53 protein-coding genes, 2 tRNA genes and 1 riboswitch (2 of these 56 cut by a window edge) are annotated in these 55,632 nt (G+C 62.9%); of the genes, 35 read left to right on the top strand and 20 right to left on the bottom strand.

The window, feature by feature from the left end; translation table 11 throughout:
• The 4 genes from ACB030_RS01110 to ACB030_RS01125 form a co-directional block, all read right to left on the bottom strand.
• On the bottom strand, positions 1-161 hold the beginning of the coding sequence (locus ACB030_RS01110; protein ID WP_371157322.1) for a carboxymuconolactone decarboxylase family protein. Its footprint begins 421 nt before the window's first position; only the first 161 of its 582 coding nucleotides appear in the window; it begins with the start codon at positions 159-161; its stop codon lies beyond the left edge, outside the window.
• On the bottom strand, positions 151-861 hold the full coding sequence (locus ACB030_RS01115; RefSeq protein WP_371157324.1) for a DUF1499 domain-containing protein: 711 nt from the start codon (positions 859-861) through the stop codon (positions 151-153). Before ACB030_RS01115 ends, ACB030_RS01110 begins: the two co-directional genes overlap by 11 nt.
• A gap of 172 nt (positions 862-1,033) precedes the next feature.
• The gene (locus ACB030_RS01120; RefSeq protein ID WP_025326374.1) at positions 1,034-1,312 is read right to left on the bottom strand and encodes a peptidylprolyl isomerase; all 279 of its coding nucleotides are present in this window, start codon (positions 1,310-1,312) and stop codon (positions 1,034-1,036) included.
• A gap of 79 nt (positions 1,313-1,391) precedes the next feature.
• Entirely contained in the window at positions 1,392-1,766 is a 375-nt protein-coding gene (locus tag ACB030_RS01125; RefSeq protein ID WP_371157326.1) for a hypothetical protein, read from the bottom strand.
• A 529-nt stretch (positions 1,767-2,295) separates the two neighbouring features.
• Between ACB030_RS01125 and ACB030_RS01130 the strand changes: the two genes are divergently transcribed.
• On the top strand, positions 2,296-4,071 hold the full coding sequence (locus ACB030_RS01130; protein WP_371157328.1) for an autotransporter assembly complex family protein: 1,776 nt from the start codon (positions 2,296-2,298) through the stop codon (positions 4,069-4,071).
• 76 nt (positions 4,072-4,147) lie between these two features.
• Positions 4,148-7,963 carry a translocation/assembly module TamB domain-containing protein gene (locus tag ACB030_RS01135; protein ID WP_371157330.1) on the top strand — a complete coding sequence of 1,272 codons (3,816 nt, stop codon included), beginning with the start codon at positions 4,148-4,150 and terminating at the stop codon, positions 7,961-7,963.
• A gap of 126 nt (positions 7,964-8,089) precedes the next feature.
• Here the strand turns inward: ACB030_RS01135 and ACB030_RS01140 are convergent.
• Together ACB030_RS01140 and ACB030_RS01145 are read right to left on the bottom strand one after the other, a co-directional pair.
• Positions 8,090-8,174 (bottom strand) — tRNA-Tyr (locus ACB030_RS01140).
• A gap of 30 nt (positions 8,175-8,204) precedes the next feature.
• A tRNA-Tyr gene (locus ACB030_RS01145) sits at positions 8,205-8,289 on the bottom strand.
• 126 nt (positions 8,290-8,415) lie between these two features.
• Here ACB030_RS01145 and ACB030_RS01150 point away from each other — a divergent pair.
• The gene (locus ACB030_RS01150) at positions 8,416-8,925 is read left to right on the top strand and encodes a VC2046/SO_2500 family protein (protein WP_371157332.1); all 510 of its coding nucleotides are present in this window, start codon (positions 8,416-8,418) and stop codon (positions 8,923-8,925) included.
• Between the two features lie 75 nt (positions 8,926-9,000).
• Here the strand turns inward: ACB030_RS01150 and hpf are convergent, their stop codons facing one another.
• Positions 9,001-9,339 carry a ribosome hibernation-promoting factor, HPF/YfiA family gene (gene hpf / locus ACB030_RS01155; protein ID WP_025326380.1) on the bottom strand — a complete coding sequence of 113 codons (339 nt, stop codon included), beginning with the start codon at positions 9,337-9,339 and terminating at the stop codon, positions 9,001-9,003.
• A 390-nt stretch (positions 9,340-9,729) separates the two neighbouring features.
• On the opposite strand from hpf, the gene ACB030_RS01160 reads away from it, so the two are divergent.
• The 5 genes from ACB030_RS01160 (at position 9,730) to yciA (ending at position 17,028) form a co-directional block, all read left to right on the top strand.
• Positions 9,730-12,246, top strand: coding sequence for a putative bifunctional diguanylate cyclase/phosphodiesterase (locus tag ACB030_RS01160; protein ID WP_371157334.1), 2,517 nt, complete (start codon positions 9,730-9,732; stop codon positions 12,244-12,246).
• 86 nt (positions 12,247-12,332) lie between these two features.
• Positions 12,333-14,249 carry a transglycosylase SLT domain-containing protein gene (locus tag ACB030_RS01165; protein ID WP_371157336.1) on the top strand — a complete coding sequence of 639 codons (1,917 nt, stop codon included), beginning with the start codon at positions 12,333-12,335 and terminating at the stop codon, positions 14,247-14,249.
• A gap of 177 nt (positions 14,250-14,426) precedes the next feature.
• Positions 14,427-15,425 (top strand): LacI family DNA-binding transcriptional regulator, encoded by a 999-nt coding sequence (locus tag ACB030_RS01170; RefSeq protein WP_205641393.1) that lies wholly within the window; start codon positions 14,427-14,429, stop codon positions 15,423-15,425.
• 246 nt (positions 15,426-15,671) lie between these two features.
• A complete protein-coding gene (locus ACB030_RS01175; protein WP_371157338.1) occupies positions 15,672-16,487 on the top strand; it encodes an NAD-dependent epimerase/dehydratase family protein in 816 nt (271 codons plus the stop codon).
• Between the two features lie 142 nt (positions 16,488-16,629).
• A complete protein-coding gene (gene yciA, locus ACB030_RS01180; RefSeq protein WP_371157339.1) occupies positions 16,630-17,028 on the top strand; it encodes an acyl-CoA thioester hydrolase YciA in 399 nt (132 codons plus the stop codon).
• Positions 17,029-17,034: 6 nt separating this feature from the next.
• Here yciA and ACB030_RS01185 read toward each other — a convergent pair whose 3' ends face one another.
• Positions 17,035-17,259: a hypothetical protein gene (locus ACB030_RS01185; RefSeq protein WP_025326386.1), complete on the bottom strand. Its 225-nt coding sequence runs from the start codon at positions 17,257-17,259 to the stop codon at positions 17,035-17,037.
• A gap of 111 nt (positions 17,260-17,370) precedes the next feature.
• Here ACB030_RS01185 and ACB030_RS01190 point away from each other — a divergent pair, with 111 nt between their 5' ends.
• Positions 17,371-18,216, top strand: coding sequence for an endonuclease/exonuclease/phosphatase family protein (locus ACB030_RS01190; protein WP_139439273.1), 846 nt, complete (start codon positions 17,371-17,373; stop codon positions 18,214-18,216).
• A 69-nt stretch (positions 18,217-18,285) separates the two neighbouring features.
• Here ACB030_RS01190 and ACB030_RS01195 read toward each other — a convergent pair whose 3' ends face one another.
• Together ACB030_RS01195 and gloB are read right to left on the bottom strand one after the other, a co-directional pair.
• A complete protein-coding gene (locus tag ACB030_RS01195) occupies positions 18,286-19,827 on the bottom strand; it encodes a LysM peptidoglycan-binding domain-containing protein (protein ID WP_371157341.1) in 1,542 nt (513 codons plus the stop codon).
• 69 nt (positions 19,828-19,896) lie between these two features.
• A complete protein-coding gene (gloB, locus tag ACB030_RS01200) occupies positions 19,897-20,661 on the bottom strand; it encodes a hydroxyacylglutathione hydrolase (protein WP_371157343.1) in 765 nt (254 codons plus the stop codon).
• A gap of 81 nt (positions 20,662-20,742) precedes the next feature.
• On the opposite strand from gloB, the gene ACB030_RS01205 reads away from it, so the two are divergent.
• Positions 20,743-21,465 carry a class I SAM-dependent methyltransferase gene (locus ACB030_RS01205; RefSeq protein WP_371157345.1) on the top strand — a complete coding sequence of 241 codons (723 nt, stop codon included), beginning with the start codon at positions 20,743-20,745 and terminating at the stop codon, positions 21,463-21,465.
• Between the two features lie 59 nt (positions 21,466-21,524).
• On the opposite strand, the gene rnhA is transcribed toward ACB030_RS01205, so the two are convergent.
• Entirely contained in the window at positions 21,525-21,989 is a 465-nt protein-coding gene (gene rnhA / locus ACB030_RS01210; RefSeq protein WP_025326391.1) for a ribonuclease HI, read from the bottom strand.
• A gap of 52 nt (positions 21,990-22,041) precedes the next feature.
• On the opposite strand from rnhA, the gene dnaQ reads away from it, so the two are divergent.
• Both dnaQ and ACB030_RS01220 read left to right on the top strand, forming a co-directional pair.
• Positions 22,042-22,776 carry a DNA polymerase III subunit epsilon gene (dnaQ, locus tag ACB030_RS01215; RefSeq protein WP_371157347.1) on the top strand — a complete coding sequence of 245 codons (735 nt, stop codon included), beginning with the start codon at positions 22,042-22,044 and terminating at the stop codon, positions 22,774-22,776.
• Entirely contained in the window at positions 22,773-24,032 is a 1,260-nt protein-coding gene (locus ACB030_RS01220) for a TIGR03503 family protein (RefSeq protein WP_371157349.1), read from the top strand. The genes dnaQ and ACB030_RS01220 overlap by 4 nt, the downstream gene beginning before the upstream one ends.
• A 79-nt stretch (positions 24,033-24,111) precedes the next feature.
• Here ACB030_RS01220 and ACB030_RS01225 read toward each other — a convergent pair whose 3' ends face one another.
• Together ACB030_RS01225 and fadE are read right to left on the bottom strand one after the other, a co-directional pair.
• Complete coding sequence (locus ACB030_RS01225) at positions 24,112-25,611, bottom strand: DUF3369 domain-containing protein (RefSeq protein ID WP_371157351.1); 1,500 nt, start codon at positions 25,609-25,611, stop codon at positions 24,112-24,114.
• 173 nt (positions 25,612-25,784) lie between these two features.
• Entirely contained in the window at positions 25,785-28,241 is a 2,457-nt protein-coding gene (gene fadE / locus ACB030_RS01230; protein WP_371157353.1) for an acyl-CoA dehydrogenase FadE, read from the bottom strand.
• 258 nt (positions 28,242-28,499) lie between these two features.
• On the opposite strand from fadE, the gene lpcA reads away from it, so the two are divergent.
• The 3 genes from lpcA (at position 28,500) to ACB030_RS01245 (ending at position 30,630) form a co-directional block, all read left to right on the top strand.
• Positions 28,500-29,078: a D-sedoheptulose 7-phosphate isomerase gene (gene lpcA, locus ACB030_RS01235; protein ID WP_371157355.1), complete on the top strand. Its 579-nt coding sequence runs from the start codon at positions 28,500-28,502 to the stop codon at positions 29,076-29,078.
• A 122-nt stretch (positions 29,079-29,200) separates the two neighbouring features.
• Positions 29,201-29,998, top strand: coding sequence for a class II glutamine amidotransferase (locus tag ACB030_RS01240; protein ID WP_106887348.1), 798 nt, complete (start codon positions 29,201-29,203; stop codon positions 29,996-29,998).
• A 296-nt stretch (positions 29,999-30,294) separates the two neighbouring features.
• On the top strand, positions 30,295-30,630 hold the full coding sequence (locus tag ACB030_RS01245; RefSeq protein ID WP_205641404.1) for an Hpt domain-containing protein: 336 nt from the start codon (positions 30,295-30,297) through the stop codon (positions 30,628-30,630).
• 14 nt (positions 30,631-30,644) lie between these two features.
• On the opposite strand, the gene yvcK is transcribed toward ACB030_RS01245, so the two are convergent.
• The gene (gene yvcK / locus ACB030_RS01250) at positions 30,645-31,568 is read right to left on the bottom strand and encodes a uridine diphosphate-N-acetylglucosamine-binding protein YvcK (protein ID WP_371157358.1); all 924 of its coding nucleotides are present in this window, start codon (positions 31,566-31,568) and stop codon (positions 30,645-30,647) included.
• Between the two features lie 112 nt (positions 31,569-31,680).
• Between yvcK and ACB030_RS01255 the strand changes: the two genes are divergently transcribed.
• Positions 31,681-32,865: an FIST signal transduction protein gene (locus ACB030_RS01255; protein ID WP_371157360.1), complete on the top strand. Its 1,185-nt coding sequence runs from the start codon at positions 31,681-31,683 to the stop codon at positions 32,863-32,865.
• Between the two features lie 18 nt (positions 32,866-32,883).
• Positions 32,884-34,965 (top strand): ATP-binding protein, encoded by a 2,082-nt coding sequence (locus tag ACB030_RS01260; RefSeq protein WP_371157362.1) that lies wholly within the window; start codon positions 32,884-32,886, stop codon positions 34,963-34,965.
• 268 nt (positions 34,966-35,233) lie between these two features.
• Here ACB030_RS01260 and ACB030_RS01265 read toward each other — a convergent pair whose 3' ends face one another.
• The 4 genes from ACB030_RS01265 to narQ all read right to left on the bottom strand — a co-directional run bounded on the left by ACB030_RS01265 (position 35,234) and on the right by narQ (position 39,057).
• Complete coding sequence (locus tag ACB030_RS01265) at positions 35,234-35,809, bottom strand: LON peptidase substrate-binding domain-containing protein (RefSeq protein ID WP_371157364.1); 576 nt, start codon at positions 35,807-35,809, stop codon at positions 35,234-35,236.
• A gap of 313 nt (positions 35,810-36,122) precedes the next feature.
• Positions 36,123-36,548 (bottom strand): globin domain-containing protein, encoded by a 426-nt coding sequence (locus ACB030_RS01270; protein ID WP_371157366.1) that lies wholly within the window; start codon positions 36,546-36,548, stop codon positions 36,123-36,125.
• 158 nt (positions 36,549-36,706) lie between these two features.
• On the bottom strand, positions 36,707-37,345 hold the full coding sequence (gene narL, locus ACB030_RS01275; protein ID WP_005325544.1) for a two-component system response regulator NarL: 639 nt from the start codon (positions 37,343-37,345) through the stop codon (positions 36,707-36,709).
• Positions 37,345-39,057, bottom strand: a complete 1,713-nt coding sequence (gene narQ, locus ACB030_RS01280) for a nitrate/nitrite two-component system sensor histidine kinase NarQ (protein ID WP_371157368.1) — start codon at positions 39,055-39,057, stop codon at positions 37,345-37,347. The genes narL and narQ overlap by 1 nt, the downstream gene beginning before the upstream one ends.
• A gap of 79 nt (positions 39,058-39,136) precedes the next feature.
• Positions 39,137-39,276: riboswitch (molybdenum cofactor riboswitch) on the top strand.
• Between narQ and moaA the strand changes: the two genes are divergently transcribed.
• The 18 genes from moaA (at position 39,264) to ACB030_RS01370 (ending at position 54,079) form a co-directional block, all read left to right on the top strand.
• Positions 39,264-40,259 (top strand): GTP 3',8-cyclase MoaA, encoded by a 996-nt coding sequence (moaA, locus tag ACB030_RS01285; RefSeq protein ID WP_371157370.1) that lies wholly within the window; start codon positions 39,264-39,266, stop codon positions 40,257-40,259. (Overlaps the previous riboswitch by 13 nt.)
• Before the next feature lie 250 nt (positions 40,260-40,509).
• Positions 40,510-41,016 carry a ferredoxin-type protein NapF gene (gene napF, locus ACB030_RS01290; RefSeq protein ID WP_371157372.1) on the top strand — a complete coding sequence of 169 codons (507 nt, stop codon included), beginning with the start codon at positions 40,510-40,512 and terminating at the stop codon, positions 41,014-41,016.
• Positions 41,017-41,024: 8 nt separating this feature from the next.
• Complete coding sequence (locus ACB030_RS01295; RefSeq protein WP_371157374.1) at positions 41,025-41,315, top strand: chaperone NapD; 291 nt, start codon at positions 41,025-41,027, stop codon at positions 41,313-41,315.
• Positions 41,316-41,440: 125 nt separating this feature from the next.
• Positions 41,441-43,930, top strand: coding sequence for a nitrate reductase catalytic subunit NapA (gene napA / locus ACB030_RS01300; protein ID WP_371157376.1), 2,490 nt, complete (start codon positions 41,441-41,443; stop codon positions 43,928-43,930).
• Positions 43,931-43,945: 15 nt separating this feature from the next.
• The gene (gene napG / locus ACB030_RS01305) at positions 43,946-44,680 is read left to right on the top strand and encodes a ferredoxin-type protein NapG (protein ID WP_205641413.1); all 735 of its coding nucleotides are present in this window, start codon (positions 43,946-43,948) and stop codon (positions 44,678-44,680) included.
• A complete protein-coding gene (gene napH, locus ACB030_RS01310) occupies positions 44,677-45,552 on the top strand; it encodes a quinol dehydrogenase ferredoxin subunit NapH (RefSeq protein ID WP_205641414.1) in 876 nt (291 codons plus the stop codon). Before napG ends, napH begins: the two co-directional genes overlap by 4 nt.
• Positions 45,552-46,007 (top strand): nitrate reductase cytochrome c-type subunit, encoded by a 456-nt coding sequence (locus ACB030_RS01315; RefSeq protein ID WP_025326409.1) that lies wholly within the window; start codon positions 45,552-45,554, stop codon positions 46,005-46,007. The genes napH and ACB030_RS01315 overlap by 1 nt, the downstream gene beginning before the upstream one ends.
• A 12-nt stretch (positions 46,008-46,019) precedes the next feature.
• Entirely contained in the window at positions 46,020-46,610 is a 591-nt protein-coding gene (locus tag ACB030_RS01320; protein WP_139439292.1) for a cytochrome c3 family protein, read from the top strand.
• A gap of 224 nt (positions 46,611-46,834) precedes the next feature.
• Positions 46,835-47,341, top strand: a complete 507-nt coding sequence (gene moaB, locus ACB030_RS01325) for a molybdenum cofactor biosynthesis protein B (RefSeq protein WP_106887335.1) — start codon at positions 46,835-46,837, stop codon at positions 47,339-47,341.
• A gap of 50 nt (positions 47,342-47,391) precedes the next feature.
• Positions 47,392-47,886, top strand: coding sequence for a cyclic pyranopterin monophosphate synthase MoaC (gene moaC, locus ACB030_RS01330; RefSeq protein ID WP_111913679.1), 495 nt, complete (start codon positions 47,392-47,394; stop codon positions 47,884-47,886).
• A complete protein-coding gene (gene moaD / locus ACB030_RS01335; protein WP_371157379.1) occupies positions 47,883-48,128 on the top strand; it encodes a molybdopterin synthase sulfur carrier subunit in 246 nt (81 codons plus the stop codon). Before moaC ends, moaD begins: the two co-directional genes overlap by 4 nt.
• Positions 48,129-48,130: 2 nt before the next feature.
• Positions 48,131-48,610: a molybdopterin synthase catalytic subunit MoaE gene (moaE, locus tag ACB030_RS01340; protein ID WP_371157381.1), complete on the top strand. Its 480-nt coding sequence runs from the start codon at positions 48,131-48,133 to the stop codon at positions 48,608-48,610.
• An 85-nt stretch (positions 48,611-48,695) separates the two neighbouring features.
• Positions 48,696-49,424, top strand: a complete 729-nt coding sequence (gene modA / locus ACB030_RS01345) for a molybdate ABC transporter substrate-binding protein (RefSeq protein ID WP_371157383.1) — start codon at positions 48,696-48,698, stop codon at positions 49,422-49,424.
• 111 nt (positions 49,425-49,535) lie between these two features.
• Positions 49,536-50,216, top strand: coding sequence for a molybdate ABC transporter permease subunit (gene modB / locus ACB030_RS01350; RefSeq protein ID WP_139439297.1), 681 nt, complete (start codon positions 49,536-49,538; stop codon positions 50,214-50,216).
• Positions 50,213-51,268, top strand: coding sequence for a molybdenum ABC transporter ATP-binding protein (gene modC / locus ACB030_RS01355; protein ID WP_371157386.1), 1,056 nt, complete (start codon positions 50,213-50,215; stop codon positions 51,266-51,268). Before modB ends, modC begins: the two co-directional genes overlap by 4 nt.
• A 70-nt stretch (positions 51,269-51,338) precedes the next feature.
• Positions 51,339-52,118: an alpha/beta fold hydrolase gene (locus tag ACB030_RS01360; protein ID WP_371157388.1), complete on the top strand. Its 780-nt coding sequence runs from the start codon at positions 51,339-51,341 to the stop codon at positions 52,116-52,118.
• A 112-nt stretch (positions 52,119-52,230) separates the two neighbouring features.
• Entirely contained in the window at positions 52,231-53,274 is a 1,044-nt protein-coding gene (gene parM, locus ACB030_RS01365) for a plasmid segregation protein ParM domain-containing protein (RefSeq protein WP_241672828.1), read from the top strand.
• Complete coding sequence (locus ACB030_RS01370) at positions 53,267-54,079, top strand: hypothetical protein (protein ID WP_371157390.1); 813 nt, start codon at positions 53,267-53,269, stop codon at positions 54,077-54,079. Before parM ends, ACB030_RS01370 begins: the two co-directional genes overlap by 8 nt.
• Before the next feature lie 29 nt (positions 54,080-54,108).
• On the opposite strand, the gene moeB is transcribed toward ACB030_RS01370, so the two are convergent.
• Both moeB and moeA read right to left on the bottom strand, forming a co-directional pair.
• Positions 54,109-54,864: a molybdopterin-synthase adenylyltransferase MoeB gene (moeB, locus tag ACB030_RS01375; protein WP_371157392.1), complete on the bottom strand. Its 756-nt coding sequence runs from the start codon at positions 54,862-54,864 to the stop codon at positions 54,109-54,111.
• Positions 54,861-55,632, bottom strand: the 3' portion of a protein-coding gene (moeA, locus tag ACB030_RS01380; protein WP_371157546.1) for a molybdopterin molybdotransferase MoeA. Its footprint extends 455 nt past the window's final position; the window shows 772 of its 1,227 coding nt (coding positions 456-1,227); its start codon lies off the right edge, out of view; it ends in the stop codon at positions 54,861-54,863. Before moeA ends, moeB begins: the two co-directional genes overlap by 4 nt.

Below are 55,632 nucleotides of genomic sequence, written 5' to 3' on the forward strand. Positions count from 1 at the left end.
TTGATGACGCCGTAGAGGGTGGCGACGGCGGCAAACAGGCGCGGCGAGCGACCCCAGCACTTGCCCGGGATCAGCACCTGACCGTAGTTGCGTTGCTGCAGCCAGAAAAAGGGGCGGATAAACCAGGCATATTCCCGATCCGGCTTGACCTCAATGCGCATGTTGTTCCTCGTCGAGTCTCTGCATCTTGGGTTTGTAGGCACCCCCCAGCCGCTCGTTGAGCCGGTTCAGGAGGTTCAGGATCCGCCCCCGGTTGACCCCCAGATCGCTGCGCCCCTGGCGGGAGGCGGAGCGCATGTCGACCCGGGTCTCCTTGGGGCCCGTAAAGACCCGCAGCGCCACATCATCCTGAAAGCCGAACCAGCCGGTGGTGACCACGGCATCGAGGCCGTCCGGGCCCGGGCGCACCCGCCAGCCGAGTTCCGTCATCAGCTCCTCCGCCTCGGCGAGCACCTCGGCCGGGGAGGCGTGGGTATAGAGAGGACCGGGGTTGCCGGGAAAAGCTTGCAAGGGGGGGACATTGACGGGGAGATCCTCTGCCGTTCTCAGCTGCTCGGCCCACAGCAGGCGGGGCGGATGATGGGGATCCGTGCTGACGTCGTTGGTGAGCGGCGAGCGCAGCGCCTGAACGACAAACAGCAGGGGCAGCAGCAGGGGGGCTATGCCCCAGGCATCGGCCCACAGACAGGGGGAGCTGCGGTAGCGCCAGGGCAGGCGCAGCAGGAGCCAGAGACTGATCAGGGCGCTCGCGATGCAGAGGGCGAAACCGGCCCACCAGGGCCAGAGATGAGCCCGGCTGCCGAGGGCGCCCCCCAGGGGCAGCAACCAGGCCAGCAGGGGCCACCACAAATAGCTGTGCATATGCAGGATCCACTGGTTATGATGGAGCAATGCCCAGAAGGATAAACTTAATTACCTGATAACGTTAGTAAATTATCTTTATCTTGGCGTTTTTTGCCGCCCTGCGCGCAGGTGGAGCAGGGCGGCAGTGATGGCTCGGCCGGGCAAGGCGCTGCGGGGAGGGCCCGGGCCCTCAGCTGCGGTAGAGCACCTTGATGAGGTGGAAGCCGAACTTGGTGCGCACCGGCCCCAGCACGGTCAGCAACTCCCCCTTGAAGACGGCATCGTCAAAGGCCTTGACCATGTCACCCTTGGAGAACTCTCCCAGATCGCCGCTGCGCTTGGCGGAGGCGCAGGTGGAGAAGCGCTTGGCCATCTGGCCGAAGTCGGCACCCTTGGCGAGTTTTTCCTTGATCTCCAGACACTCTTTCTCGGTCTTGACCAGGATGTGCTGGGCACAGGCTTTTTTCATCGGAACGCTCCTCGGCGAGGGTAAAGGGGGCGCAAGGGTACTCCAATTCGGCGCGCGCGTCAGCCCCGCCGGCGGCACATCAGCCGCGGGGATGGGTCGCCAGACGTGCCCTGGGGCGAGACTGCCAGAGGATCTCCAGCCCCAGCAGGGCATAGAGGCTCCAGATGGCCAGGGGATTGAGCCAGTCGCCACCGAGCTGCAGGGTGAGCAGGGCGCCGCCGACCAGCAGCAGGGCTATCCCGGGCAGGCGCCAGTGTGCCGGCAGCGGTGCCAATATGGCCAGGCCCAGCAGCAGGGCGAGACCGAAGGGCAGGTTGAGGGCGGTGAAGGCCAGGGCCTGCTGGCCGTTCATGCCGGTCAACAGGGCCAGCAGGGCACTGCAACAGGCCAGGAAGGTGACGAATTCGAGTCGGTCGGCTATGTAGTCAGCCAGTTGTTCGCTACGTAAGGGCATGGGGTCTCTCCTGCGATTGATGACATCAGTGTGGGGCAGGGAAGGAGCCAGTGGCAGCGGGATAAATCGATTGGATTGAACGAAGCTTTAGTGACACCTATTCAAGTTGTTGATTTAAACTTATTTTCCTGTTCAATAGCAGGATATCGCAATGGGGGCCCCAGACGATGATGTCAAGCCTGCCAGGGCATCCGGGGTCTCAAGGTCCGGGGCCGTCCGACAGGGGCTGTCGCGTGGCAAACGCAACAGCGCCACGGGCGGCGACGGGAAGGAGCCGCCGGTATCGGACCTGGGTGCCGTTTTTTTGTACATCCCTTGCCGGGAGAGTGCGCACTTTTCCCCGCTGACGGGTTGTTTTCCCTGTCCGGCCCCTTTGAGTGCCGGCCCCGGAAGAGGACGCCAGCCCCGGGGGGGAGGGGGATTTCGCGATTGCGGTTATGCTAGGATGAGCCGCGCTCGCCTGGGGTGAGCCCCATTATCATTCTAAATCGCACGGTTTTTTACTTATGTTATTCGGGGAAATTGACGTTTGACAGGATGCCATCCTATTTTGCCTGCCGGGTTCAGCTCACCCGGGCGAACCCGTCGCCCCGGGCTCGGCACCTTGCTGCTCGCCCTCTGTCTGTGGCTGCTGGTGACCCCCGCCATGGCGGCCAAGCTGACCTATCAGATCAAGGGCATCAAGGGCGAGCAGAAGGATAACGTCGAGGCCTACCTCAATGCCCTGCCGGTCTATCAGGAGCGCCAGTATCGTCCCGCCCGCGCCAAGATCACCGAGAGCGTGCAAAAAGCCCTGCAGGTCTATGGCTACTACCAGCCGAAGGTAACCCTCGCCCGCGACAAGAAATCCCCCGCCAGGGTGGTGATCGAGATAGCGCGGGGGGAGCCCGTGCTCATCTCTCGCCTCGACATTCTGCTGGAAGGGGAGGCGGGCAGCGACGAGGTCTACAGCGAGCTGCTGGACAAGCTGCCCCTGAAGGAGGGGGATCCCCTCAACCATGGCAAGTACGAGTCCATCAAGGCGGATCTCGGCAGCCTGGGGCTGGCGCGGGGCTACTTTGACGCCAAGATCAGCAAGAGTCAGGTGAAGGTCTTCCCGGATCAGGGCAAGGCCGAGATCTATATCCTGTTCCGCTCCGGTCCCCGCTATCACTTCGGCGAGATCCACTACGATGCGACGCCGGAGGCGCTGCGCCTCATCCGGCCGCTCATCAACATCAAGAGTGGCGACCCCTATCTGGCGATCCGGCTGGCCGAGATGTCCCAGGACGTCTCCTCCACCAAGCTGTTCAAGCAGGTGGACATCAAGCCCATGATAAGCCAGGCCGAGGGCAATCGGGTGCCGGTGCAGGTGACCCTCTCGAACCGGGTCGACCACGAGATAGAGGTCGGTATCGGTTATGCCACGGACGTGGGGCCGCGCCTGAGTGCCACCTGGGAGAAGCCCTGGGTCAACCGCTATGGCCACAGCCTCTCCAGCACCGCCAAGGTCTCGGCCCCGGAGGCTGAGCTCAGTTTCGATTACCAGATCCCGGTCGGCAACCCGCTGCGGGACTACTACTCCCTGCAGGCCGGCTACCAGTACACCGACAACAACGATACCCGATCCGATCTGGCTACCTTCGGCGTGCACCGCTGGACGCGGCGGCCGGAGAGCTGGGACAGGGACGTCTTCATCCGGCTGGAGAACGAGCGCTACGTGCAGGGCAAGGACGAGGGGAACAGTCTGCTGCTGATCCCCGGGGTCTCCTGGTCACGGTTGCGGGTGCGCGGCGGCCTGGTGCCGGAGTGGGGGGATCGTCAGCAGCTGACGACGGAGTTCTCCAGCCCTTACTGGGGCTCTGACATCAACTTCATGCGGGTGTGGGGGCGCAGCAAGTGGCTGCGCACCCTGGGGGAGGATCACCGCTTCCTGATGCGGGTCGAGCAGGGGGCCATCATAGGGGATGACTTCTCGCTGGTGCCCCCCTCCTTGCGTTTCTTCACCGGTGGCGATCAAACCATACGGGGCTACGGCTATGAGACAGTCTCGCCGAAGGACGAGGATGGCAAGCTCACCGGCGGGCGCTACACCAGCGTGGGCAGCCTGGAGTACAACTACCGCTTCAGCGACAAATGGCTCGGCGCCCTGTTTGTGGATGGCGGCACCGCCACCGTGGACTACAGCGAGGCCTGGAAGATAGGCACCGGGGTCGGGGTGCGCTGGGTGACCCCCATAGGCCAGGTCAGGCTGGATCTGGCGGTGGCCATCTCCGAGGAGGACAAGCCGTTGCGGCTGCATTTCGCGCTGGGGCCTGAATTATGATCCGGTTTGAACCCACTCATCCTCTTTGTTCTCTCTCCTGGCCGCTGCGGCTGCCTCTTTCTCGGGGGTCTGCGCTGTGATCTGGGTAAAGCGTATTTTCTTGTGGCTCATGGGGCTCGTCTTCCTGCTGCTCATCGGCGTCAGCCTGCTGGGCTTCACCCATCAGGGCAACAAGTGGCTGTGGCAGCAGGCCAAAGGGGCGCTGCCCTCCCTCAAGGGGGAGCTGGTGGCGGGCCAACTCGGCTATGGCTGGACCCTGGAAGGGGTCGGCTGGCAGGACGAGCTGGTGGATGTCACCGTCGAGCGGGCCGTGCTGGACTGGGATCTTGGCAAGCTGCTGCAGGGCAAGCTCTGGATCAAATCCCTGACGGTCACCCACCCGGTGGTGAAGGTCGCCGACGCTGAGCCTGTGCCGGAAGAGCCCACCGAGCCCTTCGTCTGGCGCCCGTTGCCACTGCGCATCCAGGTGGACAGCCTCAAGGTGGCCGATCTCGATCTGGCCGTGCCCGGCGTGGCGGTGACCCTCAAGGATCTGGAGATAGGTGCCACCCTGGATCGCAAGGGGCTCATCGTGCGCGGGCCCGTGCTCGATGGCCTGAACGTGACCCTGGCCGAGGCCCCTGCTGCTGCTGAGGCGGCCAAGCCGGCCGCCAGCAAGACGGCCAAGGCCGGCAAGCCGGCGACCAAGGCGGCACCATCCCCTGTCGGCACCAAAGAGCCGGTCATCGCCAAGGCAAAACAGGGGCATGACAGCAAAGCCACGAAGGCGAAAAAAGCGGCGCCCATAGTGCTGCCCGAGATCCGCCTGCCATTCCCCATCCAGCTGGAAGGGCTGGCGGCGACCCGGGTTCGCTACCAGCAAGGGGCGCTGGTCGAGGGGCTCGACAAGTTGCTGTTGTCGGCCCGCGCCCAGGATGCGCGCATCGAGGTGCGCGAACTCTCCTTGCGTCACGCCATGGCGGATCTGGCGCTCAAGGGCCATGTGCGCCTGGTCGATGACTATCCGCTTACGCTGACGCTGGATGCCAAGGCCCGCAAGGGGCTCAAGCAGTGGGAGCTCGACACCGAGCAGGCGAACCTGACTCTGGATGGCTCCGTGGGCAAGCTGGGGCTGGCGCTCAAGGCCAAGGGGCCGATCGCGGCCAACCTCAAGGGGACGCTGGCGACGCTGGACCCCGACTTGCCCTTCGATCTGGCGCTGGACTGGAAGAGCCTCGGCTGGCCGCTGCACAAACCGGCCAAGGATGAGCCGAGCTATCGGCTGGACAAGGGCAGCCTGAGCGCCAAGGGCAAGCTCTCTGGCTATCAGTTTGCACTCGACACCGCCGGCAAGGGCACGGACGTGCCCCCCTTCAAGGTGGCGCTCTCGGGCAAGGGGGATCTGGAACAACTGAGCCGGGTCGAACTGCTGCTGGGTGCCCTGAAGGGGGAGCTCAAGCTCGATGGCAAGCTGGCCTGGCGCAAGGGTGTCCAGTGGCAGGGGACCACAGAGTTCAAGGGGATCAACCCGGCCGAGCTGGTACCCGAGATCAAGGGGGCGCTGGCGGGCAAGATAGTCAGTCGCTTCGAGCTGGACGAGGCGGGTCATTGGCAGCTGGCGCTGCCGGAGCTCAAGGTCGAGGGCAAGCTCAACCAGTATCCGCTGGCGCTCAAGGGAGCCCTCAGCGGCAACGACAAGATGGAGTGGACCATCCCGGCCCTGGCGCTGCAAAGCGGCCCCAACCAGTTGCAGGCCAAGGGATCGCTCACCGCCCAGGCCTGGAGGCTGGATGCCCAGATAGATGCGCCCAAGCTCGGCGGCATCTACCCCGGCCTTGGGGGCGACCTTAAAGGACAGGTGCGCCTCAGCGGCAGCCAGCAGGCGCCGAGGGTGAATGCGGATCTGGTCTCGAGCCGCCTCGCCTATGCCGGGACAGTGCTGAAAGAGACTGTGATCAAGGGCAGCGCCCTGGTGGGAGACAAACCCGCCGGCGAGCTGGCCCTGACGGTGGCGAGCCTGGTACAGGGGAGCAATACCTTCTCCCAGCTGGCGCTCAACCTTGGCGGGGATCTCGAGCGCCACGGGCTCACCTTGACCATGAAGGGGGATCCGCTGGCCGCCGATCTGCGCCTGGATGGCAGCCTGCGCGGGGATCGCTGGCGCGGCGCCCTCTCCGAACTCAAGTTGAAGACCCCCCTCAAGCGCTGGACGCTGGCCGCCCCCTGGGCCCTGGACCTGAACTTGCCCAGACAGCAGCTGACCATGGGAGATTTCTGCCTGGGTTCCCAGGGGGCCAGCCTCTGCGTCAAGGGCAGCCAGATTTCCGCCGCCCAGGGTAGCCTGGAGTTTGCCCTCAATGCCTTCGATCTCAAGCGGCTGCGCCCCTGGTTGCCGGACAACTTCCGCTGGCAGGCAGTGCTGTCGGCCGACGGTCGCGCCAGCTGGCGCGGCAATCAGCCGACCCTGCATGTCAGGGTAAGCACCACGCCGGGCACCTTCGTGGCCGACGAGCTCAAGACCGAGTACCAGCGCCTCGAGCTCGGCGTCGATTTCGAACGCCAGCAGGCCGCCATCCGGCTCGATTTCGCCTCCAGACAGATAGGCAATATCGACACCGATCTGCTGATAAAGGAGCCTGCAGGCCGCGGCCAACTGTCGGGCCAGCTCAAGTTTGATGACCTCAAGCTGGCGACCTTTGCCCCCCTGATCCCGGAGGTGCGCTCCCTGCAAGGCTTCATCTCGGCCGATGCCCGCTTCGATGGCACCCTGGCCGCGCCCCTGCTGTACGGCGAGCTGAACCTGCTGGAGGGGGAGGTGCAGACCCACTCCGACATGGTGACGCTCTCCAGGCTGGTGACCCGCCTCAAGATAAACGGCAACCGGGCCGAACTCGACGGCTCCATGCTGGTGGGCAAGGGGCCGCTCGCGCTGGGGGGATGGCTGAGCTGGGCCAGCCTGCCGGTAACCGGCAGCCTCACCATCCAGGGCAAGGATCTGGAAGCCCAGTACCCGGGCATGGGTCGGGTCAGGGTCTCCCCGGACATCGCCATCTCCCTGGGGGAGGAGACCAAGGTCAGCGGTCAGGTGGACATTCCCTGGTCGCGCATCCTGGTCAAGACACTGCCGGAGAGTGCGGTGGCGGTCTCCGATGACGTGACCGTCATCTATGACGATCTACCACCCGTGCCCAAGGCGGCGCCCCTGCCGATGGAGATCAAGCTTGCCATCCGGCTCGGCGACGATGTCCGGCTGGAGGCCATGGGACTCAAGACCAAGGTGACGGGGGCGCTCGGCATTCGCCAGGATCCTTCCAAGCCACTGGCGGGCAATGGTCAGCTGGAGCTCAAGGATGGGCGCTTCAAGGCCTATGGTCAGAACCTCATCATCAAGGAGGGGCGGATCCTCTTCTCCGGCCCCATCGATCAGCCCTATCTCAACATAGAGACCTACCGGGATCCTGACACCATAGAGGACAACGTCACCGTCGGGGTCCGGGTGACGGGGCCGGCGGCCAAGCCGAAGATCACCGTCTATTCCGAGCCGCAGATGGCGCAGTCCGAGCAGCTCTCTTATCTGCTGCGCGGCAAGGGGCTGCAGACCAGTGGCGAGGATGGCGGCTTCAACGGCCTGCTGGTAGCGGGGGCGGTGAGCCAGGCGAGTGGCGTTGTCTCCAGTATCGGGGAGTCCCTTGGCATGAGCGATGTGGCCCTCGACACCGCAGGGAGCGGCGACGATACCCAGGTGACCCTGTCGGCCTACCTGCTGCCAGGTTTGCAGTTCCAGTACGGTGTCGGGGTGTTCAGCCCCATTGCCGAGTTCAAGCTGCGCTACGAGTTGATGCCCAGACTCTATCTGCAGGCCATGAGCGGGGTGGCCCAGGCGGTAGACATCTTCTATCGCTTCACCCTGTGAAGGGGATGAGCACGAAAACGGGAGCCCTTGGCCTCCCGTTTTTCATGGTGCATTCTGGCAGGGCAGGGCAGGAGTGGGATGCCCGGAAAAGCAAAAACCCGGCGCGAGGCCGGGTCTTCAGAAGAGTGGTGGAGGGAGAAGGATTCGAACCTTCGAAGGCAGAGCCGTCAGATTTACAGTCTGATCCCTTTGGCCGCTCGGGAACCCCTCCACGGGGCATGACCTGATTGTGGCACTTGAATGGTGGAGGGAGAAGGATTCGAACCTTCGAAGGCAGAGCCGTCAGATTTACAGTCTGATCCCTTTGGCCGCTCGGGAACCCCTCCCCAAGTGCGAGCCGCATACTACCAGATCTGTCGCGCTTGTGAACCCCTTGGCAGGGATTTTTAATGCTTAAAGGATCGGGTTGACGGCCGATAAACAATGAAACCCTCATTTCCAAGATTTATCCCATGCTGCCCAGTGCGATTCGTGATCGATTGCTCGTCGACGAGGCCCAGTTGGGCCAGCGGCTCAACCAGGATCTCCGCCAGGGAGACAGGGCCGACTTCAGGCTGCACCTGGCACTCCTGACCGACGCGGTCGAGGAGCAACCCTGGTTTGGGGCCGCGCAGGTGGCGGCGCCGCAAGCGCAGGCATGGCGCACCCGTTTCGGCCTGATGCCCCAGGCCGCCTTGCAGGGCGAACCGGGGGACGCCGACGCCTGGGCACTCAACGAGCGCCTGCAACAGGGGGGCTGCATGGCCGATGTGCGGCTCTGGCTGGCGCTGCGATCCCCTGCGCTGGTCAGCCGGACACCGGCGCTGGATCCCGCCGTGTATGACAATCTGTCGGCACTCGGGCGGGAACGCTGGCAGGGCAAGCTGGCCTCCCAGCCCAGGGGAGAGGATCCCTTGCTCATGCTGCCGTTGCTGGATGATTTGACGCGGGGAGTGGATGCTCGCTTGCGCTGGCTGATCTGATGCCAGAGGCGCAGAAACAAGATGCAAAAAGGCGGGATGACCCGCCTTTTTGCGCAATGGATGGGATAACCGGTATCAGGCGTCGGCTTCGTCCACCTCGGGAACGTCCTTGCCTGCGACCGCCGCGCGGCGGGCGAGGGGTTTCTCGATATGGCGATTGAGCTGACGCTCAAGCTTCTGGCCCAGATCCGTGATGGCGGCATACAGATCCTCGTGCTCTGCCTGCGCAAACAACTTGCCGTTGGGAATGCCGGCGGTGGCTTCGACGATATACATCAAACGCTCTTTGGAGATGATCACATGGGGTGTGATAAGAGGCACCTGAAGACGCTCGAGCTTTTCAAAACGGGATTCAATGCGCTCGCGGATGGCTGGGGTAATGTCGATGATTTTACTGGTCATTTCGATTTTCATATTGGCCCCCTTCGGGTCGTCTTGCTTGTGTCTTCACCCTCAGATTACCCATGTGGCTGGATGGAAATGTGACTTGAATCACAAAAAATTCCCTTAGTGATCCGGCAATACCTAAATTGTGAGCTTTTCCCGTTTCATGCCAAAAACCGCTTGAGCTCAACGAAATGGGCAGGCAGTATGCGCGAATAGGATCGTTTCTGTCCCCCCTTGGCAGCACCTTGTGTCGACCCGATGTCTGGTTTTCACCGCTCAGTCTCGCATTTTCTCTACCCACATCGTTTATCGCATCGCAAAAGGATTGCCATGCGCCGGTGGAGATATGCGCACAAACGGATATGCTTTTCTGCATGTGTCGGGGTGGATAACGTGGTTGTAGTGTTGGAGTCGTAAATGAAGCAACAAGCCACCCAGATGATGTGGTTTTATGATCGGCAGCATGAGCAGTGGAGCCTGTCTGATCATCTCTCTTGCCAGCCCTGGCAAGGAGAAGGGGCTCATCCCTGGGCCAGCCAACTGGCGCCAGAAGATGAACCCGGTTTCGCCGATTTTCTCGCAAGACTTCATCACTCGGGCCAGCCCGGTCAGTTCATCGGTCACCTCTGCGATGAGGCAGGCACAGTGCATCATGTGCTCTGGTACGGTCAGTATGTGCCGGCCCAGCAGCTCTGCTGCGGCTGGCTGGCGCCCCTGGAGATGGCTCACAACGCCGCCAGCCGCGTCGAGCCGCCCGCCAGTCTGGCCCCGCCGCTTCCCCTGCTGCAAGCCCCCTTGCTGGCCCAGCTGGCGCAGGCGCTCTCCGCGAGGACTGGCCTCGATTTCTGCCATACCCTGGTCAACGAGCTTGCCCATATCCTGGGGGCCAACGCGGTCTGGCTGACGGAGCGGGTGGGCCTTGACCGGCTCAGGGTGCTGGCGAGCCACGGCATCGACTTCAAGGAGTACGCCCTGGCAGACATGCCCTGCCAGCAACTCTATCGGGGCGCCGCCAGTGCGACCCCCGTCAGCGAACCCCTGACCGGCTGCGCCTGTCTGCCCCCTGGCCAGCACTACTATGCGCAGCCCCTGCTGGATCGCAGTGGCCAGATCCTGGGCCATCTCGCCCTGCTGTTCCCGAACCAGACCCAGACCGCCGATCTGGGATCCGTGCTGACCATCTTCTCGGTGCGCATGGTGGCCGAGCTGGAGCGTCTGCAGAGCGACGCCCTGATGCGGCTCTCTGCGGTGGCGTTCGAAACCCACGAAGGCATCATCATCACGGATCCCGACTTCAAGATCCTGCGGGTCAACTACGCCTTCAGCCAGATCACCGGCTTCGACAGCCAGGGGGTGATAGGCCTGCACCTTGGCAACGACCTCTGGTCCGGGCTCGGGGGGCTCGGCTATGAGCTCAATGCTCTGGATCGCTGGCAGGGTGAGACCCTGCGCCTGCACGCCGACGGCCACGTCTATCCCCAGTGGGAAATCGTCACGCCGGTGCAGGATGACAAGGGGGGCATCAGCCATTATGTCATCTTCTTCGAAGACATCTCGGAGCGTAAGGCGGCGGAGCGCCGCATCCAGGATCTCGCCTATTACGACGAGCTGACCGGTTTGCCCAATCGCCGCCAGCTCCACGAGACCCTGGCCCAGGCGTTCAGCGAGGCGAGCCGGGAGCACCTGATCGGCGCTTTGCTGTTCATCGACCTCGATCACTTCAAGACCATCAACGACTCCCTCGGTCATGCCACCGGCGACTGGCTGCTCAAGGAGGTGGCGAGCCGCCTCAAGCGGCTGGTGCGGCAGGGGGATTGTCTGGCCCGGCTCGGCGGCGACGAGTTCGTGCTGCTGCTGCCCGGCCTCTCCATCAGCCCGCCCCAGGCGGAGATGCAGGCCGACCTCATCGCCGAGCGGCTCATCGGCGAGATTGCTGCCCCCTACAGTCACGGGGGCCAGGTGCTGCACATCGGGGCCAGCGTCGGCATCACGCTCTTCCCCGGAAGGGAGCAGGAGGCCGGGGATCTGCTCAAGCAGGCCGACACCGCCATGTATCAGGCCAAGTCGGCGGGCCGCAAGACCCGGCGTTTCTTCGATGCCTCCATGCAGTTGCAGGCGGACAGGCGCCTGCACATTCACAACGAGCTGCGCAGCGCCCTCAACAATCAGGAGCTGACCCTCCACTATCAGCCCCAGCACATGGTTGAAGGGGGGGACATCATAGGGGTGGAGGCGCTGATCCGCTGGCAGCCGCCGGGCCGTGCCCTGGTCTCTCCCGCCGAGTTCATCCCCATCGCCGAGGAGACGGATCTCATCGTCGACATCGGCAACTGGGTGTTGCATGAGGCCTGTACCCAATATGTCTCCTGGGAGGAGAACGGGATCCACGTGCCCCAGCTGTCGGTCAACGTCAGTGCCAAGCAGTTCCATGCCCACGATTTCGTCGATCGCATTCACGATGTGCTGGCCGCCACCGGCATGGATCCCTCCTGCCTGAACCTGGAGATCACCGAGTCCGTGGTGCTCGGTCATGCGGAGGACACCATCAGCAAGATGGCCGAGCTCAAGACCCTTGGCATCAGCTTCGCCATCGACGATTTCGGCGCCGGCTACTCCTCCCTGAGCTACCTCAAGCGGCTGCCTGCCGATGAGCTCAAGATCGACCGATCCTTCATCCAGGACATCCCCAAGGATGGCGACAACATGGCCATCGTCGAGGCGGTGATCGCCATGGCCCGTCACATGGGATTCAACGTGACGGCCGAGGGGGTGGAGTCCCGCCAGCAGCTGGAATTCCTGCAGGCGCAGGGCTGCCATTTCTTCCAGGGCTATCTCGCCTCCAAGCCGCTGCCCGTACCCTATCTGGAGCGCTACATCAGCCGCCTGACCCGCCATGATCGCGCCGCCCCTGCCGACAAAAATAGTGTGGCGTAGCGCCCCTGCTTAACGGGTAGAATGAAGGTATGTCACCACCGCCAGCGGGCGGTGGTTATGCCTCTTCTTAAGGGAGAATGCCTTTCGTGAAAGCCGTGCAGGGAATCATCTTTTCGGCGCTGTGCGTGCCAGGGCTCGTGGCCCCCGTCTTTGCGCAAACCATGGAGCAGTCCCTCTATCGCGAGGGTTATGCCGCCGTGCGTGCCAATGATCAGGCCCGTTTCCAGCAGATCCGCGCCCGCCTGAACCATTATCCGCTGCTGCCCTATCTGGATTACTACCAGTTGGCGTTCCGGCCCGGGGCGGCAGACTACGACGACGTGACCCGCTTCATCCGCCAGCACGGGGATACCCCCCAGTCCAACCGTCTGGAGCGCGCTTACCTCACCTACCTGGCCCAGAGCCAGCAGTGGTCCCAGTTCCTGCGCTTCTACCCGGCCAAGCCGAACTCCACCGACTTGCTCTGCATGCACTACCAGGCCCGCTATTACACCGGCCACAAGAGTGAGGCCCTGCAGGAAGCGGGCAAACTCTGGCTGACCGGTCAGTCCAGACCCGATGCCTGCGATCCCCTGTTCCAGCTCTGGCAGCAGGCGGGTCTGCGCACCCAGGAGAAGATCTGGCAGCGGATGAACCTGGCCTTCGAGGCGCAGAACCCCAATCTCATCCGCCACCTCGGCGCCCAGTTGGGGGGGAGTCTGAAACCCTATGGGGATCAGATGATAGCCCTGTTTGATCAACCGGCCAGGGCGATGAACCCGGCCTCCTTCTCGACGGCGCCGCAGTCGAGGCAGCTGCTCTCCCTCGGGCTGGCCCGCTATGCCAACGAGCAACCCGAGCCCGCCCTGCGACAGCTGGGGGAGATGAAGCGCCGCTTCGGCCTGAACCAGGCCGAGGTCGCTCGGGTGGAGCGGGCCGCCGCCCGCCGCCTGCTGCTTGACAGATCCCTCGCCCAGCGCAGCTGGCTGGATACGACCCTGGTGCGGATGAAGGATGCCGAGCTGGTGGAGCTGCGGGCTCGCCTCGCCATCTGGGAGCAGGATTGGCGCGGTCTCGAAGGCTGGGTCAAGCGGATGCCCATGGCACTGCAGAAGGAGGATCGCTGGCGCTACTGGCTGGCGCGCTCCCTGGAGGTGCAGGGCCGGCAAAAACCGGCGCGGGAGCTCTATCTCGAGACCGCCAATCTGCGCGGCTTCTATGGCTTCATGGCGGCGCAGCGCACCGGAGTGCCCTATCGCATCAAGAACCAGAGCGTGGCGCACAAGGTGCCGGACTGGCGCACCGCCAGCAGCCGCTGGCCTTTCCTGGTGCGGGTGCGAGAGCTGCTGGCGATGAACGAGATCACGGCGGCGCGCTCTGAGTGGATCCACAACATGGATCGCAACCCGGTGGCCCAGCGCCTGGAGTTCGGTCATATCGCCCTCAACCAGGGCTGGCACGAGCTGGCGATCCTCTCCAGCATCCGGGCCGAGGCCTGGGATGCGATCGACTTGCGCTTCCCGCTGCCCCTCAAGCGCACCTTCTCCCAGATGGCGCAGGAGCGCACCATGAACACCAGCCTGCTCTACGCCATCTCCCGTCAGGAGAGCGCCCTCTATCCACTGGCGCAGTCGCCGGTCGGGGCGCGCGGTCTGATGCAGCTGATGCCGGCCACCGCGAGGGAGACCGCCAGCAAGCTGGGAGTGCCTTATCGCAACGAGCAGCAGCTGTTCGATCCCACCATGAACATCCGCCTCGGCAGCGCCTACCTCAAGCGGCTGCTGGACGTCTATGACGGCAACCGGATCCTGGCGGCGGCGGCCTACAATGCGGGGCCTGGCAGGGTCAAGCGCTGGCGGGATCAGAGCACCAACAAACCGATGGATGTCTGGGTGGAGAGCATCCCCTATAGAGAGACGCGCAACTACGTCCAGAACGTGCTCTCCTTCGATCTCATCTACCAGCACAAGCTGCAGCAGCCCCTGCGTTTCATGTCGGAACGCGAGCTCAATCACGCCTATTGAGAACCGAGGCAGTCGCGTCAGCGACTGCCTCCCATTCTTGCCTCAGAATGGTTATTATCCCTTAAGCTTTGTTACAAAAGGAAACCTGTCAGGTGATCGGGCGCCGCGTCTTGGTCTGACTGGTTCGATATAATGCCCGATCAACACAGACAGGCTTCCCCAACAAAGGAATTGAGAGTGGCAACGATCAAAGACGTATCTCAGCTGGCGAATGTGTCCATTTCGACGGTGTCGCGAGTCATCAACAACACGGCGCAGGTTGCACCCGAGAAGCGCGAGGCCGTGCTCGCGGCCATGAAGGAGCTGAGTTTTCGTCCAAACAGCTTCGCCCAGGCCCTGGTAAGCAAGCGTTCCAACTGCATCGGCGTCCTGGTTGGGGATCTCTGTGGTGGCCCCTTCTTCGCCCAGATGATGCGTGGCATCGAGAGCATGGTCGACAAGGCGAACAAGTTCACCATAGTGGTCTCCGGCAACCATGACGCGACCCGGGAGCGTCACGCCATCCAGGCGCTGCTGCAACGCCAGTGTGACGCCCTGATCCTGCACAGCAAGGCGCTGCCGGACGAGGAGCTGAGCGAGTTGGCATCGGGCTCCACCCCCATCGTCTTCATCAATCGCCAGGTGCCGGGCTGCGAGGAGCGCTGCGTCTGGCTCGACAACCAGGCGGGCATCACCACGGCCTGTCAGCACCTGCTGGACGCGGGGCACAGCCGGATCGCCTTCATCACCTCGGATGACGAGGAGTTCGTCGATGGCCAGCAGCGGATGGCCGGCTATCGCGTCGCCCTGCAACGGGCCGGCATCGAGCTGGATCCTGCCCTCATCGGTCGCGCCTTCGCCGACGAGAAGGGGGGCTATGTGGCCATGAGCGAGCTGCTGGAGCGCGGCGTTCCCTTCACGGCCGTGCTGGGCTTCAATGATGCCATGGTGGCGGGGGCCATCTCCTGCCTGCTGGAGCGGGGCTACAAGATACCGCAGCAGGTCTCTGTGGTCGGTTTCGACGACATACCCTATGCCCGTTACATCTATCCCAAGCTCACCACGGTGCGCTACCCCATCGAGGAGATGGGAGAGCGGGCCGCGGAGCTCGCCCTGCGACTGCTGGATCACAAGCCGGTAGAGGGCCTGGCGCTCAAGTTTGAAGCGGAACTGGTGCGTCGGGAGTCCGTGGCCTGAGCCATTAGGTTGGCCCCAAGCGGGCCAGCTTTTTCACCAAACGGTGAAAGCGCTTTCAGAAATCCTTTTCAACTGTGATCCGCTTCAAAGCTTTTTGACCGCGCTGCCACTAGGATAGGCCCACGAATTAGGAGCGTGCGCTCCCGATTTTCCCGCTGTGGGAGGTAACCGGTTCATCCGGCTATTTCCTTCGTTACTTTCGACGGTCATCATGGATGGCCGTTTTTTTTTGCCGAGATTTTGCCAATGACGACCGAACATGAGTATCAGACGGGAATAGTGGGCGCAGGCTGGCTGGGGTTGCCCTTGGCCAGGGCGTTGCAGGCGCAGGGTCGGTCCGTCGCCGTGACTGTCAGCTCCCTCGAGAAGGCCTCCCGGTTGCGTGACGAGGGCATAGCGGCCTGGCCGCTGCTGCTGGCCCCGGACATGGCGGGCCCGCTGCCGTTTCGCTGCCGCGATCTGGTGATCTGCGTGCCCCCCAGCAAGACCGAAGACTACCCGGCGTCGGTGGCACGGCTGTGCCAGCTGGCCAGGGACGCCGGCGCTGGCAAGGTGCTCTTTATCAGCGCGACCTCGGTGTGGGCGCCAGGGCAGGGGGAGGATGAGACCCCGAGCCCGGCCAGCACCAGGGGAGAGCGGATGCGGGCGGCAGAACTGGCTGTCCAGGAAGAAGGCTTTGCCTGCGCCATGGTGCTGCGCCCGGCCGGCCTCTACGGTCCGGACAGACACCCCGGGCGCTTCCTCGCGGGCAAGACCCTGGCGGGGGGAGGGCAGGCGGTGAACCTGGTGCATCTGGACGATGTGGTGGCGGCCTGCCAGCTGATGCTGGTGGCGGGGCAGGAGGGGGACGCCTATAACCTGAGCGCCCCGGTCCATCCGCGCCGTGAGCAGCTCTATCCCTTCGCGAGCCGTCTGATCGGGCTGGCGCCCCCGCAGTTCATCGAGCCCGCCGGCGTCTTTGCACCCATAGAGGGACAGCGCATCTGCCAGCGACTGGGTTTCGTCTACCGCTGGCCGGATCCGGCCCACTGGTTTGCTGCGCAGGCGTCCTTGCAAGGCTGAGTCAGGATGGGTTTCAACCTGACCTTCTTTGCATGGGGTTGGGCACGGGAGCCCCGCGTGGCGCGGGCCCGCTCGGCAATTGAGGTTTGCCAAGGGCGGGATCGCCCCCTATCATGCCGCCATCCATATAAAGAGAGCGGTAATGATGGAAGAGACCAAGCGTCATCCCGATGGGGAGCTGTTGCTGAGAACCCTGGCGATGCCAGCCGATACCAACCCCAATGGCGATATCTTCGGGGGGTGGATCATGTCCCAGATGGATATAGGTGGGGGCATCATGGCCAAGGAGCTGGCAAAAGGACGCATCTGTACCGTCTCGGTGGAGGGCATGACCTTCCACAGCCCGGTCAAGGTGGGCGACGTGGTGTGTTGCTATGGTCGCTGCCTGAAGGTCGGGCGCAGCTCCATGCGCCTCAAGCTGGAGGTCTGGGTCAAGCCGGTGCTGCGGGAGAATGAGGCCCAGCGTTACTGCGTGACGGAAGGGGTATTTACCTACGTGGCCATCGACGATCAGGGCAAATCCCGTCCCGTTCTGGTCTGAATCTGCTCAGATGAGCCGGGCGTTGATGATGGATATTTCCTGCTCAAGCCCGGTTTTTTGCCGTATCATGCGTTCCAGCATCTCTTCCGAGCCGACGCACTGATCCGTGTCGAACAGGCAGAGATCGCACTGGGGATCCCGTCTGATCTGATAGACGGTGGAAAGCTCCACTTGATGACAGGTTCCTTGTTGATCATAAAATGTCACGCGGTACTGGTGCTGTCTCGCCATTGCGGGATCCCTCATGGATGAGTCGGGCCGGACACGAATAATGAGACTAGTCGGCGTCCATGACCTCTGTGAGGTTCATGGCGCCTTGCAGAGGCAGGTGATTGTTAGCCAATGAAAAATAGTTATCGGATTCTGGGGACTTCCCTGCTGACGCTGGGACTGGTTGGCTGTTTCGAGGTGCCGGATCAGGATCACCTGGTCACGGCGGCGGGCATAGTGCCCGGCGTTGATTGCCAGAAGCCCCCCCTGGTGGCGCTGGCCTCCACCGCCTTGCCCCGCGAGTTTGGCATCACCGTCTGGAATCTCTACAAGGGGCAGCGCAAGAACTGGCGCGAAGGGCTGGATGAATATGCCAAGTCCCAGGATCTGGTGCTGCTGCAGGAGTCGGCGACCCGGCCCGAGATGCTGCAATGGCTGCGTGCCGGCGACTTCCAGTGGCAGCAGTTGCAGGCGTTCACCCAGGGCGGTGTCTCCTTCGGTGTCATGACGGTGGCCAAGACGCCGCAGGCCTTCGTCTGTGGCGTGCGCTCCCCCGAGCCGCTGCTGCGCATCCCCAAGTCCGGTCTGGTGAGCCTCTACCCCTTGCAGGGGGACCCTGACGGCGTGCTGGTGGTCAACCTGCATGCGGTCAACTTCGAGCTGGGGATGGCCACCTTCCGCGAACAGCTCAACGATCTGACCGCCTTGATCCATCGCCATCAGGGCCCTGTCATCCTGGGGGGAGACTTCAACACCTGGAGCGACAAGCGCGAGTTCTGGCTGAACAAGCTGGTCGGCGAGCTCGGCCTGCAGGAGGCCATTCCTGTGCCCGACTTGCGCCGTACCGCCTTCGGCCGCCCGCTGGATCACCTCTACTACCGCAACCTGGACCTGGTGGAGGTGAGCTCACCGGCCACCGATGCCTCGGATCACAATCCCATCATGGCGCGGTTCGCAGCCCAGGCCATCACCCCCTGAGGTTTGATGGATTGCAGGTAAAAAAATACCCCGCACTCGCGGGGTATTTTTTTATGCGGTGATAAGCAATCAGCTGTTGTTCTTCACGAACAGGGTCAGCTCCTGCCCCGGCTTGAGGTAGTCGCTCTTGCCGAGCTGGTTCCAGCGCATCACGTCGTTGACGGCGACCTGGAAGCGGGCGGCGATGGAGGAGAGGGAATCCCCGCGACGCACCTGATAGACCATGGACTTGTTGCTGCCCTTGCCCTGCTTGGGCCAGACCACCAGCTTCATGCCCGGTTTCAGGGCTGACTTGGCGCTCAAACCGTTCCACTTGGCCAGATCGGCGTGGGTCACCCCGTGGGCCTGGCTGATGCTCCACAGATTGTCACCGGAGCGCACCTGATACTGGATCTTGCTGCCACTGCGGCTCGCCAGCTGCTGCGGCTTGCTCTGAACGGCCTGGCTTGCGCGTCCCCCGTTGGGGATGATCAGGCTCTGGCCACGGCGCAGATTGGTGCCGCGCAGGTTGTTGGCCAGCTTGAGCTGTTGCACGCTCACACCGTGGTTCTGGGCGATGCGGGAGAGGGTATCGCCGCTGGTGACCTGATAGGAGCGCACGCCACGGGTGCGTTCACGCTTGGGCAGATCGGCCAGAGCCAGCTCCAGGGTGTCGGCGTACTCGATGGGTACCAGCAGGTTGTAAGGGCCCTGCGGCGAGGTCATGCCACGCTTGAGCGCCGGATTGAGGGCCTTGAGCTGGGAGGCGGAGACGCCTGCCAGTTGCGCCGCCACGTTCAGATCGATCTGGCCACCTGTGTTGATGGTCCGCAGCTGCGGCCTGTTGGCCAGCACCGGCAGGGTGACATTGTATTTGTCCGCATTGCGGATCATGTCGGCCATGGCCAGGATCTTGGGCACATACATCCGGGTCTCACGGGGCAGGTCCAGCGACCAGTAATCGGTCGGCCGACCGGCCTTCTGATTGCGGATGATGGCATTGCGTACCCGGCCTTCGCCGGCATTGTAAGCGGCCAGCGTCTGCAGCCAGTCGCCGTCGAAGAAACGGTTCAGGTACTCCAGGTAGTCCAGTGCGGCATTGGTGGACGCCAATACATCGCGGCGGCCGTCATACCAGTTGTCGTGGCGCAGGCCGAAGTTCTTGCCGGTCGCAGGCACGAACTGCCAAAGACCGACCGCATTGCTGCGGGAGCGGGCATTGGGATCGAACATGCTCTCGATCATGGGGATGGTAATAAGCTCCATTGGCAGCTCACGCCGTTCGATTTCCTCTACCATCAGATACAGGTAGGGCTCAGCCCGGCTGGCAATGGTCGCCATATGCTTATCATTACGCAGTAACCAATCACGTTGCTGGCGGACACGAGCATTTTCGTGCGAGTCCAGCTGCATATCATCGCTGATACGCACCCACAGGTTATCCGTGTCATCCAGTTCTTCAATCTGTTCATCGCCGAACAGGAAGCGTGCTGAATGTTTTTTGTATGTTTTCTTGCTGACTTGGGGGGATTTGATCGGCTCGATTGCCGTTACCGCCCGGTCATCCTGATGGTTCAGGTTTTGACAGCCGCTGAGAAACAGCGCCGCCAATAAGGCCGTTCGTAGCTTCATCTCGCTCAGGTCATCTCTTGAAAAACAGCTCGCATCATAAGGGGCAATGGCCCCCTGATCAAGGTTTGTTCAAAAAACGTCCTTCCAGCCCCTCAGCACGGTGAAGGTATCCTCTGGATTTTCCAAGCATTTAAGGGCGTATTTCTCAGCAGAAAATTTCACTGAGTCCTCATTGCAGCGCAGAAAAACATTGAAATGGCGCTCATCCCCCAGGCGTGAGGGGAGACTCGGCAGGCCCTGCTGACGCAGCTTGCTGATCACCCCGATCCGGCGCTGGATCGCCAGATTGTCCGGCTCGACCGCGTGGGCGAAACGCAGGTTGGAGAGGGTGTATTCATGGGCACAATAGAGGAGGGTGTCATCAGGCAGGGCCGCGAGCCGCTGCAGGGATCCATACATCTGGGCGGGACTGCCTTCGAACAGGCGGCCGCAACCGGCACTGAAGAGGGTATCACCACAAAACAGCATGTCATGGCCGTGATAGGCGATGTGGCCCAGGGTATGGCCGGGGATGTGGAGGACATCCAGGCTCAGGCCGTGCCAGTTGATCTGATCCCCGTCATCGAGCCACTGGCCGTGATGATCCGGCATGGGGTCATGTTTGGGACCATAGAGGCGGGCGTGGGGGAAATGGTGGAGCAGATCCGTGACGCCGCCCACATGGTCGCGATGATGGTGGGTCAGCAGGATGGCATCGAGCTCAAGCCCGAGGGTCTCGAGCCGCTCCAGCACGGGGGCCGCCTCGCCCGGATCCACGACCAGGCAGTGATTTTCGTGTCGGATCAACCAGATGTAATTGTCGCTGAAGGCGGGAACTGTGATGACGGTATACATGGGTCGGCTTCTCTTTGTGTTCTCTTTGTGGAAGGGATCTTATATAACAAGATGGCATTCGCACCCCGGATTGGTCCCATTATGCAGCTGGCACGTACCGAACAACAGATCGCGATCCCGACCAGCTGGTCGGCACTGCCCATGGGGGACTGGGTGGCGGCCGAGCTCCAGGAGCGGCTCGACAACTGGTGCCCCCATCTCTTTGGCTACCACCTGCTGAAAATTGGCGCCCTGAGCGCCGAGCTCTCCTGCGGCAGCTCCACCATACGCCATCAGATCGGCGTCGCTCCCGGCGGTCGTCTGCTGGATATCAAGGGCGACCCCCTTGCCTTGCCGGTTCGCTCAGGCAGCGTGGATGCCTGCCTGCTCGCCCACTGCCTCGACTTTTCACCGGATCCCCATCAGGTACTACGCGAGGCTGAGCGGGTGCTGACCGACGACGGCTGGCTCATCGTCAGTGGCTACAATCCCACCAGCCTGGTGGGGCTTGGCCATTATCTGCCCTTCATGCGACAACACCTGCCCTGGTCGGCGCGCATGTTCACCCCCGGACGGGTGACCGACTGGCTGCAACTGCTGGGGTGCGAGGTGATGTTTGACGAGCGCTTCGGCTTCTCCTTCATGGGCAGGCAGAGCCGGATCGGCTGGTGGCGGGAGAGTCTGGGGCGGGACTATTGCCGTCCCCTGGCTTCTGTTTATGTGATAGCCGCCCGCAAGCGGCGTTTCCCCGTCACCCCGGTGCGCCGTCGCTGGCGCCTGCCGGAGTCGATGGCGGCGCCTGGCATGGCGCGCCAGGGCTGGTGACGATAGCGTCCCGGCAGACCGCTGGTTGTTCCCTTCATTTATAGAGACGCTTCGGCATCTCAGGGCTGGTAGCCCGTGTCTTCGGCGAGCTGCTTGCCGCTGGCGGCATCTCGGGCCAGCACATCACAGCGTTCATTCTCGGGGTGACCTGAGTGACCCTTGACCCAGAGCCATTCGATCTGGTGGCGGGCCACTTCCGCGTCCAGCGCCTGCCAGAGATCGACGTTCTTGACCGGTTGGCGGTTGGATGTCATCCAGCCTTTCTTCTTCCAGCCGATGATCCACTGGGTGATCCCCTGACGCACATACTGGCTGTCGGTGGTCAGGCGAACCTGGCAGGGTTCGTTCAGGGTACGCAGTCCCATGATGGCGGCCATCAGCTCCATCCGGTTGTTGGTGGTCAGCCGATAGCCCCCTGCCAACTCCTTGCGGTGCTTGCCATAGACCATGACGGCGCCATAGCCGCCGGGGCCCGGATTGCCGAGGCAGGAACCATCCGTATACAAATCAATCTTTTTTAGCATGTGTCTTGGGGTAAACTAGCGAATAAAACCGAAGTTTGACATGGATTCGATCATGAGCACACCCCAACTGAATCGCCAGATCATTCTGGATACTGAAACCACAGGCATGAACACGGCAGGCGGCCCCGTCTACCTCGGGCACCGCATCGTCGAGATCGGCTGTGTGGAGGTGATCAACCGCAAACTGACCGGCAACCATTTCCATGTCTACATCAAGCCGGATCGGCTGGTGGACCCCGAGGCCATCGCCGTGCACGGCATCACCGATGCCTTCCTGGCGGACAAGCCCTCCTTCAGCCAGATAGCCGACGACTTCATCGCCTTCATCCGCGGTGCCGAGATCATCGCCCACAACGCGCCCTTTGACGTGAGCTTCATGGACTATGAGTTCAGCAAGCTTGGCCTTGACTTCAAGACGGCGGACATCTGCGGCATCACGGATACCCTGGCGATGGCGCGGGACCTTTTCCCCGGCAAGCGCAACAACCTGGATGTGCTGTGCGATCGCTACGGCATCGACAACTCCCACCGTACCCTGCACGGGGCCTTGCTCGATGCGGAGATCCTGGCGGACGTCTACCTGCTGATGACGGGTGGCCAGACCAAGCTCAATCTGGCCAGCGAGAGCAACGAAAATGACAGCAACCAGGACACCGGGATCCGCCGGCTGGAGAGCAACCGCGCGCCCCTCAAGGTGGTGCGCGCCAGCGACGAGGTGGTCGCCGTCCATGAGGCCAGGCTGGATCTGGTGCAGAAGAAAGGGGGAGCCTGCCTGTGGCGGCAATGAGTTCGCTCTGGGGGGGACTGCTGCTGCTGACCTCCCTCTCCGGCATGGCCAACGAGGTGTTTGCCCCCTCCGACATTCCGCTGCTCGACAACCGCTTTCGCATCGATTACGGGGTGAAAGAGATCACCTTCATCATCAAGCGCAAGCCGGGCACACCGTCGGTGATCCTGGTGCGGCCGGATGGCAGCAAGCTCTATGTGGGCAAGGTCACGCCGCCGGATGTGGGCTGGCTGGCGCAGCAGGATCAGGATCTCATCACGGTGCGCAACCCCATGCCGGGCCCCTGGCAGGCCATAGGCGAGGTGGACCCCGACAACAGGGTGCGCCTGCTCACCGACATCCGGCTCGAGAGCGAGCCACTGCCGTCCCGCCTCTATCAGGGGGAGCGGGTCAAGCTGCAATCCAGGCTGCTGATCGACGGGGCGGCGCCAGGGGCGGGATATTACCTCTCCGATCTCGGCATGACGGTGAAGCTGCAACAGTTCAACGACGCGGCCCAGAGTGGGGTTCCCATCGTCGAGGAGACCCTCGGACACTACCTGGATGATGGCAAGGGGCTCGACGAGGTGCCCGGGGATGGCGTCCTGACCGCCGAGGCGGTGCTGGACGTGCCGGCAGGCAAGTATCGCGCCCTCTACAGCACCGGCAATCAGGTGTTCTCCCGTGCCCAGTCCCAGCAGGTGCTGCTCTTCCCCTGGCCGCTGAGCTACACCCTGGATGCCCCTTCCGGTGACACCGGGGCCAGGCTCTCCTTGCTCATCGATGCCGACGAGCTGGACCCGGCCTCAGTGGTGATCCAGGGCAAGGCCATCGACAGCGCAGGGGTCAGCATGGCCTTCAATGCGGTGGCAACCGAGCCCCGCCTTGGCATCGACCTCTCCGCCCTCAAGGTGGCAGGCCAGTACAGGGTGGAGGCGACCCTGTTTGGCACCACCCGACTCGGCCGCGAGGTGCAACTGCAACTGCCGGCCAAGTCGTTCACCATCATGCCGCCACCGGCGCCCACTCCTTCAGCGGCATCTGCCACCTCGGCGGCGGTACAGACCCAGGCCAAGTTTGAGGAGCGGGAGAGCCCGGTCTGGTTGCCCTGGGCCCTGGGCGGTGGCGGCCTGTTGCTGCTCCTGCTGGGGGCGGGTGGCTTCATCCTGCTGCAAAAGCGCCGCACCCTGCACAAGGCGATGGCGGCCCAGAAGGCGCAGAGCGAGGCCGCGGCCCCACCGGCGCCCAAGCTGGATCTCAATCTGCCGGAGCAATAGCCCGCGCTCAATGCAAAGAAGCCGCCCGATGGGCGGCTTCTTCGTGATGGCGAGCGAGTGTTCGGTGGACACCCCTGTCTCAGTGGGCGCCGATGTAGATGTCCTTGTACTGTTCGCGGATCTCGAGGAACTTCTCGAGGTTGGCCAGCATCAGCTCCACCAGCAGGGGATCGAAGTGCTCTCCCTTCTCTGCTCTGATCAGCGCCAGCACCTGGTCCAGTGGCCAGGCCTGCTTGTAGCAGCGATCCGACCCCAGGGCATCGAACACGTCCGCCAGCGCGACTATGCGTCCCTCCAAGGGGATACGGGGGTAGCCGCTGCCGTTCCACTTCTCGTGATGGTTGCCGGCTATGGTGGCGCCTATCTGGAACAGCGCGAGATCGCTGCCGGAGAGCATGTCCTGCCCCAGCTGGGCGTGGGTCTTCATGATCTCCCACTCCTCGGGGGTGAGCTTGCCCGGCTTGTGCAAGATGGCATCCGGGATCCCCACCTTGCCGATATCGTGCAGGGGAGAGGCGCGCTTGATGAGCTCGCACCTGTCTTCGTTCATGCCGAGCAACTGGCAAAACAGCTCGGTGTAGAGCGCCACCCGCTTGACGTGCAGGCCGGACTCCTTGGAGCGGCTCTCCACCAGCTCGCCGATGCGATAGATGATCTCGCGCTGGTTGTCGCCGATCACCTCGTTGAGCCGGATGTTCTCCAGCGCCACTATGATGTTCTCGGTGAACAGGCTCAGCAGGCCGGTATCCATCTGGCTGAGGGGGCGAGTGGTCTCGATGTGGAACAACAGGTGGTGACGGGGGTTCTGGCAATAAAGCACCATCTGGTTGCCGTCGTAGACGTTGGCGCCCTTGGCCATGGCGCAGCGCAGTATGCCCGGAGCGTCAGAGAGCAGCAGGGCCGGGCCGTCGCTGAGCAGGGGCTCCAGCACCTGATCCCGCACCTCGTAGGCCAGATGCTTAACGTCGTAGATCTGGGACTCTTCCAGATTGAGCAGGGCGCTGAGCTGGGTCTGGGCCCCTTCGACGAACTGGCGCAGGGCCCGTTGCTCGAATATCCCTTTAGAGGCCTCGATGACCTTCTCCAGCCCCTGGCGATTGCTCTCCAGGGTGCGAATGTCCCGGTAGGAGCGCAGGCTGGCGCGCAGCAGGGTGCGCAGCTTCTGGGAGGTGAGCTCGGTTTTGTCTTTGTAGTCGTTGATGTCGTAGTTGGTGACGACGTCATCTTCCGGGGCCTGACCGGGTTGGCCGGTACGCAGCACTATGCGCACCATCTTGTTTTGCAGCTCGTCGCGCACGAACTTGACCACCTCCAGACCGGCGTGATCGGCTTCCATGACCACATCGAGCAGCAGCAGGGCGACATCCGGGGTGGCGGCGAGCAGGGCCTTGGCTTCGGCGGCGGAATAGGCGTGCAGAAAATCGATGGGCTTGCCGTCGAATTCAAACTTGCTCAGGGTGATCTTGGTGATGCGATGCACCTCGGGCTCATCGTCGACTATCATCACCTTCCAGCCGGCGGGTCGCGGTGCTGTCTGGGGCAGCTCTTCATCGTCAATAATCAGGATTTGATCATCCATTACGCAATCCTGTGTGTGATCCTGTGCTTACCTTAACCGCTTCATTCAAGTTAGGAAACGGATTGATATCCAAAATATGATCCAGCTGGTTGCTCTTTATCTATCGGGGGTTGCCGGGCCGACGCCAGCATGAAAAACGCCTCCACGAGGGAGGCGTTTTGGCATTCATGGCATCAGGCTGCCCTGTGATAGGCGGACGCTTCAAACAGCGCCTTGTTGGCCACCAGATCGATGGGGTCGAAGTCATCGACGTTGATGGTGCGCAGGCGGCTCTCTTCGGCACGGCGCAGCAGGTCGGCCTCGGTCTGGTTGATGACCCCCAGCGCCAGGCCGGCGTCAGCCACCTTGTCCAGCTGGGTGAAGGGACGCTTGCGGCCCTCTGCCTTGCACACCTTGTCAAACAGCGGCTCGGCGGTCAGCACGTCATCGAGGGCCTGTTCCAGCAACCCGAAGGGGTTGCCCTCCTCGCGGGTGAGGTACTGCCCTTCGGCCAGACGGTCGCGGGTGGCGCTCGGGGTCTGCAGCAGACGGGCAACCTGGCTGTCCAGCTTGTCGGAGGGACGCTTCAGATCGCGACCCAGCGGCAATACGATGACGCGCAGGGCCAGGCCAATCCAGCGATTCGGGAAGTTGCGCAGCAACTCGTCGATGGCTTCCTGTGCCTTGAACATGGCGTCTTGCAGTGCCCAGTGCAGCAGCGGCAGGTCGGCCTGCTGGCGCCCCTCGTCCTGATAGCGCTTGAGGGCGCTGGAGGCGAGATAGAGCTGGCTCAGCACGTCGCCAAGGCGTGCTGAGACCCGCTCCTTGCGCTTGAGCTCGCCACCCAGGGTGCCCATGGCCATGTCGGACAGGAAGGCCAGGTTGGCACTGAGGCGTGAGAGCTGCTGGTAGTAGCCCTTGGTCTGATCCTTGTACGGTGCTGCTGCAAAGCGGGCGCCGGTCAGACCCAGCCAGAAGCTGCGCACCAGGTTGCTGATGGCGAAGCCGACATGGCTGAACACCGCCTTGTCGAAATCCTTCAGCGCCTGCTCCTTGTCCGGATGGCTGGCGGCCAGCATCTCCGGCAGCACGTAGGGGTGGCAGCGGATGGCACCCTGACCGTAGATGATCATGCTGCGGGTCAGGATGTTGGCACCCTCTACGGTGACTGCGATGGGCGCACCCTGATAGCCGCGGGCCAGGTAGTTGTTCGGGCCCATGCAGATGGCCTTGCCGCCGTGGATGTCCATGGCATCTATGATGCACTTCTGGGCACGGTCGGTGAGGTGGTACTTGACGATGGCGGAGATGACGGACGGCTTCTCGCCCAGATCGATGCCGGTCACCGTCAGCTTGGCGGCGGCGCCCATGATGTAGGCGTTGCCGCCGAGGCGCGCCAGCGGCTCTTCGATGCCTTCCATCTTGCCGATGGGCAGCTTGAACTGGCGACGGATGCGGCTGTAGGCGCCGGTGGCCAGGGCCAGCATCTTGACGCCCCCTGTGCTATTGGAGGGCAGGGTGATGCCGCGACCGACCGACAGACACTCCACCAGCATGCGCCAGCCCTGACCGGCCATGGCCGGGCCGCCGATGATGAAGTCCAGCGGCACGAAGACATCGTTCCCCTTGGTCGGCCCGTTCTGGAACGGCACGTTGAGGGGGAAGTGACGGCGGCCTATCTCGACGCCCTTGATGTCGGTGGGGATCAGGGCACAGGTGATGCCAAGCTCCTCCTCCTCACCCAGCAGGTGATCCGGGTCGCGCAGCTTGAATGCCAGCCCCAGCACGGTGGCGATAGGGGCCAAGGTGATGTAGCGCTTGTTCCAGGTCAGGCGCATGCCGAGCACCTCTTCCCCTTCCCATTCGCCCTTGCAGACAATGCCGAAGTCGGGAATGGAGCCCGCATCCGAGCCCGCTTCCGGGCTGGTCAGGGCGAAGCAGGGGATCTCCTTGCCGACGGCCAGGCGCGGCAGGTAGTGGTCTTTCTGCTCTTCGGTGCCGTAGTGTTGCAGCAGCTCACCCGGGCCCAGCGAGTTGGGCACGCCGACGGTGGAGGCGAGCACGGCGCTGGCGCCGCACAGTTTTTGCAGCACGCAGGACTGGGCGTAGGCGGAGAACTCCAGGCCACCGTACTTCTTCTTGATGATCATGGCGAAGAACTTGTGGTCCTTCAGGTACTGCCACACCTCGGGGGAGAGATCGGCCCGCTCGTGGGTCACTTCCCAGTCGTTGACCATGCGGCACACTTCTTCAACCGGGCCGTCCATGAAGGCCTGCTCTTCGGCTGACAGCACGCTGACCGGGATGGCGTGCAGCTTCTTCCAGTTCGGGTTGCCGGCAAAGAGATCCGCTTCCCACCAGGTGGTGCCCGCTTCTATGGCTTCCTTCTCGGTGCGGGACATCTCCGGCATGATGGACTTGTAGATCTTGAACAGGGGTTTGGTCAGCTGGTTGCGACGAAACTCCACCAGGTTGAGCGGGATGGCGATCACCGCGAACAGTACCCACACCAGCAGGGGCACATGGCCATAGAGGGCGCCGGCGACCAGGGCGGCGGCCGTGGCAAGCGTGGCGGTGAACAGTGACGCCCGGCGGTAAGCCATGGCGCCGATCACCAGGATCACCCCGAACAGAGTGAGGGTCGTCGTCATTTTTCGCTCCTTGCAATGAGTTGCCGAAGTTGGGGAAACGTGGGTTAACTGATCCAGAGGTCTGACCTGTTGGATATGGCCCCTGTTGTAATTCATACGCACAAAATTATCAAGACGTTTACAAGCTCGTTACCTTGACACCGTGATCGGCCTAACGTACCGGGGCCGCATCTTGGCGGGCGGGGGGGCGACGACTGGATAGGCTTGTGCGACAATGCAGACCCCTATGTTGAACGATACAAAGAGACATCAGACGCCATGTACCAAGAACTTATCCGCAATGAATTGACCGAAGCTGCCGACGTGCTCCAGGCCTTTCTGGCCGATGAGCAAAATCTGAAGAACATAGAGGCGGCCGCCAAACTGCTGGCTGACTCTTTCAAGGAAGAGGGCAAGGTGCTCTCCTGTGGCAATGGCGGCTCCCACTGCGACGCCATGCACTTTGCCGAAGAGCTGACCGGCCGCTATCGCGAGAACCGTCCTGGCTATGCCGGCATCGCCATTTCCGATCCCAGCCACCTCTCCTGCGTCTCCAACGACTTTGGCTATGACTATGTCTTCTCCCGCTACGTGGAAGCGGTCGGCCGTCGTGGCGACGTGCTGCTCGGCATCTCCACCAGCGGCAACTCCGGCAATATCCTCAAAGCCATCGAAGCCGCCCATGCCAAGGGCATGAAGGTGATTGCCCTGACCGGCAAGGACGGTGGCAAGATGGCGGGTCTGGCCGATGTCGAGATCCGGGTGCCGCACTTCGGCTATGCCGACCGCATCCAGGAAGTGCACATCAAGATCATTCACATCCTGATCCAGCTGGTCGAAAAAGAGATGGCCAAGTAATCAGAGAAAGAGGGTGGGTGGGGCTGCCGGGGGCTCTAATGACCGATCCTGGCGCCTCGCATCCAGCTTGAGTTCGCTGATTGACGCAGAGATGATCAATTAATTCAGGGAGTGGACTGGACATGTGCGAACTGCTCGGCATGAGTGCCAATGTGCCGACCGACATCTGCTTCAGCTTTACCGGGCTGATGCTGCGGGGCGGCAAGACGGGCCCCCACAAGGATGGCTGGGGGATCACCTTCTACGAGGGGCGAGGCTTTCGCACCTTCAAGGATCCCGAACCCAGTGCCCAGTCACCCATCGCCAAGCTGGTGCAGGCGCTGCCCATCAAGAGCCGCGCCGTGGTCAGCCATATCCGGCAGGCCAACCGGGGGTGCGTGTCGCTGGAGAACACCCACCCCTTCACCCGCGAGCTGTGGGGACGCTACTGGACCTTTGCCCACAACGGCCAGTTGACCGGCTACAAGGGGTTGCGGACCGGGCGCCACCGTCCTGTGGGGGACACCGACAGCGAGCACGCCTTCTGCTGGCTGCTCGACAGGCTGGAGCAGAAATACCCCAAGCGTCCGGCCAACTTCCCTGCCATGTTCCGCTATCTCGCGACCCTGTGCGACGAGCTGCGCGGGCTCGGGGTATTCAACATGCTGCTGTCGGATGGGGAGTTCGTGATGACCTATTGCAGCAACAACCTCTACTGGCTGACGCGCCGGGCCCCCTTTGGCGAGGCCCGTCTGCTGGATGAAGACGTGGCCATCGACTTCCAGAGCGAGACCACCCCGAACGACGTGGTGACGCTGATAGCCACCCGCCCGCTCACCGGCAATGAGAGCTGGGTGAAGATGGCGCCCGGGGAGTTCTGCCTGTTCAGGCTGGGTGAGCTGGAATACGGCAATGCAGCCAAGCTGCTGACCCGCCAATAAAAAATACCAGGGTAGAATCCTACCCTGGTTCTTCGCAGCAGCCATACAGGCAAAAAGGGATGAGAGAGGTGTTGCTGAGCCGCATCATTCTCATGGCCTGTATTGTTATTTCATTGTTAATTTTGTGACAACATTTATCTCTTTCCTGCCCGGGACAGGGTGTTGATAACTTGAACTGGCTCACATTCTGATGGCGGCACGCCACTTCGACCGGCTCTCGCCGCAGAGCGGGTGACAGCCGGTGTGCGGGTCGGCTATATTGTGGTCTGTTTGAATACCATCATAGGAAAGAGAAGATGGAGTGGCTGGATCAGAAAGTGCTGCGGCAACTGGCAGATGACATAGGTCACGACATGATGCCGGTCGTCATCTCGGTGTTCGTCGAAGAGGTCGGCAGGCAGCTCGCCCAGCTCAGGCCGCTCTTTGATCAGCGGGACTGGACCGCCCTGGCCCGCCTCGCCCACAGCATGAAGTCCTCTTGTGGCAGTTACGGTGCCGAGCCCAGCTATCGGCAGGTGATGGCGCTGGAGCTCGCCTGTCGCCGGGAGGATGCGGAAGAGGCCGGCCGCCTGCTCGAACAGCTCGAGCACTCCCTGCCACAGGTCTTCTCCCATCTGGCCAAGTATCACTAGCTCGCACTGGCGGATTAGCCCGCCTTGTCACGCTCTGCGTACCAGCTCAGTATCACCTCATTCAGCGCCTGTCGAAGCTTGAGGCGATCGTGGCGATGGGGCAGGGCTGCCTCACCCAGACTGGCCTGAACCAGGCAATGCTGCAGCTCCGGGGCCCCATGGCCTTCGGGGGCCAGGATGGCATCGATCCTGCCCTGGCCGATCCGCTCTTCCAGCCAGCGATGCTGGTGGGACAGCGTCAGCTTGCCAGCCGGCCCGTTTTCGGCCACCAGATTGCTGATGAAGACGACGATGGCACCGCTGCCGCGGATCGCCTCGGCAATCTCGCTCAGCAACAGGGGCGGCATGATGGAGGTGAGGAAGCTGCCTGGCCCCAGAATGATCATGTCGGCCTGGTTCAGGGCCTCGATCGCCTCGCGGGTGGCGGGCACGACCGGGTTCAGGCTCAGGGCCCGTGGCGGCTTGGTGAGCTGATCGATGGAGACTTCCCCCAGGATCTGATCGCCACAGAGGGTGTGGGCACACAGATCCGTGGGGTGCTCGGACATGGGCAGCAGGCTGGGCGCTATGTGCAACATGTCGCTGATGAGCCGGATGGCATCCAGGGGACGGACACAGAGGTTGTCCAGAGCCAGCAGCATCAGGTTGCCGAGGTTGTGACCCGCGAGCTCGCCGCGCCCCGTGAAGCGGTATTCGAACAGCTGGCTGCCGATGCTGGGCTCGGTCACCAGCTGATTGAGGCAGTTGCGCAGGTCTCCCCAGGCGATGCACTCCTGGCTCTTGCGCAGGCGTCCGGTGGAGCCGCCATTATCCGTCGTGGTGACTATGCCCGTCAGCCGAGTGCCTAAAAACGAGAGGGAAGAGAGCACCCGACCCATGCCGTGACCACCGCCGATGGCGACGACCCGGTCAAGGTCATTGATATTTTTCTGCCACATGCAGTCATCCTGTGGGAAGCCAGTGCGCATCAGTTTAGTCCGCCTGGCCAGGTAATTGTTTGATAAAGGTATGATTTTTGCTTGATGACCCGGCATCACATACCACTAGGAGATGGTGTTGAACTTCCTGACGGCTCACTCTCTTGCCGAGACGACCCCGCTGGCCGCCCAACAGATAGCTGAACGGTTGCTCGCTCAATCACCTCGTTCCCCGTCGTTGTTGCTGGTCTATTTTACCCAGGCACACGATGCTGCGGTACTGCGCCGTGCGCTCAAGGCCCGTTTTCCCCAAACCCGGCTCATCGGGTGCAGCTCCTGTGGCGGTATCCTGACCCAGGCTGGCCATCATGGCCGGCTGGGCTGGAGTCTGGCAGTGGCGGCCCTCTATGACGACAAGGGGGCCTACGGCGTGGCCGGTCAGGCAGGGAATGAGCCGGATGTACGCCAATTGCTACGCCGCGCCATCGCCGATGGCGGGCGTCCCGGCGAGTTGCCGCAACTCATCTTGCTGCACACCAGCCCGGGGCAGGAAGAGGCCGTGCTGGCGGGCATAGATGCCGAGTTCGGGGCGACGGTTCCCGTCGTCGGCGGGTCGGCGGCGGACGACGGTGTCACCGGCGAGTGGCAGCTGTGCTGGGATGAGGGGGAGGGGCGCCAGGGCTGCGTGGTGGCTGTGCTCTATCCCGATTGCCAGCTGGCCTTCCAGTTCCACTCCGGTTATGTGCCCACCGAGCGCCATGGCACCATTACCGCACTGGAGGGCCGCGAGGTGCTGACCATAGACAATGAACCTGCGGCCCGGGTCTATGTCCGCTGGACAGAGCGCCAGGGCCCCTGGCCTGTGGGCCCCATTTTGCGGGATACGACCCTCTCCCCGCTGGCCCGCCAGGTCGGGACCCTGGATGAGATGCCTTATTACAAACTCTCCCACCCCGAGGCGGTGACGGAGCGGGAAGGCTTGCGCCTCTTTACCGAAACCCGGCTGGGGGAGCGCCTGCAACTCATGTACAGCAGTCAGGAGGGCCTGCTTCAGCGCAGCCTGAATGCGGTGCGCATCGAACCCGAATATGGCATGGCGGGGAACCTGCAGCCGATAGGCGCCCTGGTGGTGTTCTGCGCGGGTTGCCGTCTGGCGCTGGGAGACGCGCTCGGCGATGTCGTCGGCCATTTCAGCCAACGGCTGGGGGAGATCCCCTATATCACGCCATTTACCTTCGGCGAGCAGGGGCGATTGCCTCACGGTGAGCTGGCGCATGGCAACCTCATGGTATCGAGCGTAATCTTCCTCGAGAGCTGACAAGGTGCTGGACACAAGATGATAGGCAATAGCGAACTCGAAACCCTGGGCGACAAGCTGCAAACCACGCTGGTGGAGCTGATGCGGTGCCGGGAGCGGGAGGCCAGATACCGTCAGGAGTCACAGGCCCTGTTGTGCGGGGTGGCGACGCTGGCACAGGCCAAGAGCCTGGAGCAGGTACTGGACAGCCTCATTCTGGCGCTCAAGCCCTTCATCGGCTTCGAACAGGCGGACGTGGTTGCCTGGGATGGGGGGCGGGGCGGCACCCATCTGAGCACCCAACCCGGGGAGGTCGGTCGCACCTGGCCGCTGACGCCGCTCTTCTCCCGCGCCATCGCAGGTGAAACCCTGGTCATCTATGATCCGGCCCAGTTGCCCGAGCTGGCCTCCCTGGCGGGGGCGGCGGGCTGGGCCAGCGTCATGATGACGGGGTTGCAGGCGCCGGGCTTCTCCGGGGTGCTCATCTGCCGGCACAGTGCCGCGGGCACCTTCGATCTCCAGAGCAAGGCGGCGATCCAGCGTTGTCGCCCGCTCATCTCCCAGGCGCTGGTCAACATCGCCTATCGGGCGCGCCTGCAGGAGCAGGTCGACCTCAAGACACTCGCCTTGCAGGCCAGCGAGCAACGCTTTCGCAGCTTTGCCGCCATGGCGTCCGACTGGTTCTGGGAGACGGATCCCGAGCACAGGCTGAGCTATGTCTCCGCCCCCGGCTACCAGGGGGAGGCGCTGGCCCGCCAGGCGGGGCGCAGCCTCTATGACTTTGCCCACGACAAGGAGGATCCCGCCTGGTGCAAGTATCAGCACCAGATAGCGCGCCATCTGCCGGTGCGGGCGATGCGCGCCCAGGTGACGCTGGCGAGCGGCCCCTGCTGGATGGAGATCAATGCCGAGCCCTGCCATGACGCCAGCGGCGCCTTCATCGGCTATCGGGGCACGGCGCGGGAGATTGGCAGCCAGATCCGCCGCGAGCAGGAGCTGGCGCGGGCGCGGGATGAGGCCGAGAGTGCCAACCGCGCCAAGTCCCAGTTCCTGGCCATGATGACCCACGAGATCCGCTCCCCCATGAATGCGGTGCTGGGGATGCTGGATCTGCTGCAGCATGGCCGGCTCGAGACCCCGCAACAGACCCTGCTCAGTCACGCCACCCACTCTGCCCATCTGCTGCAGACCATCATCGACGATGTGCTCGACTTCTCGAAGATTGAATCCCATACCCTGGCCCTGCACTGCGAGCCCTTCCAGCCCGCCGAGCTGTGCCGGGCCCTGGTGGAGCCGCTGCAGGCGCAGGCCTGCGCCAAGGGCATAGCACTGCATTGGCAGCTGGATGAGCAAGTGCCGTCTCATCTGCAGGGGGACGCGGTCCGCCTGTCCCAGGTGATCGGCAACCTGCTCGGCAATGCGGTGAAATTTACCGCCGCCGGTAGTGTGCGGCTCGCGCTGGAATGGCAGGATGAACGGCTGAGGGTGTCGGTCAGCGACACCGGGATTGGCATCTCCCCCGAGGATCAGGCGCTGCTGTTCGAGCCGTTCTATCAGGTCGACAGCTCGGCCACCCGTCGCTTCTCCGGCTCCGGGCTTGGGCTCGCCATCTGCCGGCGGCTGGTGCAACTCATGGGGGGGGAGATCCGCCTGCAGAGCACCCCCGGGCAGGGCAGCTGCTTCTGGTTCGAGTTGCCCGGGATGGCCTCACCCTGCATCGCGTCGACCAGCCCCGCCATCGAGGGGCTCTCCATGCTGGATCTGGATGTGCTGGTGGTGGAGGACAGCCCGGTCAATCAGCTGGTGGTGTCACTCATGCTGCAAAAGCTGGTGTGCCGGGTGAGGCTTGCAAGCAATGGCCTGGAGGCGCTGGCCCAGGTCGGCGAGCGGCGACCGGATCTCATCCTGATGGATATGCGGATGCCGCAGATGGATGGGCTGGAGGCCACCCGCCGTTTGCGTGCCATGGGGTGCGAGGTTCCCATAGTGGCGCTGACGGCCAATGCCATGACGGAGGACAGGGCCCGTTGTCTGGCCCAGGGGATGAACGATTTTCTGGCCAAGCCCATCAGCCTGGCCCGGCTGCGCAGCTGTTTGCTGCGCCATTGCCGGCTTCCGTAGCCCGATGTTGGGTAAAAAAAATGGTCAACCTGGTGGTTGACCAATTCTTCAGCAAATACTGAAGAGAGCACGGGATAAATCGGGTTGTACGGTCTTATATGAAAAAGTCGTGCCAACTTTTCATGACCTGTTATTTGCGGCTGGTAGCGGAGTTATCTGTTGTTATCGCTACCGGTGATTGCAAATTGCGAATTCCATCTTTTCATTGTAAGAATTTCCGGTCAGGATATTCGCGTTTTGCAAATCACGTATTGACTCACTCTCTGACTCACTGTGCGATCAGTCGGCGCAGGAACTGGCGCGCCGCTTCACTGTTTTGTTTGGCAATCAACATCTGTTTCTCATAGATCGGCATGGGCAGGATTTCGAGCCAGCGCTGACAGAGCCAGGCCGCGTCGTCGAACTGCTTGTCCGGGTAGAGCTCATCCAGTTCCGGATATTGTTCAAATACTTCCTGCAATCTGCTGACCAGCTGCTTGTCGCTGAAGTCCGAGTGGGCGCTCGGCCAGTTGGGCAGGGTTTCCACCTGAGCGTGGCGCAATCCGGAGCCATCCGTTTCCAGTTCATGGATGCAGAAACGTTCCAGACCGAGCACGGTAACCCCGAGCAGGCCATCGTTGAGCGTATAGAAATCAGTCACTTTGACGCGAGTGCCGACCGGCAGGATCCGCCCGCAGGTGCCCGTGCTGGTGGTCTCTTCCATCACGATGCCAAAGCCGCGATCTTCGATGAAGGACTCCTTGAGCATCTGCAGGTGGCGAGGCTCAAACAGACGCAAGGGGAGTTTCCCGCCCGGCAGTATGTGTGAGGGCAAGGGGAACAGTGCCAGGTGTTGAAGTTTCATGTTCCATCCTCCGATAAGTTGCATCTGGATATGACAATGCAGTGACTGTGCCAGAGCTCGGGGAAAATGGAGGAACGGCAGGAAAATGATGCCGATAATTTAAATATCCATTATTAATCAATATATTAAGATTTGATTCAAGGGCAGGGAGAGGATAGCTCAGGAAGGGATTCAGGTGGCTTTGCAGGGGCTCGTACATGCCCCATCTGCAGAATGGGGCTGCGTTCGCATAATGCAAATGATTCCCCTGCAAAATGGGTATCTGCCGACCATCTTAAGCGGCAGTCTTTCTCGGGCGTGATGGCTGAGGGGGCTAGGCGACGGATTCGGTGGGCTGACTGAGCCCTTCCAGCATCAGGGCGGCAATCTCGTCGTACATCTGTGACCAGGCATCGGAGAGCGCCGGCGTGAAATGCTCTCCCAGCCGTCGTGCCAGCACCAGGGTCAATGCCTGTTTCAACAGGTCGAACTGGTGTGACTGCACCTTGAATTTTTGATGCCGCCTGCCGAGATCCCGGATGATGAAGCTCAAGGCATCCAGCTGCTCCAGGCTGGTGATCACGGTGTTCAGGGTATCCGATACCTTGGCGACCGGCATTCCCGCAGGATCGGGAAAGAGGTTGATCAATTCAGGCGAGAGCCGGAACAGCTCCGCATATACCTCCTGGACATAGGTGTTGTTCAGGGCGGTGACCCTGCCCCAGGCCCTCTGTACCAGCTCGATCTGTTCGGATGTCATGCCCTGTGCCCTCCATGTGCCGTCTCCTGAACATAATAATTCATTTGCTCAATAAGATGCGGGGTCTGTGATGTCTTGTGAGGCGAGGGAGGCAGCCAGCAAAAGGCCCCGGGATGACGGGGCCCTGGCTGACATGGGAAGGGGCAGGCAACGGGAGCCTAGTTGCGCTGTTCCAGGTACATCACGGCGGCTTCCACCCGGCTCTGGGCCTCGAGCTTTTTCAGCAGGCTCTTGACGTGCACCTTGACGGTGCCTTCCGAGATGTGGAGCACGGAGGCGACCTGCTTGTTGGAGAGACCCTTGGCAATCTCGCGCATGATCTGCATCTCGCGGCGGGTCAAGCTTTCCAGCTTCTGCTGCAGGTGATCCAGCTCGTAGATGTTCTCGAGGTAGGGGCGCAGCGGCTCGCTCAGGATCTGCTTGCCGGTCATGACATCGGCCAGCTGGCCCAGCAGCATGTCGGGCTCGGTGTCCTTGAGCAGGTAGCCATCGGCGCCGGCCTTGAGCAGGGCAACCACGTCCTGGCGGGCATCGGAGACGGTCAGGATCACCACCCGGGAGGTGACCTCCTCGGCGCGCAGGGCCTTGAGGGTATCGAGGCCGGACAAGCCCTTCATGTTGAGATCGAGCAGGATCAGGTCCGGCTCCGACTCCTTGGCCATGGCCACGGCGTCAGTGCCGTTAGAAGCCTCGCCTATCACTTCGATGTTATCTTCCAGCTCCAGCAGTTGCACAATGCCTTTGCGCATCAGGGGATGGTCATCTACGACCAGAACACTATATTTCATCTCGTCCATCAGGCGTCTCTTGTTAGGCTGGTGGGAAAGGTCAGGTGTACACGGGTGCCCCCGGAGGGCGGTTCGCTGATGGTCAACTGACCGTGCAACTTGCTGGCACGCTCGTTCATGATGCTGAGACCGTAGTGATTCACCGCCGAGCTTGCGCCCCCTATTCCGACACCATCATCTGCAATCTGAACCTGGATGTTACCATCAGCCAGGGTCTCACAGCTAACGTCAATGCGCTGGGCGCAGGCATGTTTGATGGCATTGAGCACTGCCTCACGGATCAGTTGCAGGATGTGAATGTGTTGCCCCGCCTCGAGATCCGTATCGGTCAGTCCGTATTGGAGCCTGATCTCGGCCCGGGTCTGGGGCTTGAGCTGCTCCAGCATGACGCCGATGGCTTCGCCGAGGTTGGCGTCGCCGATGCTGAGGCGGAAGGTGCCGAGCAGCTCGCGCAACTGGGTATAAGCATTGCTGAGCCCTTCGTCTATCTGCTCCATGGCAGCCTCGGCCTTGCCGTTATCCCCCTTGGCGACGGAGCGCTTGAGCAGGGTGGACTGGATCTTGAGGTAGGAGAGCGCCTGCGCCAGCGAGTCGTGCAGCTCGCGGGCGATGACGGCCCGCTCCTCCATCAAGAGCAGACGCTGATGTTGCAGCAGGGTCTGATCCTTGTGCAGCACCTGGGCCAGCAACATGGAGAAGTTCTTCATCAGCCGCTCGTCGATTGGGTGGCTGCTTATCATGTCGAGCCGGCCGTACTCCTCATCATCCATCTGCAGATAGAAGCTCACCACGGCCTTCAGGTCTCCGGGCCAGCCGGTACGTCCCGTGATGTAGACCGGCATGGCGTTGTGCTCGAAGCGGGTCAGCCGGATATGGTCGATGTGCTGATGAGCGGCGGCCCGCTCCAGCAATTTCTGCAGGGTGCGCCGACTCAGCGGCGCCGCATGCAGCTTCTGGGCGGTGGAATAGAGGAAGGAGAGGGTGTCGTTGGCCTGCTGCAGCTTGGCGGTTTTCTCTTCCACCTTGCTCTCCAGCTCCCGATAGAGCTTGCCGAGTTCGTCCGCCATGGTGGCGAAGGCGCCGGACAGTTCTCCCAACTCGTTTTCGCAGTGGGGGGGCAGGGTCAGATCGAACTCCTGGCGCTGGATCTGGCGGGCGCAATGGACCAGCTGATTGAGGGGGGCCACCACCTGCTGGCGGGTGAAACGCACGGTGAACCAGGCGATGGTGATGATGGAGAGCAAGCCCAGCCCCTCCGCCAGCGCCAGCATGCGCACCTTGAACTCCACGTGATACTGCATCTGGTTGACGAAGTCATCGATGGCGGCGACGAACTGCTCAGTGTTGTCGGTGTAGCGGCTGGGGGTGGCATTCTCGATGTGCTCGCGCATCATCTGCCATTGCAGCAGCACCTCGCCATAGGTGCGGCGCAGGGAGGCGGGGGTGATCCAGCGCTGGGTCTCCTGCAACTCGGAGGCGTGCAGTGTCTGCTCGAACTGATCGAGTCGGCCGAGGACGGCCTGATCCTTCTCGATCTCGTAGGCCATGCGATAGGCCTGCATCCGCAATGATCCCGACAGGTTGATCGCCTTGGCATCGGGTACCGAATAGAAGAGGGTGACCATGGCCACCACGGCGATCAGGCTGGCCATGAACAGGATCAGCACCATGGAGCGGCCGATGGCGCTGCTGACCGAGTGTACTTTGAACCACTTTCCCATGCCGATTGGCTTCCTTCAGATCAGACAAAGACCCCACAAAGTAGCATGGGAGTGTACTCCAACTTGTGCTAGCATCGAAAAACTAGATGAACTCCGAGCGTTTTTGCCTAAGTCATTGAGATAGGGGGAAAACGCCGTCAGCCGTCGTTCGAGCTGAAAGGGTCAGGAAAGAAATGCCCTGGCCTCCCGTATTTGGAAAGGTGTTTATGTTGCCACTTGAAGATGGTTTTTCCCGTCGCTTTTACTATTTGCGCCTGTCGGTCACCGATGTGTGCAATTTCCGTTGTACCTACTGTTTGCCGGACGGTTATCGCCCCCCGGATGGGAACAAGGAGGGGCGCAAGTCGTTCCTCTCCCTGGAGGAGATCCGCCGCATCGTCTCTGGCTTCGCCGCCATGGGCACCCGCAAGGTGCGCTTGACCGGGGGGGAGCCCTCCCTGCGCCGTGACTTCACCGCCATCATAGAGACGGTGGCCAATACCCCCGGCATCGAGAAGGTGGCCATGACCACCAATGGCTACCGCTTGAAGGAGCGTGCCCGGGAGTGGTTCGATGCCGGGCTCAATGCCCTCAATGTCAGTGTCGACAGCCTGGATCCACGCCAGTTTCACCAGATCACCGGCGAGAACAAGCTGGCGGAGGTGATGGAGGGGATAGAGGCGGCACTGGCCGCCGGCTTCAAGTCGGTGAAGATCAATGCGGTGCTGCTCAAGGGGCTCAACGATCAGCAACTGGATCAGTTTCTGGCCTGGATCAGGCACAAGCCCATCGAGCTGCGCTTCATCGAGCTGATGCAGACCGGGGAGATGGACAACCTGTTTCGCGACCACCACGCTAGCGGCGAGCTCATCAAGGCGCAGCTGCTTGGCAATGGCTGGATCCAGCAATTGCGCGGGGCGGACGACGGCCCGGCCCAGGTGTTTATGCATCCGGAATCCCAAGGTGGGGTGGGGCTTATCATGCCCTACAGCAAGGACTTCTGCGCCGGTTGCAATCGGCTGCGGGTCTCCTCCGTGGGCAAGCTGCACCTCTGTCTGTTCGGCGACAACGGGGTGGAGTTGCGGGATCTGCTCAGTGACGACAGTCAACAGGAGGCCCTGCAACGGCGGATCCGTCAGGCGCTCACCGGCAAGGCCGCCACCCATCGTCTGCACGAGGGCAATGCCGGCATGACCCCCCATCTCGCCTCCATTGGCGGCTGAGTGCTCACCGTCAGCTCAAAATAGCCATCGATTAATAAGCAATCCTCACATAGGGGTAATTTACCTTACCCCTCTTCTGCCATGTTGCGCCAAGGGTTTGATCCAGCGCAATAATCCCCCCTGTTTATCTCCCTGGTGGTATATCCCTGACCTTGTCAGGGCCGCAATATACACCCACGCTTATAATTGGTATTGAAAATGCCAGTCACTGGCTCCGCGCTCGAATTCTGTCCTGTGAAGAGGAATTGATATGCCTGATGGGGTCAATCTGTCCCGCCGCAGTCTGTTTCGAGGACGACTGAGCGCGCCCAGACCCGAGGTGCAGCTGCCCTGGTCCGTCTCCTGGGCCGACTTCGTGGCCGATTGCACCCGGTGTGGCGACTGCCTGACGGCTTGCCCGGAGCAGATCCTGGTGAAGGGGGACGGCGGCTTCCCGACGGTGGATTTCCAGCGTGGCGAATGCACCTTCTGTGGCGAGTGCGTCACGGCCTGCAAGGCGCCGGTATTTCGTCCGACGACCCAGGCGCCCTGGGGCTATGTGGCTCACATCGAAGCCGGTTGCCTGGCCAGTGCCCAGGTCTTCTGCCAGCGCTGTCAGGACAGCTGCGAGCAGCAGGCCATCCGTTTTTCTCCTCAGCTGGGGCGAGTGCCCACCCCCAGCATCCATACCGAGTCGTGCAATGGCTGTGGTGCCTGCGTGGCAGATTGTCCGGTCGGCACTATCAGGGTGGGCGTCCCCGAGGGGTCGTCCACATGAAGCAAGGGATGAGCAAGTTGGAAAACAACGAGATGAAGCGAGAAGAGTTCCATGTATCCAGCCTGGTGGTACTGACCCAGCCCCCCTTGCGCCACAAGCTCGCAGAGCAGATTGCGGCCCTGGACGGGGCCGAGATCCATGCCGTCAGCGACGAAGGCAAGCTGGTGGTGACCCTGGAAGGGCCCAGCCAGCGCCCCATCATGGATGCCATAGACGCGATCAATGCCATGCCGGGCGTGCTCTCCGCCGCCCTGATTTACCACCAGTTTGATGAAGTCGAAGCCGAGGGCAGGGAATAGCGCCACGAGGCTGGGCCGCGAGGTTTGCGATGCCCGATGAAAGCAATAAAGCGCCATGACGCTGAGCCAGCGCGGCTCGTGACAATGGCTGTCATTGATGTGATTAAGCAATGCGAGGATATGTCATGAAGCTGAGTCGACGCGACTTTATGAAGGCCAATGCGGTGGCGGCAGCCGCTGCCGTGGCCGGAGTCAGTGCCCCCACCCTGGCGGCGAACCTTATTACCAGCACCGACAAGACTGCCATCACCTGGGACAAGGCGCCCTGCCGCTTCTGCGGCACCGGCTGCTCCGTGCTGGTGGGCTCCCAGGCCGGCCGTGTCGTGGCGACCCAGGGCGATCCCGATGCACCGGTCAACCGTGGCCTCAACTGCATCAAGGGCTACTTCCTCTCCAAGATCATGTACGGCGAGGATCGTCTGACCCAGCCCATGCTGCGCATGACCAATGGCAAGTTCGACAAGAATGGCGACTTCGCCCCCATCAGCTGGGATCAGGCGTTTGACATTATGGCCGAGAAGTTCAAGGCCACCCTCAAGGAGAAGGGACCGACCGCGGTCGGCATGTTCGGCTCCGGCCAGTGGACAGTGTGGGAAGGCTACGCCGCCGCCAAGCTGATGAAGGCGGGCCTGCGCACCAACAACCTGGACCCCAACGCCCGTCACTGCATGGCCTCCGCCGTGGTCGGTTTCATGCGCACCTTCGGCATGGATGAGCCCATGGGCTGCTACGACGACATCGAGCAGGCCGATGCCTTCGTGCTCTGGGGCTCCAACATGGCCGAGATGCACCCCATCCTCTGGTCGCGGATGTCCGATCGCCGCCTCTCCAACCCGGATGTGCAGGTGCACGTGCTCTCCACCTTCGAGCACCGCAGCTTCGAGCTGGCGGACAACGGCATGGTGTTCACGCCCCAGACCGACTTGGCGATCCTCAACTACATCGCCAACTACATCATCCAGAACGACAAGGTGAACTGGGACTTCGTCAACAAGCACACCCAGTTCCGCAAGGGCGTCACCGACATCGGCTACGGCCTGCGCCCGACTCACCCGACGCAGCAGAAGGCCAAGAACCCGGACAGCGGCGACTCCACCCCCATGAGCTTCGACGACTTCGCGAAATTCGTGGCGGATTACGACGTCGACTCCGTGGCCAAGCTCTCCGGCGTCTCCAAAGAGAAGCTGGAAAAACTGGCCCAGATCTATGCGGATCCGGACAAGAAGGTGGTCTCCTACTGGACCATGGGCTTCAACCAGCACACCCGTGGCGTCTGGGCGAACAACCTCTGCTACAACATCCACCTGCTGACCGGCAAGATCTCCACCCCGGGTTCGGGTCCCTTCTCCCTGACCGGCCAGCCCTCTGCCTGCGGCACTGCGCGGGAAGTGGGCACCTTCGCCCACCGCCTGCCCGCCGACATGGTGGTCACCGATCCTGCGCACCGCGCCATCGCCGAGAAGATCTGGAAGCTGCCCGCAGGCACCATTCCCGAGCAGGTGGGTTATCACGCCGTGCTGCAAAACCGCATGCTTAAAGACGGCAAGCTCAACGCCTACTGGGTGATGTGCAACAACAACATGCAGGCCGCTCCCAACATGAACGAGGAGGGGCTGCCCGGTTATCGCAACCCGGCCAACTTCATCGTGGTCTCCGACCCTTACCCGACAGTCACGGCGCAGGCGGCTGACCTCATCCTGCCCACCGCCATGTGGGTGGAAAAAGAGGGTGCCTACGGCAACGCCGAGCGTCGCACCCAGTTCTGGCACCAGCAGGTCAAGGCGCCGGAAGGGGCCAAGTCCGACTTGTGGCAGCTGATGGAGTTTGCCAAGCGCTTCACCGTGGAAGAGGTGTGGCCGGCCGAGCTTATCGCCAAGATGCCGGAAGTGAAGGGCAAGACCCTGTTCGAGGTGCTCTATGCCAACGGTCAGGTGAACCAGTTCCCGAAAGAACAGAGCAAGGGGGCGCTGAACGACGAGGCGGAACACTTCGGCTTCTACGTGCAGAAGGGGCTGTTCGAGGAGTACGCCTCCTTCGGCCGCGGCCATGGTCACGATCTGGCGCCTTTCGATCAGTACCACGAGGCCCGTGGCCTGCGCTGGCCCGTGGTGGACGGCAAGGAGACCCTGTGGCGCTATCGCGAAGGGTTCGACCCCTATGTGAAGGCGGGGGAAGGGGTGCGCTTCTACGGCAAGCCGGACGGCAAGGCGGTGATCTTCGCGCTGCCCTATGAGCCGGCCGCCGAGGCACCGGATAAAGAGTACGACATGTGGCTCTCCACCGGCCGCGTGCTGGAGCACTGGCACACCGGCACCATGACCCGCCGGGTGCCCGAGCTCTATCGCGCCTTCCCGGATGCGGTGCTCTTCATGCACCCTGAAGATGCCAAGGCCCGTGGCGTACGCCGTGGTGAAGAGGTGATAGTCGCCTCCCGCCGTGGCGAGGTGAAGACCCGGGTCGAGACCCGCGGCCGCAACCGTCCGCCCAAAGGCCTGGTGTTCATGCCCTTCTTCGATGCGAGCCAGCTGGTCAACAAGCTGACCCTGGACGCCACGGATCCGCTCTCCAAGGAGACGGATTACAAGAAGTGCGCCGTCAAGGTCATGAAGGCGTAAGGCGGGGCCGGGGGGATGAGTCGCAGCCGTCGCCAGTTCCTGGCCGACCTTGCCAAGGGGGCCTGCTCCGTGGGCCTGCTTGGGGCAGGGCTTGGCACTGTGGCCCGCCAGCAGGCGCAGGCGGTGCCCGCCCAGGCACTGCGGCCGCCTGCGGCACTGGGGGAGGCTGACTTCCTCGGTGCCTGCGTGCGCTGCGGGCTCTGCGTCGAAGCCTGTCCCTACGACACCCTCAAGCTCGCCCGGCTGCTGGATCCCGTGACCACGGGCACCCCCTATTTCGAGGCGCGCGCGGTCCCCTGCGAGATGTGTGACGACATCCCCTGCGTGGTGGCCTGCCCGAGCGGGGCGCTGGATCAGGGGATGACCGACATCGATCAGGCGCGGATGGGGGTGGCGGTGCTCATCGATCACGAGACCTGCCTCAATTACCTGGGGTTGCGCTGCGATGTCTGTTATCGGGTCTGCCCCCTGATAGACAAGGCGATCACCCTAGAACTGCAACGCAATCCGCGCACCGGCAAGCACGCCATGTTCCTGCCCACTGTACACAGCGACATCTGCACCGGCTGCGGCAAGTGTGAGCACGCTTGCGTGCTGGAGACGGCGGCCATCAAGGTGGTGCCCCATGGGCTCGCCAAGGGTGAGCTCGGCCATCACTACCGGCTCGGCTGGGAAGAGAAGGCCAAGGCGGGCAAGTCCCTCATCGGTGAGCGACTCACTCTGCCGACCCGCAAACCGGAGGGGCTATGAGTCGTTATCCGGGGGCCGAGGCCAGCGCCAGGCTGGGCTGGTGGCGCGCCCACCGCTTCCTGCTGCTGCGCCGCCTCAGCCAGTTTGGCGTGCTGGGGCTCTTCCTGCTGGGGCCGCTGGCGGGGGTCTGGATCCTCAAGGGCAACCTCTCCAGCTCGCTGTTGCTGGAGACGGTGCCGCTGAGCGATCCCCTGACCCTGCTGCAGTCGGTGGCGGCGGGCCATTGGCCCATCACCACCCTCTGGCTCGGGGCGGCAATAGTGCTGCTGGGCTACTGGCTGGTCGGGGGGCGGGTGTTCTGCTCCTGGGTCTGCCCGGTCAACCTCATTACGGACGCCGCCGCCTGGGTCAGGGCCCGGCTTGGGCTCAAGGGCAACGGCCAGTTCAACCGCAACACCCGCTACTGGCTGCTGGCCATGGTGCTGGTGGCACCCGCCATCACCGGCGTGCTGGTGTGGGAGCTGGTCAATCCGGTCTCTTTGGCCATGCGCGGCCTGCTGTTTGGCATGGGGGCGGGCTGGGGTCTGCTGATGGCCCTGTTCCTGTTCGACCTCTTGGTGGTGGAGCGGGGCTGGTGTGGTCATCTCTGTCCGGTGGGGGCCTTCTATGCCCTGGTCAACCGGGTCGGGTTTATCAAGATTTCTGCCAGGGGGCGTGAGCGGTGCAGCAACTGCATGGATTGTTATGCGGTCTGCCCGGAGCGTCCCATCCTGCGCGGCCCGGTTCACGGGGCCAGGCGCGGTCACGGGCCCTTGATTGTGGCTCAGGAGTGTACCAACTGCGGCCGTTGCATCGATGTCTGCGCGGAGCAAGTTTTCGAAATCACTACAGGTTTTGCCGTCAAGGCAGAGAAAACGTCGGAGAACAAATAATGAAAAAGCTGATTGGAGCAATGCTGGCCTGCCTGATGGCGGGCTCCTTGATGGCAGCCACCCCCGAGATCACCAACAGCACGGGGGGGATCAAGTCGGAGCGGGGGAGTACGGATCTGGTCACGGAGGCAGATGCGGCCCCCATGAAGAACTATCGCAAGGATGGGGATCTCTACGATCGCCAGTACATGCATCAGCCGCCGCTGATCCCCCACGACACCCGCAACTACGAGGTGGACAACAAGGTCAACAAGTGCCTGGCCTGCCACAGCTTCAAGAACGCCAGCGCCATGAAGGCGCCCAAGATAAGCCCGACACACTTCGAGACCCGCGACGGCATGACCCTTGGCGAAGTGTCACCCCGCCGCTACTTCTGCCTGCAGTGCCACGTGCCGCAAGCGGATGCCAAGCCGCTGGTGGAAAATACGTTTAAACCAGTTGAAGCGCTGAACTGAGGAGCCAACTAGATGAAATTACCCGGCTTTATCCAGCGTCTGTGGACCACCTTCAAATCCCCCTCGAAGGCGGCCCTCTGGGTGCTGCTGCTGATGGGCTTCTTCGGCGGTGTCATCTTCTGGGGCGGCTTCAACACCGCCATGGAGGCTTCCAACACCGAGAAGTTCTGCACCGGTTGCCACGAGATGAAGGACAACGTCTTCGTGGAGTACCGCGACACCATCCACTATGCGAACCGCTCAGGGGTGCGCGCCAGCTGCCCCGATTGCCACGTGCCCCACGAATGGACCTACAAGATCATTCGCAAGGTGCAGGCCTCCAAGGAGCTGTGGGGCATGCTGACCGGCAAGGTGGATACCCGCGAGAAGTTTGAATCCCACCGCCGGGAGATGGCGGAGCGGGAGTGGCAGCGGATGAAGGAGACGGATTCCCGCGAGTGCCGCAACTGTCACAACTTCGAGTACATGGACTTCTCCCTGCAGGGGCGGCGGGCGGCCCAGATGCACTCCACCAACCTGGCAAGCGGTCAGAATACCTGCATCGACTGCCACAAGGGGATAGCGCATCAGCTGCCTGACATGAAGGGCGTGGAAGGTTTCTAAGGCGCCGGGCCATCGGAGCGCATAGTGCCGCTTCGATGGCCTTTGATTTTTATGGGCCTTTTAACCCCTGCGCCAGACATCTTTTGATAGAATCCCTCCCCGGCAACGCGGCGCCCCTGTCGGCGCGCATTCACCGACCGGCATGGCCGGGTGACGCGTCCCCCTCTTCTTCCTCTCGTGGTCAATGAATGATTGACAGGATTTGTCCTATGGCATCCAGAAACATGGCACCCAAAAACAGCGAATTCATCCCTCTCAAGATCGCCGTGCTGACGGTCTCCGACAGCCGCACCGCCGCCGACGACAGCTCGGGGGATTATCTGGTTTCGGCCCTGACCCAGGCGGGGCACCAACTCGCGGATCGGGCCCTGTGCGCCGACAACCTGTTCAGGATCCGGGCCCAGGTGAGCCAGTGGATCGTCGACGAGGCGGTGCAGGTGGTGCTGATCAACGGCGGCACCGGCTTCAATGAACAGAACCGGGTGCCGGAAGCTGTGGGGGTGCTGTTCGAGCGCACCGTACAGGGCTTTGGCGAGATGTTCCGCCAGCTCTCCTTCGCCGAGATAAAAGGCTCGGCCATGCAGAGCCGCGCCCTGGCGGGGCTCGCCAATCGCACCCTGATCTGCTGCCTGCCGGGCTCCACCGGCGCCTGCCAGCTCGGCTGGGAGCAGCTCATCCGGGATCAGCTGGACGCCCGCACCAGGCCGTGCAACTTCGTGTCCCATCTGTGATCTCGGGAGTTTCTCTCGATCATCCATCTTATTTTTCGATAGGGGAATAGATGAACCTGACCCATTTAAACCAGAGCGGCGAAGCGCATATGGTGGATGTGACCGACAAGCAGGTCACAGAACGTGAAGCCCGCGCCGAAGCCTTCGTGACCATGGCCCCCGCGACCCTGGCCCTGATCCTCGGCGGTCAGCACCACAAAGGGGACGTGTTCGCCACCGCCCGCATCGCCGGCATCATGGCGGCCAAGAAGACCGCCGATCTCATTCCCCTCTGCCACCCCCTGGCGCTGACCCGGGTGGAGGTAGAGATCGAGGCCCAGCCCGAGCACAATAGGGTCCATATCCGCACCCTCTGCAAGCTGTCCGGCAAGACAGGGGTGGAGATGGAGGCACTCACCGCGGCGTCCGTGGCGGCGCTGACCATCTACGACATGTGCAAGGCGGTGCAAAAGGACATGGTGATCGAGCAGGTGCGGCTGGTGGAGAAGAAGGGCGGCAAGTCCGGCCACTTCCAGCTGGGCTCCCAGGCAGGAGAGAAGGCATGATCAAGGTACTGTTTTTTGCGCAAGTGCGTGAGCTGGTGGGCTGCGACGAGCTCTGCCTGCCCAGCGACTATCCGACGGCCGAAGCGCTTCGTGGGGCCTTGTGCGAGCGCGGCGACAAGTGGGCCCTGGCGCTGGAGTCGGGCAAGCTGCTGGTGGCGGTCAACCAGACCCTGGTGCCCCTCGATTCCCCCATCAACGATGGCGATGAGGTGGCCTTTTTCCCGCCGGTGACCGGAGGCTGAGAATGAGCGAGATAATGACCTTGGATCGCATCCTGGTGCAGCGGGCCGACTTCTCCCTGGGGGAGGAATATGAGCGCCTCGCTGCCCGCCATGACAGCGGCGCCATCGTCACCTTCGTCGGCAAGGTGCGTGACTTCAACCAGGGGGAGGAAGTCTTGGGGCTCTCCCTCGAGCACTACCCCGGCATGACCGAGAAGGCCCTGACGGACATAGTCACAGAGGCCCGTGGCCGCTGGCCGCTGCAGGAGTGCACCCTGATCCACCGCATCGGCGATCTGCTGCTCGGGGATCAGATCGTGCTGGTGGCGGTGAGCAGCGCCCACAGGGACGCCGCATTCGAGGCCTGCCACTTCATCATGGATTTTTTGAAGACCCGGGCGCCGTTCTGGAAAAAAGAGCTGACCGCCGAAGGGATTCAACGCTGGGTCGAGGCCAAGCAGAGCGATGACGCCGCTGCCGCTCGCTGGCGGCAAGCGCCCTAGCCGCCCCGGCTCGATGACAGGGGAGTGCCAGCTGGCGCTCGCCACCACTTGCTTCGGGTTCGCCGGAGCCTCAAGGAGACAGGGAATGAAGAAACAGTTGTCCGTGGTGTTGCTCGGCCTCGTGGCCAGCGCCTTGCACAGCGGGGCCGCTCGGGCCGATGAAGTCAGGGTGGCGGTGGCCGCCAACTTCAAGGGCACCCTAGAGCGCATCGGCAAGGAGTTCACCGCCAAGACAGGCCACAGCGTCGTCATCAGCTCGGCGGCCACCGGGGTGCTCTACACCCAGATCACCCACGGCGCCCCCTTCGATCTCTTCCTCTCTGCCGACGTGGCCACCCCTGAAAAACTGGAAGCGGAGGGCAAGGGGAGCGGTCGCTTCACCTACGCCATCGGCCAGCTCGGCCTGTGGCAGAAGGGGGGACCTGCCCCTGACGAGGCCACCTTGCGCAACTGGCAGGGGGAGCTGGCCATCGCCAACCCGAAGACTGCCCCCTATGGCGCCGCGGCCATGGCAACCCTGGCCCACCTCAAGCTCGATCCCAAGCAATACAGGGTGCTGACCGGCACCAACATCAGCCAGACCTGGCAGTTCGTCGACACCGGCAATGCGAAGCTGGGCTTCGTCGCCTGGGCCAACCTGGTGGAGGCGGGCAAGACCGGCGAAGCCTGGGCGGTGCCGGCCAGCTTCTACCCCCCCATAGAGCAGCAGGGGCTGATCCTCAAGAAGGGGGAAGCAGTCGATGCCCTGGTCGCCTGGCTCAAGGGCCCCGGTCAGGAGCAGATCAAGGCTGCAGGCTATGCCCTGCCCCGATAAGGGGATGGTTCAGATGCGATACCCTGAGTGGTCGGCCTTGGGGTCGGCCACTCTTTGCAATGAGGATGGATACCATGCCGTTGGGGGCATTTATCAACCGGGAGGTCGGCAATGAGTGAAGGGGATCTGCTGGCGGTCTGGCTGACCTTGAAGCTGGCGGCCAGCACCACCGCCATCCTGCTGCTGCTGTCGCCGCCGCTCGCCTGGTGGCTGTCGCGCAGCCAGCACCGGCTGCGGCCGCTGGTGGAGGCCCTGGTGGCGCTGCCCCTGGTGCTGCCGCCAACCGTGCTCGGCTTCTATCTGCTGCTCGCCTTCTCGCCGGAGTACGGCCTCGGCGCCTGGTGGCGGGAGACCTTCGGGACCCCGCTCGCCTTCAGCTTCCTCGGCCTGCTGTTTGCCTCCATCCTCTATTCGCTTCCCTTCGTGGTGCAGCCGCTCACCTCCGCCTTCGTCAACATGGGCAACAAGGAGCTCGAGGCCGCCGCCACCCTGGGGCTGGGGCCCCTCGAGCGCTTCTTTCAGATCATCTTGCCGATGACGCTGCCGAGCTTCGTGATGGCGGCGGCGCTGGGCTTTGCCCATACCCTGGGGGAGTTTGGCGTGGTGCTGATGATAGGGGGCAACATCCCCGGCGAGACCCAGGTGCTCTCCATCGCCCTCTTTGATCACGTGGAAGCCATGGATTATCGGCACGCCCACTACCTGGCGGGTGGCCTGATGGGCTTCTCCCTGGTGATGCTGGTGCTGGTCTATGGGGTCTTGCAGCGCCGGCAGCGGAGGTTATTCGGATGAGCCTGCACCTCAAGGCCAGCCGTGCGTTCGGCGCCTTCACCCTGGCGTGCGATCTGGCACTGCCCCTTGGCGGCATTCTCGGCCTCTTTGGCCCCTCCGGCTGTGGCAAGAGCACCTTGCTGCGCATCATCGCCGGGCTGGACCGTGCCCCCTCGGACGTCCTGCACTGGCAGGGGCGGGATCTGGCGGCCCTGCTGCCGGAGGCGCGCCGCATCGGGCTGGTGTTCCAGGACTCCCGCCTCTTCCCCCATCTGAGCGTGCTCGGCAACCTGCAACTGGCGGCGGGCAAGGGGCGAGGGCGCTGGCAGCCCGAGGCGCTGGCGCTGCGGCTCGGCTTTGCGGATCTGCTGGAACAGCCCGCCCACGGCCTCTCCGGCGGCCAGCGCCAGCGGGTGGCCCTGGGGCGGGCCCTGCTGGCGGAGCCCGATCTGCTGCTGCTCGATGAGCCCTTCTCGGCGCTGGACAGCCGCAGCCGCATCCATCAGGCCCATGTGCTCAAGGGGTTGCAGCGCGAAAGCGGCATCCCCATGATCTTCGTGAGCCACGCCATGGAGGAGGTGAGCTTGCTGTGCGATCAGCTGGTGCTGCTGGCTGACGGCAGGCTGGAGGCGCAAGGCAGGCCGAGCGAGATCTTCGCCCGCACCGACCTCTCCTTGGCCAGTCGCGACGACGTCGGTGTCATGCTGACGGCGACCCTGGCCCATTACGACGACGATGAACAGATGGCGACCCTGCAACTCGGGGATCAGAGCCTGATGGTCACCATGGAGCATGCCCCCGACGAGACAGGGGAGCTGCAGATCAAGGTGGCGGGGCGGGATCTGGTGATCGCCACCGCCCCCATAGCGCACTCCAGCCTCTCCAACTGCCTAGAGACCCGACTGCTGGAGGCACGGGAGGTGAGGCCGGGGCAAACTCTGTTGCAGTTGGCGCTGGGGCAGCAGATACTGCTGGCCCGGATCACCAGCCGCTCCGCGAAACGGCTGGCGCTGGTGCCTGGGCAGCGACTCTACGCCTACATCAAGGCGGTGAGCCTGGTGGGAGAGGGCTGAGGGGCTTGTCGCCACAGCATGGGCAGCAAGGCCGTCGGTGGCCGCTATCGAGTCGAGAGGGAGAGCACGGGTGCGTCGCAACCAGGTAATGAAATCCCATGGATTGGCCTTGCGCAGCGCGGGGGAGGGCCCCTTGCTGCTGTTGCTGCACGGCCTTGGCTCCTCCAGCCTCGACTGGCAGGCCCAGATCGAGCACTTCTCCCAGCACTACCGGGTGGTGGCGCTGGATCTGCGCGGCCACGGCCAGAGCCTGCAGGAGGGGCCCTTCGACGTGCCCACCCTGGCGGCGGACGTGGCCCGCTGGCTCGAGGAGCAGCCGGAACCCGCCTGGGTGGTGGGGCTCTCTCTCGGGGCCATGGTGGCGCTGGAGCTGGCGCTGCGACTGCCCCACAAGGTGCGGGGGCTGGTGCTGGTCAACGGCTTCAGCGAGTTTCTGCTGGAGACGCCAAAGGAGCAGGAGCGCCATGCCATGCGCCTCAAGTGGCTGCGCTGGTTTGGCATGCGGCCGCTCGCCTGGTGGCTGGGGCGCGAACTCTTCCCGGGCCCCGAGCTCGCCCAGGTGCGCCACACCTTCCGGCTGCGCTTCGTGCGCAGCAACAAGAAAAAGACTTATCGTGCGCTGCTGGAGGCGCTGCCCGGCTGGTCGGTGCGCGCCCGGCTCGGCAGCCTCTGGCAGCCGGTGGCCATCATCTCCACCAGCCACGACTACCTGCCGCTTGCCAAACGGGTGGAGCAGTTCGCCTCCCTGCCCAACGCCAGCATCCATACCCCAGAGGGTCATCACGCCTGGCCGGCGGAAGATCCCGCCGGGTTCAATCATTTGCTTCACCGGATTTTAGAAACTCATTAAACTTGTCGCCCCTTAGCCTTATTACCCGTGTATGTATTGGTCCGATCGCCTTGCCAATGGCACAAGGCAAGGCAATCGGACCCATCTTGCTCTATTTAACAGGTATTTCCTCATGTCTGAAGTAATGAAAATGGCCATCGATGATGGCTCCACCAACGTCAAGGTGAGCTGGATCGAGAACAAGGTGCTCAAGACCATCATCTCCCCCAACTCCTTTCGCAAGGATTGGAAGAGCGCCGCCTTGCGCAAGGACAAGAAGATCTACAACTACGAAATAGGCAACACCAAGTACACCTATGACGCCACCTCGGACAAGTCCCTGGCGACCACCCATGTGGAGTACCAGTACGACGATCTCAACCTGCTCTCCGTGCACCACGCCCTGCTGCAGACCGGCGTGACCCCTTGCGACGTGGCCATCACAGTGACCCTGCCCATCACCGAGTTCTACAGCCCGGACGATTGCCAGCGCAACGAAGAGAAGATAGAGAAGAAGCGGCGCAACCTGATGCGGGCCATCAGCCTCAACAAGGGGGAGCTGTTCAACATCGTCAGCGTGGAGGTGATGCCGGAAAGCCTGCCGGCGGCGCTCTCCCGCCTGATTGGCTCGGGCTGCAACGAGTTCACCAAGACCCTGGTGATCGACTGCGGTGGCACCACCCTGGACATGGGGATCATCGTCGGCGAGTTTGACGACGTCTCCGATGTGTATGGCAACAACGAGATCGGCGTCTCCATGGTAACCGACGCGACCCGCAAGGCGCTGGCGGCGGCAGACAGCGATTCGAGCTATCTGGTGGCCAACGAATTCATCAAGCGCCGCCACGACATGAGCTTCGTGCGGGACGTGGTCAACGACGAGAGCCAGATCCCGAAGATCCTCGAGAAGATGCAGAACAAGATCGACGAGCTGGGCTCCCAGGTGGCCCACGAGGCGAAGAAGTTTGCCAAGAACCCGAACCGGGTCTATCTGGTCGGCGGCGGCGCGTCCCTCATCTTTGAGGCCATCAAGGCCGCCTACCCGACCCTGGGTGAGCGGGTCGAGCTGCTGGACGATGCCCAGTCCGCCCTGGCCCGGGAGATCTGCCTCTACACCACGGAAGAGGAAGAGGTGTACCGTGAGGCGCCGGTGATGGCCGAGGTTGGCGATGAGTAGTCAACTCAAGCGCATGACCTTCTCCATCTTCATGGATCCGGGTGCGCTGGAGTCTGATCGCTATGCCGCCGGGGTCTTGCAGAGCTGGTACCAGCGGGCGCGCAAGATCCAGGACGATGTGGAGGAGTTCGACTTCTCCAAGAGTCGTTTTCACAAGGACATCTACCTCTCCGGCATGTTCATGTATGTGCTGGCCCCCAGTCTGTGCAAGGCGGTGGCCAATGCCTTCGGCCCCGAGCAGGTGAATTTCGAGACCTTGCGCCATGTCTTTGCCAGTTGTGGCTTCGCACTGGGGGAGGGGACTGCCCCTGCCATGAGCGACACCATGATCGACGAGATAGTGACCAGGCTGGCCCCCCGCCTTGGTCAGGACAACAGTGCCCGCATGGTGGAGGAGATAGTGCAACGCCTGGGTCAGCCCCAGGCCATGCCCTCTTCGGATCATCTGGTGGACGAGATAGTGAGCCGGCTCGGCGAGCAGCAGCCCACCGAGCTGTGGGATGAGCTGAGACAGGGGCTGCCTGCCCCGCTCGATCACGATCTGCTGGCCGAAACCATAGTGGGCAAGCTGCCCGTGGCGGCGGCCGAGCAGGATCTGGCGCCCCTTGCCAGCAGCATCCAGCTGCTCTCTCGCCAGCTGGAGGAGCAATCCCGGCTCATTCGCGAGCAGCATCTGCTGATCCAGCGACTGGCCAGCGCCCCGGCTCGCCAGGGGGCGGCAGGCGCCGAGGCAGAGCCTCTGGTGGAGGATCTCTCGAGCCAGGTCGCGAACATGAAGAAGGTCAAGGCCAAGGGGATCTTCTAGGGCGCGAGCCTGGATCTCTGCGCACCCACTCAGGGCTGGGAGCAGACCGGGCAGTCCGGGCGCTTGGGCAGCTTCAGCTCGCGAAAGCTGCCACCCAGGCCGTCGATCATCAGCAGGCGGCCGCTGTGGCTCCTGCCCATGCCCGCCAAGAGCTTGATGGCTTCCAGCGCCTGCAGGCTGCCCACCAGACCGACCACGGGAGCCAGCACCCCGGCCTCGACACAGCTCAGGGACTGCTCGCCAAAGAGGGCGCTGAGGCAGGCGTAGCAGGGCTCGTCCTCCTGCCAGGTGAAGCTGCACAGCTGCCCCTCCAGCCGGATGGCGGCGCCGGACACCAGCGGCACTCTATGCTGGCGGGCGCGCTGGTTGAGCAGGTTGCGGATGGCGACGTTGTCGGTGCAGTCGAGCACCAGCTGGTGGCCGGGCAGCAGGGCATCGAGCAGGGCCTCGTCTGCGAGGAGGGCGTGAGTCTCCACCTCGAGCCAGGGATTGAGGGCCCGCAGCGCCAGGGCGGCGGAGTCCACCTTGTGCATGCCAATGCGCTCGTCGCTGTGCAGCACCTGGCGCTGCAAGTTGGAGAGCTCCACCCGATCGAAATCCACCAGGGTGAGGTGGCCGACCCCGGCCACCGCCAGGTACTGGCTGGCGGCGCAGCCCAGGCCCCCGGCGCCAATCACCAGCACCCGGGCCTGCTTGAGCGCCTCCTGCCCCTCGAAGTCGAAAGACTTGAGCACTATCTGGCGGTTGTAGCGAAGGAGCTCGGCGTCGCTCAGGATCTCGCTCACAGCAGCAGCCCCGAGAAGGGCTCGACGGTCACCGTCTCACCGGCGGCCACCTTGCCCCGCGCCTGCTCGAGGACTATGTAGCAGTTGGCCCGGGACAGGGAGCTGAAGACGCCGGAGTCCTGAGAGCCGGTGCTGCGCACCTCGAGGCCGTTCGGGCCCAGGCTCAGGATGCCGCGCTGGAAGTCCAGGCGCCCCGGCGCCTTCTTGAGGGGCTCGGTCGCCATGGCCTGCAGCGGCAGAGGGCGCGCGAAGTGGTGGCCAGCCAGCCTGGCCAGCGCCGGTTGCACCAGTTGATCGAAGGTGACCATGGCGGAGACGGGGTTGCCCGGCAGGCCGAAGAACCAGGCGTTTGGCAGGCGGCCAAAGGCAAAGGGCTTGCCCGGCTTGATGGCGAGCTTCCAGAAGCCGATTTCGCCAAGCTCCTCCAGCAACTGCTTGGTGAAGTCTGCCTCGCCGACCGATACGCCCCCTGTGGTGATCAGGGCATCCGCCTCGCGGTCAGCTTGCTGGAAGGCGGCGCGCAGGGCGGCAGGATCGTCGGGGATGATGCCAAGATCCAGGCACGCTATGCCCATGCGGGTCAGCATGGCCTTGACCCCGTAACGGTTGGAGTCATAGATGTCGCCGTGGGCGAGGGGGGTACCCAGGGGTTTGAGCTCGTCCCCCGTGCTGAAGATGGCGACCTTGAGGGGGCGGCGCACCGTCACCGTGGCGATGCCCAAGGAGGCCAGCAGCGGCAGCTCCCGGGGGCTGAGGCGCAGGCCGCTG

The sequence above is a fragment of the Aeromonas sp. S16(2024) genome (genome assembly GCF_041403065.1).
In the GTDB taxonomy this organism is placed as follows: domain Bacteria; phylum Pseudomonadota; class Gammaproteobacteria; order Enterobacterales; family Aeromonadaceae; genus Aeromonas.

What these genes read in the sequence shown, in the direction of transcription:
- ACB030_RS01220 (WP_371157349.1), top strand. Translation starts at nt 22,773, where the DNA reads ATGAGTTCGCTCTGGGGGGGACTGCTGCTGCTGACCTCCCTCTCCGGC.
- moaE (WP_371157381.1), top strand. Translation starts at nt 48,131, where the DNA reads ATGAGCGAGATAATGACCTTGGATCGCATCCTGGTGCAGCGGGCCGAC.
- gloB (WP_371157343.1), bottom strand. Translation starts at nt 20,661, where the DNA reads ATGTATACCGTCATCACAGTTCCCGCCTTCAGCGACAATTACATCTGG.
- narL (WP_005325544.1), bottom strand. Translation starts at nt 37,345, where the DNA reads ATGGACGAGATGAAATATAGTGTTCTGGTCGTAGATGACCATCCCCTG.
- ACB030_RS01270 (WP_371157366.1), bottom strand. Translation starts at nt 36,548, where the DNA reads ATGACATCCGAACAGATCGAGCTGGTACAGAGGGCCTGGGGCAGGGTC.
- ACB030_RS01265 (WP_371157364.1), bottom strand. Translation starts at nt 35,809, where the DNA reads ATGAAACTTCAACACCTGGCACTGTTCCCCTTGCCCTCACACATACTG.
- ACB030_RS01370 (WP_371157390.1), top strand. Translation starts at nt 53,267, where the DNA reads ATGAGTAGTCAACTCAAGCGCATGACCTTCTCCATCTTCATGGATCCG.
- ACB030_RS01225 (WP_371157351.1), bottom strand. Translation starts at nt 25,611, where the DNA reads ATGGATGATCAAATCCTGATTATTGACGATGAAGAGCTGCCCCAGACA.
- fadE (WP_371157353.1), bottom strand. Translation starts at nt 28,241, where the DNA reads ATGACGACGACCCTCACTCTGTTCGGGGTGATCCTGGTGATCGGCGCC.
- ACB030_RS01190 (WP_139439273.1), top strand. Translation starts at nt 17,371, where the DNA reads ATGAAAAATAGTTATCGGATTCTGGGGACTTCCCTGCTGACGCTGGGA.
- hpf (WP_025326380.1), bottom strand. Translation starts at nt 9,339, where the DNA reads ATGAAAATCGAAATGACCAGTAAAATCATCGACATTACCCCAGCCATC.
- ACB030_RS01115 (WP_371157324.1), bottom strand. Translation starts at nt 861, where the DNA reads ATGCACAGCTATTTGTGGTGGCCCCTGCTGGCCTGGTTGCTGCCCCTG.
- napG (WP_205641413.1), top strand. Translation starts at nt 43,946, where the DNA reads ATGAGTCGCAGCCGTCGCCAGTTCCTGGCCGACCTTGCCAAGGGGGCC.
- ACB030_RS01245 (WP_205641404.1), top strand. Translation starts at nt 30,295, where the DNA reads ATGGAGTGGCTGGATCAGAAAGTGCTGCGGCAACTGGCAGATGACATA.
- ACB030_RS01295 (WP_371157374.1), top strand. Translation starts at nt 41,025, where the DNA reads ATGAGCAAGTTGGAAAACAACGAGATGAAGCGAGAAGAGTTCCATGTA.
- modA (WP_371157383.1), top strand. Translation starts at nt 48,696, where the DNA reads ATGAAGAAACAGTTGTCCGTGGTGTTGCTCGGCCTCGTGGCCAGCGCC.
- napH (WP_205641414.1), top strand. Translation starts at nt 44,677, where the DNA reads ATGAGTCGTTATCCGGGGGCCGAGGCCAGCGCCAGGCTGGGCTGGTGG.
- moaD (WP_371157379.1), top strand. Translation starts at nt 47,883, where the DNA reads ATGATCAAGGTACTGTTTTTTGCGCAAGTGCGTGAGCTGGTGGGCTGC.
- napF (WP_371157372.1), top strand. Translation starts at nt 40,510, where the DNA reads ATGCCTGATGGGGTCAATCTGTCCCGCCGCAGTCTGTTTCGAGGACGA.
- ACB030_RS01320 (WP_139439292.1), top strand. Translation starts at nt 46,020, where the DNA reads ATGAAATTACCCGGCTTTATCCAGCGTCTGTGGACCACCTTCAAATCC.
- lpcA (WP_371157355.1), top strand. Translation starts at nt 28,500, where the DNA reads ATGTACCAAGAACTTATCCGCAATGAATTGACCGAAGCTGCCGACGTG.
- yvcK (WP_371157358.1), bottom strand. Translation starts at nt 31,568, where the DNA reads ATGTGGCAGAAAAATATCAATGACCTTGACCGGGTCGTCGCCATCGGC.
- ACB030_RS01240 (WP_106887348.1), top strand. Translation starts at nt 29,201, where the DNA reads ATGTGCGAACTGCTCGGCATGAGTGCCAATGTGCCGACCGACATCTGC.
- ACB030_RS01125 (WP_371157326.1), bottom strand. Translation starts at nt 1,766, where the DNA reads ATGCCCTTACGTAGCGAACAACTGGCTGACTACATAGCCGACCGACTC.
- ACB030_RS01160 (WP_371157334.1), top strand. Translation starts at nt 9,730, where the DNA reads ATGAAGCAACAAGCCACCCAGATGATGTGGTTTTATGATCGGCAGCAT.
- ACB030_RS01150 (WP_371157332.1), top strand. Translation starts at nt 8,416, where the DNA reads ATGCTGCCCAGTGCGATTCGTGATCGATTGCTCGTCGACGAGGCCCAG.
- ACB030_RS01185 (WP_025326386.1), bottom strand. Translation starts at nt 17,259, where the DNA reads ATGGCGAGACAGCACCAGTACCGCGTGACATTTTATGATCAACAAGGA.
- ACB030_RS01315 (WP_025326409.1), top strand. Translation starts at nt 45,552, where the DNA reads ATGAAAAAGCTGATTGGAGCAATGCTGGCCTGCCTGATGGCGGGCTCC.
- moaC (WP_111913679.1), top strand. Translation starts at nt 47,392, where the DNA reads ATGAACCTGACCCATTTAAACCAGAGCGGCGAAGCGCATATGGTGGAT.
- yciA (WP_371157339.1), top strand. Translation starts at nt 16,630, where the DNA reads ATGATGGAAGAGACCAAGCGTCATCCCGATGGGGAGCTGTTGCTGAGA.
- moaA (WP_371157370.1), top strand. Translation starts at nt 39,264, where the DNA reads ATGTTGCCACTTGAAGATGGTTTTTCCCGTCGCTTTTACTATTTGCGC.
- ACB030_RS01120 (WP_025326374.1), bottom strand. Translation starts at nt 1,312, where the DNA reads ATGAAAAAAGCCTGTGCCCAGCACATCCTGGTCAAGACCGAGAAAGAG.
- moaB (WP_106887335.1), top strand. Translation starts at nt 46,835, where the DNA reads ATGGCACCCAAAAACAGCGAATTCATCCCTCTCAAGATCGCCGTGCTG.
- narQ (WP_371157368.1), bottom strand. Translation starts at nt 39,057, where the DNA reads ATGGGAAAGTGGTTCAAAGTACACTCGGTCAGCAGCGCCATCGGCCGC.
- rnhA (WP_025326391.1), bottom strand. Translation starts at nt 21,989, where the DNA reads ATGCTAAAAAAGATTGATTTGTATACGGATGGTTCCTGCCTCGGCAAT.
- dnaQ (WP_371157347.1), top strand. Translation starts at nt 22,042, where the DNA reads ATGAGCACACCCCAACTGAATCGCCAGATCATTCTGGATACTGAAACC.
- ACB030_RS01195 (WP_371157341.1), bottom strand. Translation starts at nt 19,827, where the DNA reads ATGAAGCTACGAACGGCCTTATTGGCGGCGCTGTTTCTCAGCGGCTGT.
- parM (WP_241672828.1), top strand. Translation starts at nt 52,231, where the DNA reads ATGTCTGAAGTAATGAAAATGGCCATCGATGATGGCTCCACCAACGTC.
- modC (WP_371157386.1), top strand. Translation starts at nt 50,213, where the DNA reads ATGAGCCTGCACCTCAAGGCCAGCCGTGCGTTCGGCGCCTTCACCCTG.
- ACB030_RS01255 (WP_371157360.1), top strand. Translation starts at nt 31,681, where the DNA reads ATGGTGTTGAACTTCCTGACGGCTCACTCTCTTGCCGAGACGACCCCG.
- napA (WP_371157376.1), top strand. Translation starts at nt 41,441, where the DNA reads ATGAAGCTGAGTCGACGCGACTTTATGAAGGCCAATGCGGTGGCGGCA.
- ACB030_RS01175 (WP_371157338.1), top strand. Translation starts at nt 15,672, where the DNA reads ATGACGACCGAACATGAGTATCAGACGGGAATAGTGGGCGCAGGCTGG.
- modB (WP_139439297.1), top strand. Translation starts at nt 49,536, where the DNA reads ATGAGTGAAGGGGATCTGCTGGCGGTCTGGCTGACCTTGAAGCTGGCG.
- ACB030_RS01260 (WP_371157362.1), top strand. Translation starts at nt 32,884, where the DNA reads ATGATAGGCAATAGCGAACTCGAAACCCTGGGCGACAAGCTGCAAACC.
- ACB030_RS01205 (WP_371157345.1), top strand. Translation starts at nt 20,743, where the DNA reads ATGCAGCTGGCACGTACCGAACAACAGATCGCGATCCCGACCAGCTGG.